This is a genomic window from Xanthomonas sp. WCS2018Noco2-27, from assembly GCF_031843525.1.
In the GTDB taxonomy this organism is placed as follows: Bacteria; Pseudomonadota; Gammaproteobacteria; order Xanthomonadales; family Xanthomonadaceae; genus Xanthomonas.
This window is the reverse complement of sequence record NZ_JAVTIK010000003.1, coordinates 1-57,671: the sequence shown is the minus strand read 5'-3', so window position 1 is coordinate 57,671 and position 57,671 is coordinate 1. Positions and strand designations below refer to the sequence as shown.

42 protein-coding genes, 2 other RNA genes and 1 pseudogene are annotated in these 57,671 nt (G+C 65.2%); 20 read left to right on the top strand and 25 right to left on the bottom strand.

The window, feature by feature from the left end; translation table 11 throughout:
* Positions 1-38 precede the first annotated feature (38 nt).
* From RQH86_RS07750 to RQH86_RS07735, 4 genes are all read left to right on the top strand, one after another.
* Complete coding sequence (locus tag RQH86_RS07750) at positions 39-2,141, top strand: M13-type metalloendopeptidase (protein WP_311238411.1); 2,103 nt, start codon at positions 39-41, stop codon at positions 2,139-2,141.
* A gap of 306 nt (positions 2,142-2,447) precedes the next feature.
* Positions 2,448-4,550 (top strand): M13 family metallopeptidase, encoded by a 2,103-nt coding sequence (locus RQH86_RS07745; RefSeq protein WP_311238334.1) that lies wholly within the window; start codon positions 2,448-2,450, stop codon positions 4,548-4,550.
* A 385-nt stretch (positions 4,551-4,935) separates the two neighbouring features.
* The gene (locus RQH86_RS07740) at positions 4,936-7,038 is read left to right on the top strand and encodes a M13 family metallopeptidase (RefSeq protein WP_311238333.1); all 2,103 of its coding nucleotides are present in this window, start codon (positions 4,936-4,938) and stop codon (positions 7,036-7,038) included.
* 186 nt (positions 7,039-7,224) lie between these two features.
* Complete coding sequence (locus tag RQH86_RS07735) at positions 7,225-9,237, top strand: M13 family metallopeptidase (RefSeq protein WP_115528434.1); 2,013 nt, start codon at positions 7,225-7,227, stop codon at positions 9,235-9,237.
* Between the two features lie 588 nt (positions 9,238-9,825).
* On the opposite strand, the gene RQH86_RS07730 is transcribed toward RQH86_RS07735, so the two are convergent.
* Together RQH86_RS07730 and RQH86_RS07725 are read right to left on the bottom strand one after the other, a co-directional pair.
* Positions 9,826-10,527 carry a rhomboid family intramembrane serine protease gene (locus RQH86_RS07730; RefSeq protein WP_055849991.1) on the bottom strand — a complete coding sequence of 234 codons (702 nt, stop codon included), beginning with the start codon at positions 10,525-10,527 and terminating at the stop codon, positions 9,826-9,828.
* Between the two features lie 41 nt (positions 10,528-10,568).
* Complete coding sequence (locus RQH86_RS07725; protein WP_311238332.1) at positions 10,569-10,982, bottom strand: MGMT family protein; 414 nt, start codon at positions 10,980-10,982, stop codon at positions 10,569-10,571.
* Positions 10,983-11,072: 90 nt separating this feature from the next.
* On the opposite strand from RQH86_RS07725, the gene RQH86_RS07720 reads away from it, so the two are divergent.
* Positions 11,073-11,150: non-coding RNA, sX9 sRNA (locus tag RQH86_RS07720), on the top strand.
* 534 nt (positions 11,151-11,684) lie between these two features.
* On the opposite strand, the gene gorA is transcribed toward RQH86_RS07720, so the two are convergent.
* The 4 genes from gorA to RQH86_RS07700 all read right to left on the bottom strand — a co-directional run bounded on the left by gorA (position 11,685) and on the right by RQH86_RS07700 (position 16,090).
* Complete coding sequence (gorA, locus tag RQH86_RS07715) at positions 11,685-13,055, bottom strand: glutathione-disulfide reductase (RefSeq protein ID WP_311238331.1); 1,371 nt, start codon at positions 13,053-13,055, stop codon at positions 11,685-11,687.
* A 121-nt stretch (positions 13,056-13,176) separates the two neighbouring features.
* Positions 13,177-14,103: a hypothetical protein gene (locus RQH86_RS07710; RefSeq protein ID WP_311238330.1), complete on the bottom strand. Its 927-nt coding sequence runs from the start codon at positions 14,101-14,103 to the stop codon at positions 13,177-13,179.
* 30 nt (positions 14,104-14,133) lie between these two features.
* Complete coding sequence (locus RQH86_RS07705; protein WP_311238329.1) at positions 14,134-15,378, bottom strand: DUF418 domain-containing protein; 1,245 nt, start codon at positions 15,376-15,378, stop codon at positions 14,134-14,136.
* Between the two features lie 232 nt (positions 15,379-15,610).
* A complete protein-coding gene (locus tag RQH86_RS07700; RefSeq protein WP_311238328.1) occupies positions 15,611-16,090 on the bottom strand; it encodes a peptidylprolyl isomerase in 480 nt (159 codons plus the stop codon).
* On the opposite strand from RQH86_RS07700, the gene RQH86_RS07695 reads away from it, so the two are divergent.
* Entirely contained in the window at positions 16,089-16,739 is a 651-nt protein-coding gene (locus tag RQH86_RS07695; RefSeq protein WP_193552890.1) for a C40 family peptidase, read from the top strand. The genes RQH86_RS07700 and RQH86_RS07695 overlap by 2 nt on opposite strands.
* 196 nt (positions 16,740-16,935) lie before the next feature.
* Positions 16,936-17,598 (top strand): C40 family peptidase, encoded by a 663-nt coding sequence (locus RQH86_RS07690; RefSeq protein WP_311238410.1) that lies wholly within the window; start codon positions 16,936-16,938, stop codon positions 17,596-17,598.
* Between the two features lie 201 nt (positions 17,599-17,799).
* On the opposite strand, the gene RQH86_RS07685 is transcribed toward RQH86_RS07690, so the two are convergent.
* Positions 17,800-18,291, bottom strand: coding sequence for an acyl-CoA thioesterase (locus tag RQH86_RS07685; RefSeq protein WP_055849978.1), 492 nt, complete (start codon positions 18,289-18,291; stop codon positions 17,800-17,802).
* Positions 18,292-18,631: 340 nt separating this feature from the next.
* On the opposite strand from RQH86_RS07685, the gene RQH86_RS07680 reads away from it, so the two are divergent.
* Complete coding sequence (locus tag RQH86_RS07680) at positions 18,632-19,363, top strand: hypothetical protein (protein WP_311238327.1); 732 nt, start codon at positions 18,632-18,634, stop codon at positions 19,361-19,363.
* Between the two features lie 10 nt (positions 19,364-19,373).
* Here the strand turns inward: RQH86_RS07680 and RQH86_RS07675 are convergent, their stop codons facing one another.
* Both RQH86_RS07675 and RQH86_RS07670 read right to left on the bottom strand, forming a co-directional pair.
* On the bottom strand, positions 19,374-20,213 hold the full coding sequence (locus RQH86_RS07675; protein WP_311238326.1) for a class I SAM-dependent methyltransferase: 840 nt from the start codon (positions 20,211-20,213) through the stop codon (positions 19,374-19,376).
* 9 nt (positions 20,214-20,222) lie between these two features.
* Positions 20,223-21,563, bottom strand: a complete 1,341-nt coding sequence (locus tag RQH86_RS07670) for a dicarboxylate/amino acid:cation symporter (RefSeq protein WP_115513372.1) — start codon at positions 21,561-21,563, stop codon at positions 20,223-20,225.
* Between the two features lie 115 nt (positions 21,564-21,678).
* Here RQH86_RS07670 and RQH86_RS07665 point away from each other — a divergent pair, with 115 nt between their 5' ends.
* The 5 genes from RQH86_RS07665 (at position 21,679) to RQH86_RS07645 (ending at position 27,784) form a co-directional block, all read left to right on the top strand.
* Positions 21,679-23,412, top strand: coding sequence for an alkaline phosphatase (locus RQH86_RS07665; RefSeq protein WP_311238325.1), 1,734 nt, complete (start codon positions 21,679-21,681; stop codon positions 23,410-23,412).
* Positions 23,413-23,738: 326 nt separating this feature from the next.
* Positions 23,739-25,043 (top strand): tRNA lysidine(34) synthetase TilS, encoded by a 1,305-nt coding sequence (gene tilS / locus RQH86_RS07660; RefSeq protein ID WP_311238409.1) that lies wholly within the window; start codon positions 23,739-23,741, stop codon positions 25,041-25,043.
* A gap of 31 nt (positions 25,044-25,074) precedes the next feature.
* Positions 25,075-25,338, top strand: a complete 264-nt coding sequence (locus RQH86_RS07655; protein WP_005995187.1) for an exodeoxyribonuclease VII small subunit — start codon at positions 25,075-25,077, stop codon at positions 25,336-25,338.
* Position 25,339: 1 nt separating this feature from the next.
* Positions 25,340-26,215 carry a farnesyl diphosphate synthase gene (locus tag RQH86_RS07650; RefSeq protein ID WP_311238324.1) on the top strand — a complete coding sequence of 292 codons (876 nt, stop codon included), beginning with the start codon at positions 25,340-25,342 and terminating at the stop codon, positions 26,213-26,215.
* 471 nt (positions 26,216-26,686) lie between these two features.
* Positions 26,687-27,784 (top strand): M35 family metallo-endopeptidase, encoded by a 1,098-nt coding sequence (locus tag RQH86_RS07645; RefSeq protein WP_311238323.1) that lies wholly within the window; start codon positions 26,687-26,689, stop codon positions 27,782-27,784.
* A gap of 67 nt (positions 27,785-27,851) precedes the next feature.
* Here the strand turns inward: RQH86_RS07645 and RQH86_RS07640 are convergent, their stop codons facing one another.
* On the bottom strand, positions 27,852-28,241 hold the full coding sequence (locus RQH86_RS07640) for a DUF4870 domain-containing protein (protein WP_055849960.1): 390 nt from the start codon (positions 28,239-28,241) through the stop codon (positions 27,852-27,854).
* Between the two features lie 341 nt (positions 28,242-28,582).
* Positions 28,583-29,950, bottom strand: a complete 1,368-nt coding sequence (gene pmbA, locus RQH86_RS07635) for a metalloprotease PmbA (protein WP_311238322.1) — start codon at positions 29,948-29,950, stop codon at positions 28,583-28,585.
* A gap of 199 nt (positions 29,951-30,149) precedes the next feature.
* Between pmbA and yjgA the strand changes: the two genes are divergently transcribed.
* A complete protein-coding gene (yjgA, locus tag RQH86_RS07630) occupies positions 30,150-30,728 on the top strand; it encodes a ribosome biogenesis factor YjgA (protein WP_055849956.1) in 579 nt (192 codons plus the stop codon).
* A 343-nt stretch (positions 30,729-31,071) separates the two neighbouring features.
* On the opposite strand, the gene tldD is transcribed toward yjgA, so the two are convergent.
* The gene (tldD, locus tag RQH86_RS07625; protein WP_311238321.1) at positions 31,072-32,517 is read right to left on the bottom strand and encodes a metalloprotease TldD; all 1,446 of its coding nucleotides are present in this window, start codon (positions 32,515-32,517) and stop codon (positions 31,072-31,074) included.
* Between the two features lie 99 nt (positions 32,518-32,616).
* Between tldD and RQH86_RS07620 the strand changes: the two genes are divergently transcribed.
* Positions 32,617-33,372, top strand: a complete 756-nt coding sequence (locus tag RQH86_RS07620; RefSeq protein WP_311238320.1) for a DUF6065 family protein — start codon at positions 32,617-32,619, stop codon at positions 33,370-33,372.
* Positions 33,373-33,377: 5 nt separating this feature from the next.
* Here the strand turns inward: RQH86_RS07620 and RQH86_RS07615 are convergent, their stop codons facing one another.
* The 3 genes from RQH86_RS07615 to RQH86_RS07605 all read right to left on the bottom strand — a co-directional run bounded on the left by RQH86_RS07615 (position 33,378) and on the right by RQH86_RS07605 (position 39,527).
* Complete coding sequence (locus RQH86_RS07615; protein ID WP_311238319.1) at positions 33,378-37,283, bottom strand: YhdP family protein; 3,906 nt, start codon at positions 37,281-37,283, stop codon at positions 33,378-33,380.
* Between the two features lie 172 nt (positions 37,284-37,455).
* On the bottom strand, positions 37,456-38,955 hold the full coding sequence (gene rng / locus RQH86_RS07610; protein WP_055849948.1) for a ribonuclease G: 1,500 nt from the start codon (positions 38,953-38,955) through the stop codon (positions 37,456-37,458).
* Positions 38,955-39,527 carry a Maf-like protein gene (locus RQH86_RS07605; protein WP_055849947.1) on the bottom strand — a complete coding sequence of 191 codons (573 nt, stop codon included), beginning with the start codon at positions 39,525-39,527 and terminating at the stop codon, positions 38,955-38,957. The genes rng and RQH86_RS07605 overlap by 1 nt, the downstream gene beginning before the upstream one ends.
* Positions 39,528-39,657: 130 nt before the next feature.
* Here RQH86_RS07605 and RQH86_RS07600 point away from each other — a divergent pair, with 130 nt between their 5' ends.
* The 3 genes from RQH86_RS07600 (at position 39,658) to RQH86_RS07590 (ending at position 44,810) form a co-directional block, all read left to right on the top strand.
* On the top strand, positions 39,658-40,395 hold the full coding sequence (locus RQH86_RS07600) for an SIMPL domain-containing protein (protein ID WP_311238318.1): 738 nt from the start codon (positions 39,658-39,660) through the stop codon (positions 40,393-40,395).
* Positions 40,396-40,721: 326 nt separating this feature from the next.
* Positions 40,722-43,826, top strand: coding sequence for a TonB-dependent receptor (locus RQH86_RS07595; protein WP_311238317.1), 3,105 nt, complete (start codon positions 40,722-40,724; stop codon positions 43,824-43,826).
* A 309-nt stretch (positions 43,827-44,135) separates the two neighbouring features.
* Positions 44,136-44,810, top strand: a complete 675-nt coding sequence (locus RQH86_RS07590) for an energy transducer TonB (protein WP_311238316.1) — start codon at positions 44,136-44,138, stop codon at positions 44,808-44,810.
* Between the two features lie 407 nt (positions 44,811-45,217).
* On the opposite strand, the pseudogene RQH86_RS07585 reads toward RQH86_RS07590, so the two are convergent.
* Positions 45,218-45,304, bottom strand: a pseudogene (locus RQH86_RS07585) (23S rRNA (pseudouridine(1915)-N(3))-methyltransferase RlmH); the annotation flags it as partial.
* A gap of 72 nt (positions 45,305-45,376) precedes the next feature.
* On the bottom strand, positions 45,377-45,847 hold the full coding sequence (gene rlmH, locus RQH86_RS07580; protein ID WP_311238315.1) for a 23S rRNA (pseudouridine(1915)-N(3))-methyltransferase RlmH: 471 nt from the start codon (positions 45,845-45,847) through the stop codon (positions 45,377-45,379).
* Positions 45,848-45,968: 121 nt separating this feature from the next.
* On the opposite strand from rlmH, the gene RQH86_RS07575 reads away from it, so the two are divergent.
* Positions 45,969-47,504: an alkaline phosphatase PhoX gene (locus RQH86_RS07575; protein WP_115528452.1), complete on the top strand. Its 1,536-nt coding sequence runs from the start codon at positions 45,969-45,971 to the stop codon at positions 47,502-47,504.
* A 201-nt stretch (positions 47,505-47,705) separates the two neighbouring features.
* Here the strand turns inward: RQH86_RS07575 and RQH86_RS07570 are convergent.
* The 8 genes from RQH86_RS07570 to RQH86_RS07535 all read right to left on the bottom strand — a co-directional run bounded on the left by RQH86_RS07570 (position 47,706) and on the right by RQH86_RS07535 (position 56,058).
* A non-coding RNA gene (locus RQH86_RS07570) (sX9 sRNA) lies at positions 47,706-47,782 on the bottom strand.
* Between the two features lie 182 nt (positions 47,783-47,964).
* On the bottom strand, positions 47,965-49,080 hold the full coding sequence (locus RQH86_RS07565; protein WP_311238314.1) for a J domain-containing protein: 1,116 nt from the start codon (positions 49,078-49,080) through the stop codon (positions 47,965-47,967).
* Between the two features lie 11 nt (positions 49,081-49,091).
* The gene (gene rsfS / locus RQH86_RS07560; protein WP_055849932.1) at positions 49,092-49,502 is read right to left on the bottom strand and encodes a ribosome silencing factor; all 411 of its coding nucleotides are present in this window, start codon (positions 49,500-49,502) and stop codon (positions 49,092-49,094) included.
* Positions 49,503-49,559: 57 nt separating this feature from the next.
* A complete protein-coding gene (nadD, locus tag RQH86_RS07555; protein WP_311238313.1) occupies positions 49,560-50,480 on the bottom strand; it encodes a nicotinate-nucleotide adenylyltransferase in 921 nt (306 codons plus the stop codon).
* On the bottom strand, positions 50,477-51,505 hold the full coding sequence (gene holA, locus RQH86_RS07550) for a DNA polymerase III subunit delta (protein WP_311238312.1): 1,029 nt from the start codon (positions 51,503-51,505) through the stop codon (positions 50,477-50,479). Before holA ends, nadD begins: the two co-directional genes overlap by 4 nt.
* Before the next feature lie 166 nt (positions 51,506-51,671).
* Positions 51,672-52,319 carry an LPS assembly lipoprotein LptE gene (gene lptE, locus RQH86_RS07545; RefSeq protein WP_055849928.1) on the bottom strand — a complete coding sequence of 216 codons (648 nt, stop codon included), beginning with the start codon at positions 52,317-52,319 and terminating at the stop codon, positions 51,672-51,674.
* Positions 52,320-52,731: 412 nt separating this feature from the next.
* Positions 52,732-55,374: a leucine--tRNA ligase gene (gene leuS / locus RQH86_RS07540; protein ID WP_311238311.1), complete on the bottom strand. Its 2,643-nt coding sequence runs from the start codon at positions 55,372-55,374 to the stop codon at positions 52,732-52,734.
* A 72-nt stretch (positions 55,375-55,446) separates the two neighbouring features.
* Entirely contained in the window at positions 55,447-56,058 is a 612-nt protein-coding gene (locus RQH86_RS07535) for a DUF998 domain-containing protein (protein ID WP_311238310.1), read from the bottom strand.
* 162 nt (positions 56,059-56,220) lie between these two features.
* Between RQH86_RS07535 and trxA the strand changes: the two genes are divergently transcribed.
* Positions 56,221-57,081: a thioredoxin gene (gene trxA / locus RQH86_RS07530; protein WP_311238309.1), complete on the top strand. Its 861-nt coding sequence runs from the start codon at positions 56,221-56,223 to the stop codon at positions 57,079-57,081.
* The last annotated feature ends 590 nt before the right edge of the window (positions 57,082-57,671 follow it).

Genomic DNA, 57,671 nt, shown 5'->3' with positions numbered 1-57,671 from the left:
TCGCTCCTGGAGCCTTTGTGATTCGAACACCTCATCTATTGACGCTGACCCTGGCCGTAGCGGCCGCGCTGAGCGGTTGCAAGAAGTCCGACGACGCCGCGCCTGCGGCCCCGGGTGGCGATACTGCAGCGGCCGCGCCCGCCGCGCCCAAGACGCTGACCCTGGACCAGAGCAAGCTGCCGGCGGTGAACCAATTCACTGCGGCCGATCTGGATGCCAATGGCAACGCCTGTACCGATCTGAACGCCTACGCAAACGCCAAGTTCCTGGCCGCAAATCCGGTGCCGGGCGACCGCACCAGCTGGGGCGCGTTCGAAATGCTCGACGAGCGCTCCAATGCGATCCAGCAGCAGCTGGCCGAACAGGCCGCAGCCGACACCGGCGCCACCGGTGTGGAAAAGATCGTCGGCGACCTGTGGTCGACCGGTATGGACGAAGCCAAGATCAACGCCCAGGGCATCGAGCCGCTGAAACCGCAGCTTGGCGCCATCGACGCCATCAGCGACCAGGCCAAGCTGGTCGACTATCTGCGCAGCAGCGCAGCCAAGGGCGACAACGCGCTCTTCAGCTTCGGCGCCGAAGCAGATTTCAAGAAGTCCAGCCAGAACATCGCCTACGCTATGCAGGGCGGTCTGGGCCTGCCGGACCCGGAGTACTACACCAGCGCCGGCAACAAGGCCAAGCTGGAGGCATACCAGGCGCACATCGCCAAGGTGCTGGAGCTGTCCGGCGTCGCGGCAGCCGATGCCACCGCGCAGGCCAAGCAGGTGGTCGCGTTCGAAACCCGCCTGGCCAAGGTCTCCAAGACCAGCACGCAGATGTCGCGCGACGCCTCGCTGGCCTATAACCCGATCTCCCCGGCCGATGCCGACAAGCTGACGCCGAATTGGTCGTGGACCGAGTTCTTCAAGTCGCAGGGCGTGGCCACGCCGGAGATGTTCTCGCTGGCGATCCCGGCCTTCCATCAGGAAGTGAGCAAGATGATCGCCGACACCGACCCGGCGATCTGGCGCGCTTACTTGCGCTTTCATGCCGTCGATAGCGCGTCGCCGTTCCTGAGTCAGCCGTTCGTCGATGAGAACTTCGCGTTCTACAACAAGACCCTGCGCGGCCAGAAGGAAATCAAGCCGCGCTGGAAGCGCGTGCTGGCCACCATCAACGGCCAGGCCGGCGAAACGCTGGGCCAGATGTACGTCAAGGTCGCCTTCCCGGCCGATTCCAAGGCCAAGATGGAAACCCTGGTGACCAACCTGCGCACCGCATTGAAGGCGCGCATCGAGAAGCTGGACTGGATGAGTCCGGAGACCAAGGCCAAGGCGATCGCCAAGTGGGAAAGCTTCACGCCCAAGATCGGCTTCCCGGACAAGTGGCGCGAGTGGAACGGCCTTGCCACCAGTCGCGATAGCTACCTGGGCAACGTGCTGGCCGCGCAGGAATTCAACTACAAGTGGAACCTGTCCAAGGTCGGCAAGCCGGTGGACAAGACCGAATGGGGCATGAGCCCGCAGACGGTCAATGCCTATTACAACCCGCTGCAGAACGAGATCGTGTTCCCGGCCGCCATCCTGCAGCCGCCGTTCTTCGACCCGAATGCGCCGGAGGAAATGAACTACGGTGGTATCGGCGCGGTGATCGGGCATGAAATGACGCACGGTTACGACGACCAGGGCAGCCGCTTCGGTGCCGATGGCAACTTCATCCCCGATCCGGGTTGGTGGACGCAGAAGGATCTGGATGCGTTCAAGGGCCGTACCAGCAAGCTCGTCGCGCAGTTCGACGGCTACCGCACGCCGGCTGGCGACAAGGTCAAGGGCGAGCTGACCCTGGGCGAAAACATCGCCGACCTGGGCGGCCTCAACACCGCTTACGACGCCATGAAGACCGCCACCGCCGGCAAGGACGACCCCAAGACCGACGGCATCACCCGCGACCAGCGCTTCTTCCTCAACTGGGCCACGGTGTGGCGTCGCAACTTCACCCCGGAAGAACTGGTGGTGCGGTTGAAGACCGACCCGCACGCGCCGGCCAACTTCCGCGCCATCGGTGCACCGTCGAACATGCCGGCATTTGCCGCCGCGTTCTCGTGCAAGGCAGGCGATGCGATGGTGCGTCAGGGCGATCAGCAGGTCGTGATCTGGTAATTGCGCACGCGTAGTAAATCAGGCGGGCCGCGATCGAAAGATCGTCGCCCGTTTTTTTTTGATTTTGTCGCTTTTTCTTTTGCCTGGTAGGTGAATCACGCCGGCCAGCCACATGCATTGCGACCGACAACAGTTCAACCAACTGCTTCAAGCATCCGACCGCCGCCCTCGCCGCACACTGCACGCGGTTGGACCTGCATCCATCACGGTATCGGCGCATAAGCCTCAACAAAGCTCAACGTGCACGCAGGCAGGGCCGCGCCCGCTTATGCTCGGCGTTCCTCGTTCCTTACACGGCTGACGTTCATGCCATTGCTCAAGACTTCCACGCTCGCCGTTGCACTGCTTGTGGCCCTGGCAGGCTGCAAGCACAACGCCGAAGACATCGGCACGCCGGCAAACACCGCACCCCAGACATCTGCGACTGCCCCTGCTACCCCGGCAACGCCTGCGTTCGACATCAGCGAACTCGGCCCAGCAGCCAGCGCCTGTCAGAACCTTGACGAATTCGTCAACGGCAGCTGGGCAAGCACCAATCCAATTCCGCCCGATCACACCAGCTGGGGTGTGGACGAAATCCTGTCCGAAAAAAGCAAGGCCATTCAGCGCAACATTGTTGAAACTGCCGCCGCCCAGCCAGGCAAACATCCAACGTCGCTGGAGCAGAAAATCGGCACGCTCTATGCCGCCGGCATGGACGAAGCCGCCATCGAAGCAGCTGGCGCCCAGCCGATCCAGCCACAACTGGACGCCATTGCCGCATTGACGTCCGGCAAGGATGTCGCCGGTTACATCATCAGCCGTCATGGCGAGGGCGATGCTCAGGTGTTCGCATTCGGTGCGGGTGCGGACTTCCACAATGCCGCGATCCAAATCGCCTTTACGCAGGAAGGTGGTCTTGGCCTGCCGACCAAGGACTATTACACCGACGCAGAACACGCGCCCATCCGCGCGGCCTATCTTGCCTATATCGCCAAGTCGTTCGAGCTCACCGGCAGCACCGCCGATGCCGCCAAGACGCAGGCGAAGGATGTACTGGCACTTGAAACGCGCCTGGCCGCCGCATCGCTGGCACCGGTGGACGCACGCGAACCCAAGAACCAGTACCACCTGCTCAGCATCGCCGAGGCTGACAAGCTCACACCGCATTTTTCCTGGAAGGATTTCTTCGCCGCCCAGGGTGTGGACGCCGGCAGCGGATTCTCGCTGGCACAGCCGCGCTTTTTTGCTGCGTTCGACCACGAGCTGGCCAGCGCGCCCGTTGCGCAGTGGCAAGCCTACCTGCGCTTCCACGCCATCGATGGCGCCTCCCCGCGACTCAGCAAGGTCTTTGTCGACAACCAGTTTGCCTTCTATGACAAGACCCTGTCCGGGCAGCCGGAACAGCTGCCGCGCTGGAAGCAAGTCCTGCACGCGGTCAATGGCGCAATGGGCGAAGGCGTGGGTCAGCTCTACGTCGCCAAGGTGTTTACGCCCGAAGCCAAACAGCGCGCCGGCGAGCTGGTGGACAACGTCCGCGCCGCGCTCAAGACGCGCATCGAGAACGTCGACTGGATGAGCGCGGAGACCAAGGCCAAGGCCATCGCCAAGTGGAACACCTTCCTGCCCAAGATCGGTTACCCGGATACCTGGCGTGACTGGTCCGGGCTGGAGATCGTCCCCGGCGCGTATTACCGCAATCTGCAGGCAGCGGCCAAGTTCAACTATCGCTACGACATCGCGCAGATCGGTAAACCGACTGACCGCACACGTTGGCAGATGACCCCGCAGACGGTCAACGCGTACTACGACCCTGGCACCAATTCGATCAATTTCCCTGCGGGAATCCTGCAGCCACCGTATTTCGACGCCGCCGCAGACGATGCATTGAACTATGGCGGCATTGGCGCGGTGATCGGTCACGAGGCCAGCCATGGGTTCGACGACGAGGGCAGCCAGTTCGATGGTGCAGGCAACAACGTCAACTGGTGGACGGCCGAGGATCGACGCAAGTTCGAGCAGCGCAGCGCGCAGTTGGTCAAACAGTTCGATGCCTATACCCCACTGCCGAAACACCCGACACTGCACGTCAACGGCAAGCTCACCCTGGGCGAAAACATCGCCGACCTGGGCGGCACCAACGTGGCCTACGACGCGCTGCAGACCGCCCTGCATCAGCATCCCGAGCGGGCAAAGGCGATCGACGGCTACAGTCCCGAGCAACGTTTCTTTCTGGCTTTTGCGCGCAGCTGGCGTCAACGCGTGCGCGAGCAACAGCAGATGGTCGCCCTGGCCTCGGATCCGCACGCGCCAAGCATGCTGCGCGCCATCGCCTCTCCCGCCAACATGCCGCAATTCGCCACCGCCTTCGCCTGCAAGCCGGGCGATGCGATGGTGCGGCCCGACAAGGACCGCGTGGTGATCTGGTAAGCGCGGCTGCAAGCGCTCCGCTGCTGGACCCACTGCATAGGCCCGCTCACGCGGGCCTATCGCATTCGTTGCAAACGGCCGGTACCGATGAAAGACGACAGCGCGCACCGGTCTGTGAGGCAGATCACCCGGCGCCTTTGGTTGGCCACTCTTGTTCTCGATGCCGCCATTGGCACGTTGACCTTCGCTCCTCATTGGGTCGCCGTTTTTTTGCGGGTATCGGCCAGTGCCGCCAGGTACCGCCAGCCCTGCACTCCTCCCACCAGGTACGCTACAGCCGCTGCGTGAACCGCGGCTGCCAGCAAAGCCTCAACAAAGCTCACCGCATGCGCCCGCAAGGCCGTGCCCGCTTACGCTTGGTGCTCTTTCACCCGACTGAGCTTCCATGTCACCGATCAAGACCTCTACGCTCGCTCTGGCACTGGTTGTGGCCTTGGCGGGCTGCAAGCGCGAAGCCGACGACAGCAGCAAGCCGGCGCAACCGGCTGCGCCGACGCGCGCATCGGCAACCGCCGCCACAACGAAACCCTCGTTCGACATCAACGAGCTGGACACGGCAACAAGCGCCTGCCAGAACCTGGATACGTTCGTCAACGCCAAATGGGCCAAAGCCAATCCGATTCCAGCCGACCGCACCAGTTGGGGCATGTTCGACGCACTAACGGAAAAGAGTCTGGTCACGCAGCGAGAGATTGTTGAAAGCGCCGCGAAGCAGGCAGACAAGCAAACCGACCCGCTTGCACGCAAACTTGGTCTGCTCTACGCCACGGGGATGGACGAAGCCGCCATCGAAGCGGCAGGAGACCAGCCGATCCGTCCGCAGCTGAAAGCCATTGAGGCGCTGAAATCCGCCAAGGATGTCGCCAGCTACATCACCAGCCGCTATGCGGAGGGCGATGGCAATGTCTTCGAATTCGGCGCGAGCGCGGACTTCCACAAGGCAGACCAGCAAATCGCCTTTGCCAGCGAAGGTGGCCTGGGCCTGCCGACCAAGGACTACTACACCTCCGCCGAATACGCTCCCATCCGTGCGGCCTATCTGGCCTACATCGCAAAGTCGTTCGAACTCACCGGTAGCGATGCCGACGCGGCCAAGGCGCAAGCCAAGGACGTGATGGCACTGGAATCGCGACTGGCTGCCGCCTCGCTTACCCCAACCGATGCACGCCAACCCAAGAACCAATACCACTTCGTCAGCGTTGCAGAGGCGAACAAGCTCACCCCGCACTTTTCATGGAAAGACTTCTTCGCCGCGCAAGGCGTGGATGTCGGCGCAGGCTTCTCGCTATCGCAACCGCGCTTCTTCGCGACGTTCGACCAGCAATTGGCCAGTGCGCCGATCGCACAGTGGCAGGCCTACCTGCGCTTCCATACCATCGACGCGGCATCCAGACAGCTCAGCAAGGCATTCGTCGACAACAACTTCGCCTTCTATGGCAAGGCCCTGTCCGGACAACTGGAGCAACGCCCACGTTGGAAACGCGTGCTGCGCGCAGTCGACGGAGCCATGGGCGAAGGCCTTGGCCAACTCTACGTCGCCAAAGTGTTCACGCCCGAAGCCAAGCAACGCGCGACCGAATTGGTCGACAACGTGCGTGCAGCGCTCAAGACGCGTATCGAAAACGTCGACTGGATGAGCAACGAAACCAAAACAAAGGCGCTTGCAAAGTGGGAGGCCTTCCTGCCCAAGATCGGCTATCCGGACACCTGGCGTGACTGGTCGGGGCTGGAGATCGTTCCCGGTGCCTACTACCGCAACCTTCAAGCCGCAGCCAAGTTCAATTATCACTACGATATCGCCCAGATCGGCAAACCCACCGATCGCAAGCGTTGGTCGATGCCTCCGCAGACGGTCAATGCGTACTACAGCCCAAGTACCAACACCATCAATTTCCCGGCTGGCATCCTGCAACCGCCGTTCTTCGATGCCAACGCCGACGACGCCCTGAACTACGGCGCCATCGGCGCGATCATCGGGCACGAAGCCACGCATGGCTTCGACGATCAGGGCAGCCAGTTCGATGGCGCCGGCAACAACGTCAATTGGTGGACTGCGCAGGATCGCAAGGCATTTGAGCAACGTGCCGACGGCTTGGTGAAGCAGTTCGATGCGTATGTTCCCTTGCCCAGCCACCCCAACATGCATGTCAACGGCAGACTCACCCTGGGCGAAAATATCGCCGACCTGGGCGGCATCAACATTGCCTACGACGCGCTACAGACCGCACTGCGTCAGCACCCCGAGGGCGTTGCGACTATTGACGGGTACAGCCCCGAGCAGCGGTTTTTCCTGGGCTTTGCGCGTAACTGGCGTGGACTCACACGCGAGCAGCAACAGCTGGTCTACCTCGCAAGCGACCCCCACTCACCCGACAATCTGCGGGCCATCGCCGCACCTTCGAACATGCCGCAGTTTGCCACCGCGTTTGCGTGCAAACCTGGCGACGCAATGGTGCGGGCTGAGAAAGACCGCGTGGTGATCTGGTAAGCGCTGCGCTAGGCGCTACCTGCAAACGCTTCCAACACGATAGCTACACGCACAGGCCCGCACTCGCGGGCCTGTCGCATTCATGCAAACGGCCGGTACCGATGACGAACGGCGGCGGGCGCCCGCCTGTGCGAGGCGCAGCCTTGCTAAACTTCGCCGACTTTACTCTGGCCACCCTTCTTCTCGATGCCCACCATTCGCCCGCTTGCCCTCGCTCTTGGCTTCAGCCTGATCACGCTGCTGTCCGCCCCCGACGCCGACGCCGCTCGCAAGAAGAAGGCAGCACCCAAGGCCCCGGCCGTGTCTGCGGCCTGCACCAATTTCTACGACTACGCCAACGCCAGCTGGCTCAAGGCCAACCCGGTGCCGCAGGCCGGCGCCGTGACCGCGCTGGGCCAGCTGTCCGAGCGTGCCCTGCAGCAGCAGCGCGAGCTGCTGGACGCGTCGATGAAGACGCCGCAGGGCAACGTGCAGAAGCTGCTGGGCGACTTCTGGGCCAGTGGCCTGGATGAGGCGGCGGTGGAGAAGGACGGTTCCAATCCGATCGCTCCCTTGCTGTCGCGCATCGACGCAATCAAGAAGGCCAAGGATGTGCCCGCTTCGATCGCCGCACTGCATCAGGTCGGTATCCCGGTCGGCTTCAACTTCGGCCCGGACGTGGACCTGAAGGCGCTCGACCGCCACATCGGCTACTTCATGCAAGGCGGAATGGGCCTGCCGGACCCGGCCTTCTACACGCGCACCGATGCCGATACCCAGGCGCTGATGGGCCGCTACCGCGCCTACGTCAAGCAGATCCTGGCGCTGACCGGCACCCCGGCCGACAAGCTCGACGCCGATGCCGCCTCCGTGCTGCAGATCGAAACCGCGCTGGCGCGTAGCGCGCAGTCGGTGCAGGGCATCAACAACCCGTTCAACAACTACGCGCCGATCGCCACCAAGGAACTGACCAAGCAGTACAAGAACCTGCGCCTGGCCGACTTCCTGGAAGCGCAGGGCGTCAAGGACGACCTGGTGTCGATGGCCGACCCGGCGATGTTCAAGCAGCTCGACAGCATGATCGTCAGCATCAAGCCGGAGCAGTGGAAGGCCTACCTGCGCTGGCGCGTGGGCGATGCGATGGCGCCGTACCTGTCCAAGAGCTTCCACGATGCCGAATACCAGTTCCGCGGCCGTCTGCTGCGCGGTGATGCGATGCCGCCGCAGCGCTGGCAGCAGGTGCTGGACGCCATCAACGTGGCCGCCGGCCCGATGCTGGGTCGCGAATACGTCGCGCGCTACCTGAGCAGCGACACCCGCCGCCAGGCCGAGGCCATCGCCGACCAGGTGCGCGATGCACAGCTGGCTGCGCTGGAGCGTACCGGCTGGGGCAATGGCGAAGCCGTCGCCGAAGCCAAGGCCAAGCTGGCCGCGATGAAGATCGAAGTCGGCGCGCCGCGACGCGATCTGGACTACACCGTGCAACCGATGGGCCGCGGCAGCTTCGGCGGCAACATGCTGATCGCCTCGACCTGGCGTCACCGCGAGGAAATGAAGCGCATCGGCAAGGGCAACGCAGACCGTCGCTGGGACGTGCTGCCGCAGCAGCCGGCAGTGGCCTACGACATCGCGCAGAACCGCCTGATCGTCACCGCTGCGGTGTTGCAGGCACCGGTGCTGACCACCGGCGGCACACCGGCGGCCCAGTACGGCGCTTACGGTGCGCTGGTCGCGCACGAACTCACCCGTGCGATCGATGCCAAGGGCTCGCTGGTCGACGCCAAGGGCGAGCTGCGCAGCTGGTGGACACCTGCCGAAAAGAGCAGCTGGACCGAGCTGACCGGCAAGGTGGCCAACCAGTTCGCCGCCTACCCTTACCCGGGCGTGCCCAACGTCAAGGTCAACGGCGCGCAGACCGCCGAAGAGAACCTGGCCGATCTGGCCGGCGTCGAACTGGCCTGGCAGGCCTTCAGCAAGGCGCAACCGGCAGCCACCGAAGCCGACAAGCAGGCGTTCTTCACTGCCTGGGCCGGCCTGTGGGCACAGCAGTTGTCGCCGAACGAAGCGGTGCAGCGCGCAAGCGCCGACATCCGCGCACCGGGCCAGTGGCGCACCAACGGCCCGCTGTCCAACCTGCCGGAATTCGGCGCAGCTTTCACCTGCAAGGCAGGCCAGCCGATGCAGCGCGTGGACGCAGAGCAGATCAAGATCTGGCGCTGAGTCCCCGCACGATCGGCAGTACAGATCGGCAATAAAAAAAGAGCGCGGATTCCGCGCTCTTTTTTTGTCCCAGATATCCGTGCCGGAAAATGCTTGCTCTGCTTTTCCTGCTTGCTCTGTTTTTCCGCTTACTCTGCTTTTTCGTTTGATCCGTTTTGGATTGATTTACGTTTTGCTCAAACCGTCGTTGCTTGATCTGCCTTTCGCTTGATCTGCCTTTCGCCTGATCTGCCTTTCGCCTGATCTGCCTTTCGCCTGATCTACCTATCGCCTGATCTACCTATCGCCTGATCTACCTATCGCCGGATCTGCCTTTCGCCTGATCCGCTTTTAGCTCGACTCGCTTTCCGCTAGATCCGCTTTCTGCCTAGCCAAGCCTCTCTCCGGACCTGCATTTCAGCCAACTCGTTGCCTAATCCGCTGGTCGCTAGATCCACGATTGCCTTATCTGCTGCGGCCGCGACAAGCCGTCCGCCACCCTGCTCTCGTAGGAGCGGCCCTGGCCGCGATGCGGCCTTACCGGCCACCTTTAATCGGGCCTAGGGTCACTCCTACAACTCATGCCGACCCGGCAAACCGTCGCCCGACTCAGCGCACCACGCGCAGCGGCGGCTTGCGTCCCTTTCCGCCGCCACCCTTACGACCACCACTACCGCCAAACGGCGACTGGCCGCGCCAGTAGCGGATCATCAACCAGCCGAACAGCATGCCACCCAGGTGCGCAAAGTGCGCCACGCCCGGCTGCCAGCCGGTGGCGCCGAGAAACAGTTCGATCGCGCCGAACACGATCACGAACGTGCGCGCCTTCATCGGGATCGGCGGAAATAGCAGCATCACGCGCTGCGTCGGGAACAGCATGCCGTAAGCCAACAACAGTCCGAACACGCCACCGGAAGCGCCCACCACCGGTGCACCACTCTGGGTAAACCACGCCATCAGCAGCTGGCAGAGACCAGCGCCAGCCACGCACACCAGGTAGTAGGTCAGAAAACGTTTCTGCCCCCAGGTCTGTTCCAGCGGCGCGCCGAACATGAAAAGCGCCAGCATGTTGAAGAACAGATGGTTGAAACCACCATGCAGAAAAGCATAAGTCAGCAACTGCCACGGCATGAAGCTGGCGCCGGGCGAGAACGCATCGAACCCGTTCGAAATCGGCCACAGCATGAGCCACGACAAGGTGGAGTCGGATGGCAACACCCCCGCCCCCAGATCGCCCAAGGCCCACTGCAGCAAGAACAAACCGATATTGGCGATCAACAGTGCTTTGGTGACGGGCGGCAATTGAGGCATGGCGGCATTCCTTCTGAATGCTGTCGATGATAACGGCAGCGTTATGAAGGACCCCACACGGCCGCATCCAGCCGCTGCGCGGCCGTGGCGCGGCGTACCCGCCCTTGCACCACCGGCACCCCCTCGGAACGCAGCCGCTGGCACTGCTCGTCGTAGCCGGGCGATCCCGGCGGCAAGGCAATCCGGCCATCGCTACGAAGCACGCGATGCCAGGGCAGATCCGGGTCGTCATTGCCACTGAGCACACGCGCCACCATGCGCGCACGCCCAGGCAACCCGGCACGCGTAGCGACCTCACCGTAGCCGGCAACCTGACCGGCAGGAATGGCGCGAATGACGTCAAGAATGCGCAGCCGTGCCTGCTCGCTTGAGAGCGCTGCTGGCTTTTGAGAGGCAGGCGTTGCGAACTTGGCAGATGCAAATGGACGCAACGCGGGCTGGCGAGGTTTGGACATCCGGCAAGAATGCCAGCTGACGCGACTAAGGACAGCCAATAAAACGACTGTGCTCACCGCCAGGCGGGCGCGGCCGTTGCTCAGTGCGGCATGCGCCACTCCGTACACACCGGTTCTAAACGCGCCGTCCGCACCCACCTGACGACGGCTCGCGACGTTCTTTGAGCCGCCCTAAATGACAGCAGGGCCACGGGGCTTCTGCGACCAAGCGCGCCACCCGATACGTTCACGACGTAAGAACTCAAAATCCCCTCTCCCGCCGGGAGAGGATTTGGGGTGAGGGTACGCGCGAAGCCACGCAGAGCCGAGCAAGCAAGGCATCAAGCAGTGCGCAACATTGAAAGCTGCGGCATCACAATCCATCTCTTGAGAGAAAGACTCAAAAGCCCCTCTCCCGCTGGGAGAGCGATTGGAGTGAGTGTCCGTGCGAAGCCTCGGACATCCAAACAGCAAAGCGCTTAAAACCGGGCGCTGCATCGGATAAACACATGGTCGGTATCGCCAAGCGCAGCGTCAGCGTTGCCTAAGCACACTTACTGACCAACCGTGCCCCAGCCACTCCCCGCCAGAGGGGCCTAGTTGCGTTTCACGCTTCGTCTTCTGCTTCCAAGTCGCGTTCTGCACGCCTTCCTACGCCGCTTCCATCCCTTCCCGCACGCCACTGCAGACGCTGTCGTTCATTGCGCAACACACGCCCACACATCAATGCATCAACACGATCTCTTCCGACGACGTGGGATGGATCGCCACTGTCTCATCGAAGTCGCGCTTGGTCGCGCCCATCTTCACCGCCACGGCAAAGCCCTGCAGTATTTCGTCGGCGCTTTCGCCCAGCAGGTGCACGCCGACCACGCGCTCTTCCTCGCCCACGCAGATCAGCTTGAACAGGCTGCGTTGCGGCGCGTCGGCCAGGGCATGCAACATCGGACGGAAGTTGCTGCGATAAACGCGTACCGCGCCATCGTAACGCGCGCGTGCCTGCTCTTCAGTGAGTCCGACATGGCCGAGCGGCGGGTGCGAAAACACCACGCTCGGCACGCCGTCGTAGTCCATGCGCGCATCCGGTTGATTGCCGAACAGCCGATCCATCAATTTACGTCCGGCGGCAATCGCCACCGGCGTCAGCCCGACCTTGCCGCCAACATCGCCGATTGCATGGATGTTCGGCACACTGGTGGTCTGAGCATCGTCCACCACTACTTCGCCCTTCTCGCCCAGCGCCACACCCACCGTATCCAGACCCAGGCCTGCGGTATTGGCGCGTCGGCCAATGGCGAAGAACACCTTGTCGAACACGTCGTTGCCCTGCTCGCGCGGGTGCGCCGGATGGCCATGCACGCGCAGCCGGCCCTGCGCATCGCGTTCGAGGGCAGTAGTAGTGAAACCGAAATGCAGGCGCACTCCCAAATGGCGCAGGTTGTCGGCCAACTGCAGCGTCAGTTCCGCATCGAAACGTTCCAGCAACCGGTCGCCCTGCACATAGAGATGCACGCGACTACCCAGTGCCTGCAGCAGGCCAGCGATTTCCACCGCGATATAGCCACCGCCGATAATCGCCACGTGCGCAGGTGCATGACAGAGATTGAAAAAGTCGTCCGAGACTTCGCCGTGTTCGGCGCCTTCCACGTTCGGGCGTAGCGGATGCGCACCGGTTGCGATCACGATGTGCTCGGCCGTCACCGGCACCCCATCCTCCCCCATGAGCGTATGGCGGTCCTGCAACACGCCACGTTGCGGAATCAGCACCACGCCGTCTTCATCGAGTCGACGCCGATAACTGGCGTGGATGTTGGCGATATAGCCCTGCCGATGGGTGACCAGTTCCTGCCATGCCAGCGTCGGTCGCGGCACATCGAAACCGAGCGCACTGGCGAGCTCGATCTTGCCAGCCAGATCGGCCGCCAACCACATCGCTTTTTTCGGCACACAACCAAGATTGACGCAGGTACCGCCTAGTTCATTAGGTTCCATGATCGCCACGCGTGCGCCGTACTTTGCCGCGCGAAATCCGGCCGCCAGGCCGCCGGAACCGCCACCCAGAATCACCACGTCGTAGTCGTAGCACGCACTCATGCAAGACGCTCCGAGTGGCAAAGGTGGAGCTCGCGCGCAGGCAGGCGGCGCGTCATCGGGTTAGTCATTGGTTGTTTGCTTTCAGTCCTGACACACAATCAGCTTAGCGTGAGGCAGCGGATCATTCGGTGAATATGCTGCCGAATTCCCCTTCGATCTTGTCTGGATCTCCGCCAATCTTCCGGAATCGGTCCTTGCTCCGGTAGGTGTTGACGACAGTGTTCTCGATGTTTGGGAAATTTTTTTCGAGGAATTCGCACGGCAGCTGCGTCGCCCAGAAATTCCGCAGCGTTTCGCTCCTGAGGCCGTCCCAACCTTCCAGCTTGTTTTTGCCTTCGAAGCGCACCGAACGTAGCGTTGCGAGCTGCGAAAGTGATGAAACGTCGCCCGCAATACGACAGGAGACGAACTGCAAGACTTCAAGTGATTTGTAATGTGCAATCACAGCGATATTCTTGATCGTTGACGCGATCAGGAAAAGCTTTCGAATAGGCCGGTCGTCGAACACGTCAAGCGACCCACTCAACCCGTGGATGGACAGACGCGAAAGCCTGGCCCAACTGCCGTTGAGCGAATGAAGCGTATTGCTTTTCCACGCAAGGTTTTCCCATGCTTCCAGCTTGGGAAAAAGCATTGGCAGCACAGGTCCAAACGATACCCCCTGCGTCGTCAGCGCTTTGACATTCTTAAAGGTTTTGAACACGTCATAATCGAAGTCGTCGGCAAAGGCGCCTTCGCCCTGTATGCCGATCTCGACAATCGCGTCGCGTTTTTTCACCTTACCAAAATCCGGGGAAAAATGCGCTTTCAGCTCGCCCTGCACGACGTCCTCAGGCGCGATCGAAAATCCGTCGCACGCATACGTATCGATGAGTTGGCTGTATTTTTCGAAGCCGCTCTTGTTGAACAACGCAATCCTGCGCGACGGTCCGTAGGATTTTTCCTGGATGATGACCCAAGGGCCCTCCATCAGGTTCTCCATCGTGCGCTCATCGGCCTCGAATAGAATTTCCACCATCCGGCTTTCTCCTTTCATCGAACGCAGCATGCGCACAACATACGCGCATCAGCGTGTGCGCTATTGCGCCCGCGTGTCGCCGCGCCACATCGGCGGCACCCGCAGATAGGTCACGCTACGCCACAGCCATTCAATCGGCCCGAAGCGAAACCAGCGCAGCCACAGCTGGCTCATCACCACTTGCAAGGCGAACAGCCCTACCGCGAATGGCAGTTGCCACACCCGCGGCAGCTGCTCGAAATATCCCAGCCCGTAGCCGTAAAACATCCAGGTACACAGCAACGACTGCAGCAGGTAGTTGCTCAACGCCATGCGACCGGCCGGCGCAAGCCAGGCCAGACGCGCAGCAAAGCGCACCACCCATGCGGCGTAGCCCAGGCTCATCAGCGGACCGGCCACCAACGCCAGCGCGAACGCGCCGGACAGCCGCATGCTCAACCGCGCCGGGTCCATCCAGGGTTCCATGGCATAGCTCAGCAACATCACGCCCAACCCAAGCGGCAAGGCGCCGTAACGCAGCACACGGAACAGCCGCGGGAAGCGTTCGGGCGCGGCAATCGCGCCGCTGCGCACAAACCAGCTGCCCAGCAAAAACATGCCGAGCATGGCCGGGCCATTGATGCTCAGACCGCTCATCGCTTCGCGCAGGTCATGCCAGCGCTGCGTGGTGGCCTGCAGATAGGTGCCGTGCCCAAGTGCGGCGCGCTGCGCCTGCACGTTGGCCACAGCCTGCTGCGCAACATCGGCCATGGCCGTTTTCCACTCCACTGCCGAAGCCGGGTCGGCCTGCATCAGCGCACCGGCAGCGCCGTACAACAGCACCAGGGCCGGCGCGCACAGGTAGACCAACGCGGCAAGCCACGGCAGCGTCACCGTCGGCGCATTGCGGGCGCCCAGCAGCAACACTGCCAGCATTGCGTACGTCACCAGAATGTCGCCGGACCACAGCAGCAGCGCGTGCGCCAGACCGATGACCAGCAAGCCGGCCGTGCGGCGCAGATACATGCCAAAAAACCCGCGTCCGGTGCGTTCGGCGCGTTGGGCCATGACCGCAAATCCCATGCCGAACAGCATCGAAAACAGCGTGTAGAACTTGCCCTGCACAAAGATGTAGACCAGCGCATCGGCAACGCGATCGGCGCCGTGCCAATGCGGCTCCACGCCGCTGAGCGCCAGATCCAGCGGGCCGACGAAGGCCTCGATGTTCATCAGCAAGATGCCGAGCAACGCAAAGCCGCGCAGGACGTCCAGCACGACGATGCGCTCGCTCGCGGCAGTGGGAAACAGCAGATCGCGGTGTGTCATCGCAGCTCAGGCAACCGGATGCGGAGTGGGGCGCCGCAGAAAGCAGACGGCCCGCCGAAGGGGCGGGCCGTCAGGAAGACAGACATCACTGGCTGCGGCCAACACCAGGTTGCGCATCATCGCCAACCCGCTGTGGGTGGCATGCCGCCCTCAGCGTGCACGCGCGGTGGCGCTTGTTGCCACGGCTAGGCGTACCCGGCCAGTGGCCACGCAGCGGTGTTGATCGTCGCGCTTAGTGGTGATGACCGCCGTCGCCGTGCACGTGCCCGTGGTCGCGCTCTTCCTGCGAGGCTTCGCGCACTTCGATGATTTCCACATTGAAATGCAGGTCCTTGCCGGCCATCGGGTGATTGAGGTCGACGTCGACCACGCTCATGCCGACCTTCTGCACGGTGACCGCGCGCGGGCCGAAGTTGGTCTGCAGCACCACCTGGGTGCCCGGAATCAGCTTGGTCGCGCCGAAGTGCTTCTTGGGCACGCGCTGACTCAGGCCTTCGCGGTATTCGCCGTAGGCCTCGGTGGCCTTGACGTCCACGCCGAAGCTCTCGCCGGCTTCCTTGTCCATCATGGCCGCTTCCAGGCCCGGAATGATGTTGCCGTGGCCGATCATGATCGCCAACGGGTCACGCTCCTTGGAGCTCTCGATCGGCTCCTGGCCAATCTCCGAAACGGTGTAGTGGAAGCGGACGACGCTGTCTTTTTCGATCTTCATGCCTGGCTCTGAATGGGCTGCCCGGTGGCAGACGGTGGAAGACGGCTTGTCGGCCGCCGGGTGCGCCGCCATCATGGCGACCTTTCGAACCGCCCATTATCCCGGCTCCATGCATATCACGCCAGTTTTCGCCGCCCGCGCACATCGCGCCGCGGCCTGTTTGTTGCTGGGCCTGCTCCTGCTGGGCGGTTGCGCGCAGGCACCGGTCAAACGTCCGGCCGCTTCGCCGCCGTCGTCACGCGTGTGGCCGCAGGTGCCGCCGGCAGATCCGGCTGCCGCCAACAACATCCTGATGCGCGCCCTGGGCCTGGTCGGCACGCCGTACCGGTTCGGCGGCAACACGCCGGAAACCGGTTTCGACTGCAGCGGCCTGGTCACCTATGTCTACAAGGATGTGCTGGCGCTGTCGTTGCCGCGCACCTCGCGCGATCTGGCCGCAATTCAGGGCCCGCGGATCGCGCCCGAGAAGCTGGCGACCGGAGATCTGGTGTTCTTTGGCGCCGGCGGGAGCGTGAGCCACGTCGGTATTTATGTCGGTGAAGGCCGCTTTGTGCATGCCCCGACCACCGGCGGTACGGTCCGCTTGGATTTCCTCGATGGCGCGTACTGGCGTGACCATTATTCAGGTTCAAAGCGGGTTTTACACTAAAATGTGACGGGCATCACAATCAACCAAACGGAAATTTAACTTTTTTTGAACGTAACGATTCGTTCACCAAGGCATCATCCCGCATCGACAGCAGAATTGTGATTCCCGCGTGACGAACGACGAACAGATCAAAACTGGCGCCGCACCGCTTCCGCTCCGGAAACCGCTCCGCCTGCTATGCGCTACCGCTCTCTGGATTGCCGCACTGCCCGCTCTGGCGCAGACCGCCAATACCCCCCCATCCGCTGCACAGACGACCACGCCAGACAGCGCCGTCGCCGCCGAGAAAGCCGCAACCCGCAGCCGTGCTGACGCCGCTGCCACCGCTACGCTGGCCGCCCTGCTTCCGCATCTGGCCGCTAATGATGCCATTCCGCTGATGGACCGCTCGGCGATGTTCGCCGGAGACCTCAGCCGCCTGCTCGCCAATTACGATGTCTCGCAGAGCGCGGCCAATGCTGCGCAGAACGCCGTTGCCGACAGCCGTGTGCAGGTGATCCTGCAGCGTGCCATGGCCCTGCTGGGCACCCCGTACGTGTGGGGTGGCGAGTCCACCGAGGGCTTCGATTGCAGCGGCTTGGTCGGCTACGTCTTCAAGACCGCACTGGGCATCGACCTGCCGCGCGTCTCGCGCGACATCGCCCGCGACGAATCGGCCGAACTGATCAAGGACCCGAACGCACTGAAGGCCGGCGATCTGGTGTTCTTCGGCAAGCGTGGCCGCATCGATCATGTCGGCCTGGTGGTCGGCGACGGTAAGTTCCTGCACGCGCCCAGCCGCGGCAAGGACGTGCGCGTGGATTCGCTGGCCAGTGGCTACTGGAGCGAGAAGTTCATCCAGGCGCGCCGGGTGCTGTAAGCCTGAGTGCTTCGAACGATTAAAAGAAAGCCGCGGCGAACCCGCGGCTTTTTTTGTGTGCGTCGTCATCGAAACGGTCATGTGACTGCCCTGTGGCAGCCGCTACCGCCAGCGTTCCCGCAACGGGGCCCGATAAGCGCTCGCATGACAGCGCACCCTGTCCGCGGCACTGCGCGAATGGGTCCGGACAGCCGCCTGCGCTTAGCCCGACGTATCGGCCCTGTAGTGCGCCATGGTGTCCTCGATGCCCTTGCTTAGCTCCATCACCTTGAGGGCGTACTCGGCCAGGCGCTGATCTTCGGGCGTGTCCGGCCGCCAGGAGGGGACTTCCACCGGCGTGACGCCGTCCGGATCCATCGCCACGAACACGATGATGCAATGGGTGCATAAGCGCGAGTCGCCGCCCATCGGGCTGCGCGCACGCACATCGATGGCGAAATGCATGCTGCTGCGCCCGGTGTAGACCAGCTTGGCCGACACCGCGACCAGATCGCCGATCCGTACCGGCGCCACAAAGCGGATGCCGCCCACCGCCACCGTCACGCAGTAATGCCCGCTCCAGCCACTGGCCGCAGCAAAACCGACCTGGTCGATCCACTTCATCACCACGCCGCCATGCACCTTGCCGCCGAAGTTGACGTCGCTGGGCTCGGCCAGAAAACGAAATGTCAGATCACGCTGTTGGCCAATCACTGCACGCTCTCACCAGGGGATGGGCTGAAAGTGTGCCATGCGCACGCGTTGAAGGGATTGGCCCCGCGCACGCGGATGCGCTGACGGAAAGCGCGGCTCTGCGCCTGCCTTGCAGATCTCTCACACCCGCCGCACGTGATGACAAGACTCACACACACCGTAGGCGCGTCCCCCAGGACTTGGCGCGTGCTCGCTTCTGCGCTCCGGACCAGCCAGATCCTCATCGACCACTGGTCCCTGGACAAATCGCACATCTGCAGCAAAGAGCGTGCAAGCCTGATCGAAAGTCACTTACTCTCGGCATCCGGGCAAGGCTGCCCGCAGCAGGAGGCAGCGCGTCATGTCGGACCGAAGACGATTCACCATCGAGCATGCAAGGCAGCATCTGGAACGCGACGGTTGGCCGCGCTTGCAGATGAGCGCCATCGTGTTGACCACGGCAACAGGTGGGCTGCTGGCCTCGTTCCTGCTGCGCAATGCCGGCGTCGATGCGATGGTGGTGCGCTACCCGATGGCGACGCTGGTCGCCTATGGGCTGTTTCTGTTGCTGATGTGGGCATGGTTGCGCTGGCGCAACGACCTAGACGATGAACTGGCGGGCGACTGCGTCGACCTCGCCAGCAGCGAGACGCAGGACGCCTCGGGATGGGCCGGCCACGGCGGCAACTCCAGCGGCGCGGGTAGGTCCGGCACATGGAGCGCCCCATCCCGATCCAACTCGAATGTTTCGGGGGACGGCGCACTGCCGGACTTCGTCGATGGCGAAGCCGGACTGCCGATCTTGGCGATAGTGGCTGTGCTGGCCGCCGCCGCAGTCGCAATCGTTGCTGCCGCCTGGGTGGTGTGGTCGGCGCCGGTGTTGATGGCCGAGCTTCTGGTGGACGCGGCGCTGGCAGGCGGGCTGTATCGCCGCATGCGCGGCGTGCAGGCGCAAGGCTGGTGGTGGTTATGCGTTCGCCACACGCTGTGGCCGCTGATCGGCGTGCTGACGTTTTTTATCGTGGTCGGCGCGGTCGCGCAGCACAAGGCGCCGCAAGCGACGACGTTGATGGAGGCCCTACAAGGGCGATGACGCCACCGAGCTACCGCCCCTGGTTGTCCTGCTTGCGAAGACACAACCACGGAAAATGCGGTTGCCGCAGTTTGAGCAGGCGGCGCACACGCGCACGCAAATGGCGCGGATCGAACAGCCATTGCACTGCGAACGCGTCGAAGGCGGCATAGGTGTGCTGGTGGTATTGCTCGGCCAATGCAGGAACGCCAAGGCCGGTGAAATAACGCAGACTGCGTACAGCGCTTTGGTCGGCACGCTGCCGATCTGGATACAGGGGGCTGTCGAGGATGTGCAACTCGCCGCCGTCGCGCAGTTGCGCAAGCAGGTGACGCACCAAGGCCGCAGGATCGGCAAAATACTGGATGCATGCCGGCACCACGATGACATCGAAGACATCGTGTGGCAGCGCCAGGGTCTGGATGTCGGCAGCGACAAAACTCAGCCGTTGGTCGTGGCCGAACACGCGCGCGGCCTGCGTGAGCTCGGTGCGATTGACGTCGATACCGCACACGTCGCGCTGCAGGGATTGCGCCAACAGCTGGGATAACCAGCCATTGCCACACCCCAGTTCGAGAATGGCGCTCTCACCTGCACCCTCGCCTGCGCGTGCTTGCAGATGCTGCGCCAGCAACCTGCTGGACAGCGCGCGCACCTGCCATTCCAGGCTGGTACCAAGCTTGCCGCTGGGGCGCGGCAGGCTGCGGACCTGCGCATCGGTATATAGCCGGCCCTCCTTGCGCCGCACCTCCAGATAGCGATCCTCGAACGGATCCTCGGCAAGCGTGCGTTGAACGAACACGCCGTCCACGCTGTCCAGCGCGGGAAGCTGCGCCAGGCGCTCACGCAACACGGGAAATGCAACCGTCATGCGTGCCGCTCAGCGCAGCGGCTTGGCGCTGTCGGCGGGCGGATCTTCCAGCCCCACGTTGGTGGATGCCGACTCATAGACCGTCTTGTCCAACAAACCGGTTTCCTTGGCTACCAGCACCGGCACCAGCATCTGCCCGGTAACGTTGGTCATCGTGCGCATCATGTCGAGGATGCGGTCGATGGCATACAGATACCCGATCACTTCCAGCGGCAGGTTGGCCGCGCTGAGCACCACGGTGGCCATGATGACTGCGGTGCCCGGCACACCGGCAGTGCCGAAGCTGCCCAGCACCGAGGCGATCAGCACCACGAAGTATTGATTGGCCGTCAACGGCACGCCGGTGTATTGGGCGATAAACACCGCACATAGCGCTGGATAGATCGCGCCGCAGCCGTCCATCTTGATGCTGGCGCCCAGCGGCACCGCAAACGCGGCGTAGTCCTTGCTGACGCCCAGATTGTGGGTGATCGAACGCATCGCCACCGGCATCGCGGCAAAGCTCGACGAACTGACGAAGGCCACCTGCATGCCAGGCGCCGCGCCACGGAAGAACTTCCACGGGTTGAGCCCGTGCACCAGCAACAGGCTGCTGTAGACCACCAGGATATGGATGGCGCAGGCCACGTACAGCGCGAGCACGAAACTGCCGAACGGCAGCAACTTTGCGAAGCCATAGCTGCCGACCAGCCCGGCAATCAGGCCGAAGGTGCCGAGCGGAGTCATCTCCAGCACGAAGCGCGTCACCTGGATCATGATGTCGCTCAGTTGCCCGGTGAGCTTGCGCGCCTCGGCCACACGTTCGCCAAGCTTGACCATCGCAAAGCCGAGCAATGCGGCAAAGAAGATCACCGGCAGGATCGACCCGCGCCCGGCCGCCAGCACGGTTTCGCCGGCCGCGTTGGTCTTGGTGCCGATGCCGGTCAGTGCGTAGAACGGGTTGGACGGCACCACGTCCAGCAACACCTGGATCGGGCTGGGCACATCGCGCGGCTTCCACGCCGAGTCCACACTCAGGCTGAAATGCCCGGCGCCCGGCTGCATGAGCGTACCCACCGCAAGGCCGACGCCGACCGCCAGCGCGGCGGTGATCACGAACCACAGGAAGGTGCGCCCGCCGAGCGCAGCCACCGACTTTTGCCCGTGCAACGACGAGATTGCATTGATCACCGCGAAGAACACCAGCGGGATCGCAATCATCTTGATCAGGGTGACGTACAGATCGCCGAGCGGGCCAAACCACACCTCGGCCGCAGGGCCCATCGCCGCACCGGCAATCGCGCCAAGAACGAAGCCGGCCACCACGCGCTGCCAGAACGGAATGCGCAACCAGGCCGCAACCAGTCTCATGTCGTCGAATCATCCGGGGGGAGAGTGCATGCACCTTAGCGCAGGCCTGGCTTGCCCGCGAGGCCACGACTGGAACAGCAGCGTGTCATCTGTGCGACGGACACAGGCCGGCATAATGGGCACTGATTCAGCCACGAGTTCGAACCCGATGCGTTACCGCCTGCCTGCCCTCGCCGCCCTGACCACCCTGTGCGTGGCCGCCTGCGCCTCCACTGCCGGAACCACCGCGTCCGCACCCGCCGCCATCCGCGTGGACGTGCCGCCGGTGACGCACCCGGCCGGCGAGACCCCGCAGTGGTGGTACCGCTCCGGCGCCGCACGTGCGGCCGGCAACGGCGCCATGGGCGGCAAGGCACGCAACGTGATCCTGTTCCTGGGCGACGGCATGAGCCTGACCACGGTGGCAGCCGCACGCATCCTGGATGGCCAGCGCAAGGGCGGGCCGGGCGAAGAGAACCTGCTGTCGTGGGAGCAGTTCCCGGCGACCGCCTTCAGCAAGACCTACAACACCGATTCGCAGACGCCGGATTCGGCCGGCACCATGACCGCGATCACCACCGGCGTGAAGTCGCACATGGGCGCGATCGGCGTCAGCAGCGGCAACCGCAGCGACTGCGCCGACAGTTTGAACAAGGGGCTGCTGAGCTGGTTGCAGTTGGCCGACAGCGCCGGCATGGCCACCGGTGTGGTCACCACCACCCGCCTCACCCATGCCACCCCGGCAGCGACCTACGCGCATTCGCCGGACCGCAACTGGGAAAACGATACCGACCTGCCCGAGGCGGCGCGCGCGGCCGGCTGTCAGGACATCGCCCAGCAGTTGTTGTCCACCGCCCGCTACGGGCGCGGCCCGCAGGTGGTGCTGGGCGGCGGCCGCAGCCAGTTCCAGACCGTGCAGGAGCGCGACCCGGAGTACGACGACAAGGTCGGCCTGCGTCTGGACGGCCGCGACCTGGTCGCCGAATGGAAGCAGGCGCATCCGCAAGGTGCGTACGTGTGGAACGAGCAGCAGCTGCAGGCCGCTGCCGGCGCCCCCGCGCTGCTGGGCCTGTTCGAGCCGGACCACATGCAGTTCGACCACGACCGCAATCGCGGCCCGCAGGGCGAGCCCAGCCTGACCGAGATGACCCGCACCGCGATCCAGTCGCTGTCGCGCGACCCGAATGGTTTCGTGCTGATGGTCGAAGGCGGCCGCATCGACCACGCCAACCACGCCGGCAATGCCTACCGCGCGCTCGACGAAACCGTCTCGCTATCCGACGCGGTGCGCGCCGCCGTGCAGACCGCACCGGCCGACACCCTGATCATCGTCACCGCCGACCATTCGCACACGCTCAACTTCGTCGGCTACCCGGTGCGCGGCAACCCGATCCTGGGCAAGGTGCGCGGCACCGGCGGCGAAGAAGGCGACCGCAGCCAGTTGGCCACCGACCTGGCCGGCCAGCCCTACACCACCCTCAGCTACGCCAACGGCCCCGGCCACACCGGCGCGACCAACGCCCAGCCGGCCGGCCCGAAGAAGTACCCGCACGAGCCCAGCAGCAGCGAGCCGGCCCACGGCCGCCCCGACCTCACACATGTCGATACCGAAGCGCCCAGCTACATGCAGGAATCGCTGGTACCGACCAAGTCCGAAAGCCATGGCGGCGAAGACGTCGGCATCTGGGCCACCGGCCCGGGCAGCGCGGCATTCCGCGGCACGCTGGAAGAGAACGTGATCTACCACGTCATCGTGCAGGCCACCCCGCGTCTGCGCGAGCGCCTATGCAAGGCCGGCACCTGCGACAACGCCGGCGTGCCGGTGCAGTTGCCCACGCCGACCACGTTCGAGGCGGCGGCGAAGCGTTGATGTGCAGATGGCGGCGCAGCGGCGGCTGGTGGGTAGGCGATCAGCGCCACCGTGCCGGACACGTCTGCCGCATGGGCGGACCGTGTCTCGCATGACGTACGGCGATGTGATCGTTTCGCTGCATTGGCACGTGGTTGCCAATGCGCCACGTGCTGCGAAGATCATGAGCATGAGCATGACGTGGACGTGGACGTGGACGTGGATGTGGATGTGGATGTGGATGGAGCGTCGATGTTCCCAAGCCGCGCAGTGCGGTCCACGGATCGCAACTGTTCGCGCACATCGGTGGTTTGCCCATCCAGCAGTGTTCCGCATCGATTGAGTACCTGGTGACCGACACACCGCCACTGCTGCCCGCCATCCCACCCGGCCCGGTGCTGATCGCCTACAGCGGCGGCATGGATTCGAGTGTGTTGCTGCACGCGCTGGCTGCCACGCCGGCGTACCGCGATCGCGGCCTGCGTGCGCTGCACGTACATCACGGTCTGCATGCCGATGCCGATGCCTGGGCCGCACATTGCCAGCGTACCTGCGAGGCGCTACAGGTGCCGCTGCACATCGTGCAGGTGCAGGTCGCGCGCGATAGCGGCCTGGGGCTGGAAGCAGCCGCACGCCAAGCGCGCCACGCCGCCTTTGCCGACCTGCTCGCGCCCGGCGAATGGCTGGCGCTGGCCCACCATCGCGACGATCAGGCCGAAACGTTTCTGCTGCGCGCACTGCGTGCATCGGGCCCGGATGGCTTGGCGGCCATGCGTGCGCAGCGCCCGTTTGCCGCCGGCACGTTATGGCGCCCATTTCTGGCACGTCCGCGCGCCGAGCTGCACGCCTATGCACGCCTGCACGCCTTGCACTGGATCGACGATCCCAGCAACGCCGATGCCCGCTACGACCGCAACTTCCTGCGCACGCAGGTGCTGCCGTTGCTGCAGCAACGCTGGCCGCAGGCCGCCGCTGCGCTGGCACGCAGCGCGCAGCTGAGCGCCGACGCCAGCGATCTGCTGCAGCATGACGATCAGGCCATGCTGCGTGGCCTGATGACCGCGAGCGGCGCACTGGACCTGCAGCTGCTGCGTGCACAGCCGGTCACACGCCGGCAGCGCTTGCTGCGTGCGTGGGTCACCGCGGCCGGTGCACCGCCGCTGCCCGCGCAGGGTGTGGTTGCGCTGGAACGGGAAATCGACATCCACGCACCGGATCGCCAAGCCTGCTTTGCCTGGCAGCAGGTGGAAGTGCGGCGCTGGCGGCATTGCCTGTACCTGCTTCGTCCAACACCGGCATGGCCGGCGCGGTGGTCCGCGCAGTGGGATGGCGCGCAGCCCTTGCTGTTGCCCGATGGCGCACAGCTGCACTTGCATGGCCGTTCAGGGCTGCGCTTCGCGCACCCGCTGCTGGTGCGTGCCCGACACGGTGGGGAGCGCATCGCGCTACCGCAACGCACGCATTCGCATCGGCTCAAGCATGTGCTGCAAACGGTCGATCTGCCGCCGTGGCACCGCGATCGCCTGCCGATTCTGTGGGCCGACGACCAGGTGCTCGCCGCCGGCGATCGCATCGTCTCCGCTGCATTGACGGACTGGCTGCAGGCCAATGGCGCACGTCTGCAGTGGCGCGTCGACGCCGACGCGAATTGACCCGCCTGCGCGCGCGCCGCACACTTTAGCGATGGCCAAGAAGTCCTTGAACGAAACATCCCCGGTTGCCCGCTTCGAACAGTCGCTGGAAGAACTCGAGCAACTGGTGCAGAAAATGGAAGTCGGCGACCTGAGCCTGGAACAATCGCTCAGCGCCTACGAACGCGGCATCGGCCTGTACCGCGATTGCCAGCAGGCGCTGGAACAGGCCGAACTGCGCGTCCGTCTGCTGACCGACCCGGCCCGTCCCGAGCTTGCCGAAGCCTTCGAGCCGCCGTCGCTGGACGGCGGCTGAGGTGAGTCCCGCGCTGTTCGAACACTGGATCGCTCGCACCGAACGCAGCCTCGACGCAGGCTTGCCAAGCGCCACGCTGGCACCGCAGCGTCTGCACGCAGCGATGCGGCACGCGGTGTTGGGCGGCGGCAAACGCATGCGGCCGCTGCTGGTGTATGCCACTGGTGCGCTGTTTGGCGCCGGTGAAGACACGCTGGACACCCCCGCCGTGGCGGTCGAGCTGATCCACGCCTACTCGCTGGTGCACGACGATCTGCCGGCGATGGACGACGACGCGCTGCGACGCGGCCAGCCCACCGTGCACATCGCCTTCGACGAGGCCACCGCCATCCTGGCCGGCGATGCACTGCAGACCCGCGCCTTCGAACTGCTGGCCACCGCGCCAGTCAGCGCCGAGCTGCGCGTGGGCTGGTTGCAGAGCCTGGCCACTGCGGCTGGTGCGGCGGGCATGTGCGGCGGCCAGGCGCTGGATATCGATGCCACCGGTCAGTCGCAACCGCTGGATGCGCTGCAACGCATGCATGCGCTCAAAACCGGCGCACTGATTCGCGCCGCAGTGCGCATGGGCGCGTTGACCGGCAGCGCCGCGCCGGCCGACCAGCAACGCGTGGACGACTTTGCCGATGCGCTGGGCCTGGCCTTCCAGGTGCGCGACGACATCCTGGATGTGGAATCGAGCTCGGCGCAGCTGGGCAAGACCGCTGGCAAGGACGCTGCGCAATCCAAATCCACCTACCCGGCCTTGCTCGGCATGGACGGCGCCAAAGCCAAGCTGGCCGAGCTGGCGACCCGCATGCACGACGTGCTGCAGCCCTATGGCCCACCGGGTGAAACCCTGGCGACCCTGGGCCGGTTTGCGGTGGACCGCTCCCACTAAGCAAGGCTAGCCACGCTTGGCGAGCCGCTGCCAGGGTGCGATCGGCGCGCGGGCAGCGGAGAACGCACAACGCCGTGCCAGATCACGGCACGGCAAGACGGCAACGCATTCAGAGCGGATGCCGCACGCACCACCCGCCCTCAACTTCGCCTCGCACGACAGGTTTGCGCATTCCGTGCGCCACCGCACGGTCGGTTGCCTGGGTCCATTCAGGCAACAGGGGAGCCTGATCACAGAACGACACATTGGTCAGTAGCGTTTGTGTCAGTCGGCGACACACAACTGGCGTCATTTTATGACCAACCACACACTTTATTGCTGAATTATCTACACCAGTGATGTATTGGGATGAATAACCAATGCGCGACATCCAGAAATATCGCTAATTGAACAACTTGTCGCGCCCGCTCGCTCTACCTAGGTTTGGGCTGCCCGCGCTTGCGGGCATCCCCCGACCAAGGAGAGTCACTGGTGAAGAATGTTTTTCTCGCATCGTTTGCAGCAGGTACGCTCGCCGTCGTCGGCGTGCTCGGTTCGGCGCAGGCGCAGTCTGTACGCGGCCCGGTTCCGTTGACCATCGAACTGGCGCCAGTGGCCGACCAGGCCGGGCGACATCAAGGCAAGATCGCAGTGACGGTCACCAATAACGGTAGCCAGGTTGCCCGCGTACCGACCTATCAGCTTCCGCTCAAGTCGCTGGACAACGGCATCCTGGACGTGAGCCGCGATGGCAAGCCGGTGGATTACACCGGGCGCCTGGTCAAGCGCGGCCTACCCAAGGCAGCCGACTTCACCATTCTGCAGCCGGGCCAGAGCGTCAAGGGCGAGGTAGATCTGGCCGGTGCCTATGACCTGTCCACCAGCGGCAACTACACCATCCAGGTGCGCTCGTCGCTGCAATACGCGTCGTTGTCCGACGGCAGCCTGATGAAGGCCGCCAACGGTTTGCCTGCAGTCGCCACCAGCACCCCGCTCACCGTCTGGCTGGACGGCGCCAACCGCGGCGTGCAGCGGCAGCTGACCATCGGCCCGACCGCCGTGGTCAACGGCATCAACTATCTCAACTGCAGCACCACGCGCACCAACCAAGCCGCCAGTGGCGTCACTGCCGCGCGTAATTACTCGCAGAACGCGCGCACCTACCTCAACGGCGGCAGCACCGGTGCGCGCTACACCACCTGGTTTGGCGCCTACAACGCCTCGCGCTACAGCCGGGTCAGCTCGAACTTCGTCAACATCGACAACGCACTGGACCAGAACAACGGCCAGCTCACCATCAACTGCAGCTGCGAAGCGGATCTGGCCGACGCCTTCGCCTACGTCTATCCGAATCAGCCCTACGAGATCCATGTCTGCAACGCGTTCTGGAGCGCGTCGACAACCGGCACCGACTCCAAGGCCGGCACGCTGGTGCACGAAACCAGCCACTTCACCGTGGTGGCGGGCACCGACGATGTGGTCTACGGCCAGAGCGGCGCACGCAGCCTGGCCCGCAGCAACCCGGCGCAGGCCATCACCAACGCCGACAGCCACGAGTACTTTGCCGAGAACACCCCGGCGCAGAACTGATCGCATCATCGTCTGAAACGACAAAGGCCCGGCAGCGATGCCGGGCCTTTGCGTTACGCGGGCCGGATTACTTGATCAGGCGCAGCGTGAACGGATAGCGGTAATGCTCGCCGTTATTGGCCTTGACCGCGGCCAGGATGCAGAACACCAGGTTGGCGACCCACACCAGCGTCGGCACGAAGAACAGGATGCCGAACGACACCACGGTCAGGATCACGGCCAGCACATAGGCAATGATCACGGTGATCTGGAAGTTCAGCGCTTCCTTGGACTGATCGGTGGCAAACGGCTTGGACGGACTGGCGTCCTTGCTGATCAGCCAGATCACCAACGCGCCGATGAAGGACGTCAGGATGCCCAGCAGATGTGCGGCGAGCGCGAGGGTGCGCTCCTCCGACGGCGTGCTGGTGCCGACCGGCGGCGGTGGCGGCGCGGCGTGTGTCTCGAATTCGCTCATAGATCTCCCCGAACATGATTGTGGTGCGGCGGACTATAACAACGATTCAGTCAGCCACCAGTGCGGGAAGACATGGTCTGGTTTGCGTCACCCACCAGAGGCAATGGCGCCCACCCTTCGTCGAGGCGATGACACTAGCGATCGCGCTGCGGAATGGCGCAGCGACGTTGGGGTCGACTCTGTTTCTAAGTACCGGATAGGCCCACACCATGCACCTATGGCGGGGAGCCCGGACAGCACGCGCGCATGGCCGGCCGGAGGCACAACGCTGCACGGTCGGCGCGGACCAGTGCGCCGACCATGCCCGTCAGGCATGGCCAGACCTCAGCCCGGGCGACGGCTCAGCTATCGCCCGCCACGGTCATCCGGTTGACCAGTACCGAGCCGATCTTGACGTGCGAGCGCGGGTCGACGTCGCTACCGACCGCTTCGATGCCGGCAAACATGTCGCGCAGATTGCCGGCGATGGTCAGGCCATCCACCGGATAAGCAATCGCGCCGTTCTCGATCCAGAAGCCGCCGGCACCGCGCGAGTAATCGCCGGTCACCGGGTTGACGCCGTTGCCCATCAGTTCGGTGACCAGCAGGCCACGCGACATGCCGCCGATCATCGCGGCCAGATCGCCCGCGTTGGCGGTGACCTGCAGGTTGTGCACGCCGCCAGCATTGGCGGTGGTCTGCAGGCCGAGCTTGCGTGCCGAGTAGCTGCCCAGCACATAGCGCTGCAGCACGCCGTCGGTGATCAGCGCCGACTGCCGGGTGGCGACACCTTCGCCATCAAAGGCGGCCGAGCGCAGCCCGCGGCGCAGATGCGGCAGTTCTTCGATGTTGAACCAGTCCGGGAACAGCTTGGTGCCGACGCTGTCGAGCAGGAAGCTGGCGCGGCGATACAGCGCGCCACCGGAGACTGAGCCCAGCAGATGGCCGACCAGCGAGCGTGCCACCTCCGGCGCAAACAGCACCGGCAGCTGGCCGGTGGGCAACGAACGTGGCGCCAGGCGCGCCAGGGTGCGCTCGGCGGCATGCCGGCCGATGGCATCCGGCGCTTCCAGGTCTTCGCGCGCCAGGGCGCTGCTGTACCAGCCATCGCGCTGCATGCCGTCGCCCTGCCCGGCGATCAGCGCGCAGCTGATCGAATGGTGGGTGCCGCGCTCGCGGCCGATGAACCCGTGTGAATTGGCGTACACCGACAGGCTGAGCCCGGTGCTGGCCGAGGCGCCGTCGGAATTGCTGATCCGCGCATCGGCATCGCGACCGGCGGCCTCGCAGGCCAGCGCCAGATCCACTGCGGTGTCGGCGTCCAGCGCCCACGGGTGCCAGCTGTCCAGGTCGGGGAAATCGCGCGCCATCAGCGCCGGGTCGGCCAGGCCGGACGCCGGGTCGTCTTCGGTATAGCGCGCAATCGCGCAGGCCTGGGCCACGGTGGATTCCAGGCTGGCATCCTGCAGGTCGGCAGTGCTGGCACTGCCCTTGCGCTTGCCGAAGTAGACCGTCACCGCAATGCCGCGGTCGCGGGTGGATTCGACCGTTTCCACATCGCCCAGGCGCACGTTGACGTCCAGGCCGCGCTCTTCGCTGCAGCTCACTTCGGCCTGGGTGGCGCCGGCCGCACGGGCGCGCTCGAGCAGGCGTTGCGAGATATCGGTCAGTGCGTCCAGACGCTGCAGGCTGTCGTCGGCGACACGGGTTTCGGAGGAGAGTGCGTTCAATGCTTTATCCTTTGGATGCGGATCCGTCCGCGAAAGCCCGGCCATCATGGCCGGACTGTCTGAATGTGGATGCGGATCCGTCCGCAGAAAGCTCGGCCATCCATGGCCGCAGTGTCTGAATGTGGTGCGGAGTCTTCCGCCGGAGTCCGGCCGTTCGTGGCCGGAAATTTAACTAACCAAGTTTCGGGATGTAGTGGCAATGCGCGGACGCGATGAAGATACCGGTGAATTTCGTGGCACCAGCCGCAGCCAGCAACGGCGCGAGGCGCTGGAAATTTTCGACCTGGGCGAAAAGCTGGTGGCGCTCACCCCGGCGCAGCTGGCCAAGTTGCCGGTGCCCGAGTCGCTGATCCCGCATATCGAAGAGAGCAAGCGCATCACCTCGCATATCGCGCACAAGCGGCAGCTGGCGTTTCTGGCCAAGCACATGCGCCGCGAGGACGACGAGACGCTGGCCGCCATCCGCGATGCGCTGGATGCCAACAGCGACACCGCGCGCCGTGAAGTGGCGGCGATCCATCGCGTCGAGCGTTGGCGCGAGCGCCTGCTGGCCGAGAACGACGTGGCGCTGGCCGAGCTGCTGGAAGCCTACCCGGCGGCCGATCGCCAACAACTGCGCCAACTGGTGCGCAACGCGATCCACGAACGCGCCAAGAACAAGCCCCCGCGCGCCTACCGCGAGCTGTTCCAGGTGCTGCGCGACCTGTCGCAGGAGCAGGGAATCGAGAGCGAGGAGCCGGACCTGGAAGACGATCTGGACCCGGAAGACGACACCTAGGCATCGACCGGCGCAAAGGCGGAGCCGCGCAGCACGCGCCTCCGCCCAGCCCGACGCACGGCTCTCAACGGCCTGCATCCGAACCGAAGACCCGCAAACACCCGACACGCGACGCCGCGCACTCGCCGTCGCAACGGTCCAACCTCGCTTACCGAAGCGCCTCCCAAGAACCGACGAATCGCAACCGCCAGACGCACTGCTTAGCGCCCCCGCCGTTGCGAATCGCCAATCCCGACGCACCAATCCACGCCACCTCCGAACCGGAGCCCCGCAAACGCCAGACCCGCGGACAGCCGCTCCTGCCGTTGCGATTCCCCAATCCCGATTCCCGATTCCCAGCATCTCAGGCCTGCGTTCCGCCGACCGTAATGCCGTCGATCAACAGCGATGGCTGGCCGACGCCGACCGGCACGCTCTGCCCGTCCTTGCCGCACACGCCCACGCCTTCGTCCAGGGCCAGATCGTTGCCGATCATGCGCACCTTCTGCATGGTTTCCGGGCCGTTGCCGATCAGCGTGGCGCCCTTCACCGGCGCGGTGACCTTGCCGTCTTCGATCAGGTAGGCCTCGGTGGCCGAGAACACGTATTTGCCGCTGGTGATGTCGACCTGGCCGCCGCCGAAGTTCACCGCGTAAATGCCCTTCTTGACCGAGCGGATCATTTCTTCCGGGTCGTGCTGCCCCGCGCGCATGTAGGTGTTGGTCATGCGCGGCATGGTCAGGTGCGCGAACGATTCGCGGCGGCCGTTGCCGGTGGGCGCCACGCCCATCAGGCGCGCGTTGTGGGTGTCCTGCATGTAGCCCACCAGCACCCCGTCTTCGATCAGCGTGGTGCACTGCGTCAGCGTGCCCTCGTCATCGATATTGAGCGAGCCACGGCGTCCGTCCAGGGTGCCGTCATCGACGATGGTCACGCCCGGCGAGGCAACGCGCTCGCCCATGCGCCCGGCGTAGACGCTGGTGCCCTTGCGATTGAAGTCGCCCTCCAGCCCGTGGCCGACCGCCTCGTGCAGCAGCACGCCCGGCCAGCCGGGGCCGAGCACCACCGGCATCACGCCGGCCGGCGCGGGGATGGCATCCAGATTGACCAGCGCCTGGCGCAGCGCTTCGCGCGCAAAGCCTTCCGGGCGGCCATCGGCAAATAGTTCGGCGTAGCCGTAACGACCGCCGCCGCCGGAATAACCGGACTCGCGACGCCCGCCGTGTTCGACGATCACCTGCACGTTCAACCGCACCAGCGGGCGCACGTCGGCGGCCAGCACGCCATCGCTGCGGGCGATCAGCACCGTGTCCACGCCGCCGGACAGGCTCACCATCACCTGTTTGACGCGCGGATCGGCGGCGCGCACGTACTGGTCGATGCGGCGCAGCAGGTCCACCTTGGTGGCGCTGTCCATGTCGTCGATCGGGTCGGTGGCCGGATACAACGCGCGGCCATTGCCACGCACCAGTGCGCGGGTGGATTGCGCGCCGCCGTCGCGCGAGATCGCACGTGCCGACTGCGCCGCTTCCAGCAAGGTCTCGCGCTGGATGTCATCGGAATACGCAAAGCCGGTTTTTTCGCCGGCAATCGCGCGCACGCCCACGCCTTGTTCGATGGAATGCGCACCGTCCTTGACGATGCCGTCTTCCACGCTCCAGCTCTCGCGTCGCGAATGCTGGAAATACAGATCGCCGAAGTCGATGCCCGGGCCCAGCAGGGCTCCGAAGGTGCGGTCCAGATGGCCGGCATCCAGGCCGGAAGGAAGCAGCAGCCGGGTTTCGGCCAGAGTGAGAGCGTTATCGGTCATGCGGTCAGGATGGGGCCCGCGCGCCGGGGAGACAAGTCGTCCGGCTGAACATGTGGCGCGGCTATCATCGCCGGCTCGCCCTGCAACCATCGCCTGCGCATGAAGCTCATCGCCCACGTTCTGGAGGGCCACACCCTGGACATCCGCCCTGCCCCGCATGCGCGCGACTGGATGGACGCCACCGATCAACGCTATGCGTACCGCTGCCTGCCGCTGGCGATTGCGAACGCGCATGGTTGGGAGCTGCTGTGCCAGTCCGGCTTCCAGGCCAGTTGGGATGGCCGCGACGGGCTGGACGCGCTCCGGATCGTGCCCGATGCCGGCAACGCAGCGCCGGCGATCAGCCACTTCGGCTACGGCGTGCTGACCTTCCATGTGCCGTGCCTGTTTCGCACCGACGAAGGCGTCGACCTGTTCGTCACCGGCCCGTTGAACCGGCCCAAGGACGGCATCGGCGCGTTGAGCGGCCTGGTGGAAACCGACTGGAGCCCGTACACCTTCACCATGAACTGGCGCTTCACCCGGCCCGGCCAGGTGCGCTTCGACGCAGGTGAGCCGTTCTGCCATCTGTTCCCGCTGCAGCGGCAGGTGATCGAACAGGTGCAGCCGCAGTGGATGCCGCTTTCCGAAGCACCGGACCTGGCGCAGCAACATGCCGACTGGACGCACAGCCGCACGCGCTTTCTCGATGAATTACCCGATACGCAATCGGCCGCGGCGCGCGCAAAGTGGCAGCGCGGGTATTTTCGCGGCGTCGCGGGGCCGGAGCAGCCGGTGGTGCCGGGCCACCGCGCGCGACTGCGCCTGCCGATGTTCACGCGTGCCGGCAGCGACGATGACGCTGCCGGCGACTGAGTACGTCAGCGCGGTGGCGCAGCGGGTTTACCGGCGGGCGCAGGTTTGCTCGGTGCACGTTCGCGCGTTTCGCGCTCGACCACATCCACCTGCGGGTCTTTCCACGGCCCGGTGACGTGGTAGGTCTTGGCGCCGATCGCGCCCAGCGGCTTGCCGAGCACCGCATTGGCGGCCGCGCCCACTGCCGCGCCCACCGGCCCGCCGGCCACCGCACCGACCACGGTCAGCAGGTTGCCGGCCTTGGGGTTCACATCCACGGTCTGGTCGAAGGTCTGCGCACGCAGATCGGTCTGACCGCGGATGGCGATCTCGGCAGCGGGGCCTGCAATGCGAATGGCGTCGGTGCGCGCGAAGCCGTCGCCGAAGCGCACCTCGCCGTCCAGCGTGTTGAAGGCCAGGCCCTTGGAGAAGAAATCGCGGAAGTCGAACATCAACCGGCGCGGCAACTGCGCCACGCTGAGCAGGCCCAGCACGCGACCGGCGCCCGGGTCTACTTCCAATAGCTGGCCATTGCGGACATCCACCTTCAGGTTGCCGTCCAGCGAGCCGAGCGCAAAACCGGTCGGCGAGCCCTGCCAGCCGGCGTTGAGTTCCAGCTGGCCTTCGCCGCCGCGCAGCTGGCCGCCCAGGGTGAGGTTCTGCAACAGGTTGCCGAGGTTGCGGCTGTCCACCCGCGCCGACAGCCGCGTGCTGGCGGCATCGCCCTTGCCGCGCCAGGCGCCGGTCAGGCCGATGCTCTGGTCGTCCGAGCGCAGTTGCAGCTGATCCACCTGCATGCCGTCGGTGAGCCGGCTGCTGCGCAGAATGGCCGCGCCCAGGGTCATCTTGCCCACGCGCAGGTCGTCGATATCCAGCGCCAGCGGCGGGATGGAGACCGGATCGAACTCGGCGACCGCGCGGCGTGCCGGTTCCGGCAGGGCACCGGCCAGCGGGTCGCCAGGCTCAGGGGCCGCAGGCTCGGGCGCGTCGGCCACCGGCTGCCAGCGCACGGTGTTGAGCTTGCCCTGCACGATGCCGCCGTCGGCGTTGGGCACGGTGAGTTGGCCGGCCAGCGAAGGGCCATCCAGGGTCACCGCCACCGCATCGCGGGTCGGGCGCAGCCGCAGCCGTGTCTGCGGAAACACACCGCCGATCATCAGCAGCTTGTCTGCCTGCACGTCCACCTGCTGCAGCGGCACGGCGTCTTTCTTGGGCGTTGCCGGCTGGCCCGGCAGTGGTGGCATGTCCTGATCGCTGCTGCCGCGCGCCAGGCTGATCCAGTCGATCGCATCCAGCGAAGCGGTGCGTCCGGTCACCACCAGCCCGTTGGCGGGCGGGCGCTCGGTCACCGTGTCGGTGCCCATGACCACCCGCACGCCGGTCTGCTCGCCATGGCTGCTGGCCTTGAGCGCCACCAGCTTGCCGAAGGCGACGTCGATATCGCCATCGCCGACCGGCAGGGCCACCTTGACCTGCGTGTCCAGCGCCTGGGTGGCCGGTTTATCCAGCGGCGCGGGCAAGTCCAACGTGGTGCCCACCAAGTCCGAGCGCAGCGTCAGCAGCGCCTGCGCATCCGCTTGACCCGGGTTTGGCAGCGGCACATTCACCCCCACCTGCCACGGCGCGCTGCCATGCACGTACGGGCGCAGCCATTCCATCTGCGGGGCGCGGTCGAACAATTCCCTGGCATCCAGGGTGGCGTCAAGGCGCGCTTCGAAGGCCTGCCTGGGGTCCTGCACAAAGCCACCGGCGCGCAGTGCCAGCTCGCCGCTGCGGCCCTGGTGCTGCACGCTCAGATGCTCGGCCGCAAACCCGGTATCGCGATACTCGGCCTGTCCGCTGACCTGGTCGAAGGCCAGATTCCAGCGCGCGTCCGCCAACTTGGCGCCCTGCAAGGCCACCGTGCCCTGCAGATGCCCGCCCACGCCCTTGGTGCGCAACGGGCGCAGCAGGTCGAAGCTCACCGCCGCCGGGCCGGACACGGTGAGATTACGCAAGGTATCGCCGTAGCGGCGCTCCAGCGGGCTCTTGCGCAGCATGCCCAGCAGTTGCGCCGCGTCGGCCTGGGTGGAGGCGCGCACGTAGAGCTCGGACGTCTTGAAGCTGGGAATGCCCGCGTCCAGTTGCGCGATCGGGGTACCGGCAAGATCGCCACTGCCCTGCAACGAAAACCCATTGCCGATGAAGCGCAGATCGGCCTGCACCTGCTCCATCGCCGGCCACTCCGGATTGAAGCGAATTACGCCGTCGCGGATCTGCCCGAACGCTTCGAAGCGCCCGTCGTTGTCGTCGAACGGCCATTGGTCCAGATCGCCGCTGACCAGGCCGGTGCCACCGGTGATCACGCCGCCGGCCACGGCCATGTCCAGCCAGTCGATGGCGGCCTTGCTCATCTTCGAGCGGATCCAGAACTTGCGCGCCACCGGCAGCGCCACATCGTCCAGTTGCGCGGCAAGTTGCAGGCGCGGGCGGGTGCCGTCGTTCTGGAACCACAGCCCGCCGCGCAGATTGGCGCCGTAGTCCTTGGCCTGCACACGCAGGGCCGGAGTGGCGACCTGCCAACCCGCTCCTTCGCGCCAGCCGACGATCTTGCCGGCCAGTTGAATCTCATGCACCACGCCAAAGCCGGTGGGCCAGTCGAAGCGCACCGTGGCGTCCGGCGCGGTTTCCAACTCGCCGCCCTGTGCGTCGCCGTCGACGCGGCCGCGCAAACCGCTGATCCCCGGCGAGTTGCCCACCGGCAGGAAAGCGAGGTCTTCGATCTGCCCCTGCGCACGCACGGCGCCGCCCTGCTCGCCGGCGATCTGCAGATCGGCCACACGCAGCTGCGGTTTGGACAGGATCAGCCAGCGGCGCAGCGCAGGCGACAGCCGATCGCTCAATGCGGCGGCGGCAATCAGGCCGGAGACATCGCCCTGTCTGGCGGCCACCGCATAGCGACGCCCGCCGGCAATGCTCAGCCCGTCCAGATGCTGCAACGTGGCCGCCTGCCCCAGCCGCAGCAACGGCGCGTCCAGCCGCCAGCCGCCATCGATGGTCTGCCAGCGCGCACGTGCCTGCAGACGCTCCCAGCGCAGCGTGCGGCGGGCGGTCTCGTCCGCTAGTGGCACCCCGGACAGCGCCACCTGGGTGAGGTCGGCATCGACGGTGACGCCGGTAATGCGGCGCGCATGCAGCTGCGCCCAGGCCTGCAAACGCCCACCGCCGCCTTCCACGCGCATGCCGCCGACCTGCAGCAGCGATGCCCATGCCGCCAGATCGACCGGCTCGGCCTGCGCATACGCGCTGCCGTCGCCGCTGTCACGGTCGAACTCCAGCACCGCGGTCAGCGGCGCACGCGTGAGATCGATCCAGCTGCGGCTGCCCACCCTGACCGTCGAACCGCTCACGCGCAGGCGCAGGTCGATCCGCGGTAAGGAGGTGTCCAGGCCGATCGATGGCGCGTTCACCTTCAGGCGTGCCTCGGCCAGCTGGATCTCGCCAAGCCGACGCAGTGCATCCAGCGGGTCGGCACCCTTCCCGCTCGGCAGGCCCTGCACCGACCACACGCCGTCGTCGCTGTGTTGCAAGGTCAGCGCTAATCCACGCAGGCGTACTTCGGTCAACGAGTGCCCAGGCAACAACCCGGCATACATCGCCAGCAGGATCTCCGCCTGGCCCACGCGCACCTCGCCCTGCGGACCGATCCGCAGGCCATCCAGCCGCAGCAGTGGGCCGCGCCGGGTCCACTCGGTCTCCAGATGATCGAAGGCGATCTGCTGCCCGGCGCGCTGGCTCAACCAGTCGGCGATCTGCTGCGGATGCTCCTCGGCCAACGGCAACGCCTGGCTGGCCGCGCCCACCAGCAACGCGACCGCCACCAGCGCAAGCGCGCAGGCAGTGATCGCATAGCGGCGGAAAAGACGCAGACGGCGGCGCAGCGGGGTGGGCATTAGACGCGGGGAGTGGGGAATTGGGAATCGGGAATCGTAAGAGCGCGCATCGCGCCGAGCGCACGATCATCTGTTCGCGCGCGGCACCATTCTAAAAAAGATGTCAGTCGCGTCCCGAACAGTGGCTTTCGCTCCACATCCATTCCCGATTCCCGACTCTCCATTCCCCGCCTCACAGCAACACCACGTCGAACTGCTCCTGCAGATACTGGTCGTCGGACTGGAAGCGGATGCTCTTGCCCAGGAATTCTTCCAACTCGGCCACCGCTGCGGATTCTTCGTCGGTGATGCGCGCGACCACCTTCGAGGAGGCGATCACCAGCAGCCGCGCGGCATCGAACTGGCGCACCGCACGGGTGATCTCGCGGAAGATCTCGTAAGTCACCGTTTCGGCGGTCTTGATGGTGCCGCGCCCGCCGCACTGGCCGCAGGTTTCCGACAACTGCCGCTCCAGGCTTTCGACGGTGCGTTTGCGGGTCATTTCCACCAGACCCAGCGGCGAGAACTCGTACACCGTGGTCTTGGCGTGGTCGCGGGCCAGCGCCTTTTCCAGCGTACGCAGCACCTGGCGACGGTGCTCGGGATCGTCCATATCGATGAAGTCGATGATGATGATGCCGCCCAGGTTGCGCAGCCGCAGCTGCCGCGCCACCGCCTGCGCCGCTTCCAGATTGGTGCGGAACACGGTTTCTTCGAGATTGCGCTGCCCAACGAACGAGCCGGTGTTGACATCGATGGTGGTCATCGCTTCGGTCTGGTCGATCACCAGATAGCCACCGGACTTGAGCGGCACCTGCTTGTTCAACGCGCGCCCGATCTCGTCCTCGACCCCGTACAGGTCGAAGATCGGCCGGTCACCGGTATACAGCTCCAGCCGCTCGGCCAGCACCGGCATGTACTTGGCCACAAACGCCTGCAATTGCACGAAGGTCTCGTTGGAATCGACCTTGACCTTTTCCACATCCTTGCGGATCAGGTCGCGTACCGCACGCAGCGGCAGACTCAGGTCTTCATAGATGATGCTGCACGGCGGCGCTTCGCGGCCGCGCCGCTCGACCACGTTCCAGACCCGCGACAGGTAGGCGATGTCCTCGGCCAGGGCTTCGGCCGGCTGGCCTTCGGCATTGGTGCGGATGATGTAGCCGAAGCCACCGTGCTGGGCCGAGACCTCGCTGACGATAGTCTTCAGACGCAGGCGCTCGGCCTCGTCCTCGATCCGCGCCGACACCCCGACGATCTTGGATTGCGGCAGCAGCACCAGGTAGCGCGAGGGAATGCTGATCTGTGTGGTCAGCCGGGCGCCCTTGGTGCCGATCGGGTCCTTGACCACCTGCACCACGATGTCCTGGCCGTCGCGCAGCAGCTCGACAATCGGAACGGACGCTGCCGGCGGTGGCGGGATCGGGGTTTCTTCGGTATCGACCACGCTGGCCGGAGCCGGTGCCGGGCGCACCACGTCGTTGGCGTGCAGGAACGCAGCGCGCTCCAGCCCGACTTCGACAAACGCCGCCTGCATGCCGGGCATCACCCGCTGCACCTTGCCCTTGTAGATGTTGCCGACCACGCCCCGGCGCCAACCGCGCTCGATATGCAGCTCCTGCAGCATGCCGTTCTCGATCACCGCCACGCGGGTTTCGCGCGGAGTGACGTTGACCAAAATCTCTTCCGACATCAATGTGCTCCGAAGGCTGTGAGCAACTGCGAGGTGTGATGCAGCGGCAATCCCATCACGCCGGAATAGCTACCGGACAAATGGCTGATAAAACGTTCTGCGCGCCCCTGGATCGCGTAGGCACCGGCCTTGCCCATGGGCTCGCCACAGGCGGCATAGGCAGCGATCTGCGCGTCATCGAGCGTGTCGAAGGTCACCTCCGACACCACCAATGCCTGCGCCGGAGCGCGCTGTGCACAGACTAGAACCACCGCCGTGAGTACCTGGTGGGTGCGACCTGACAACACACGCAGCATCGCGATCGCATCGTCGACATCGACCGGTTTGCCGAACACGCGCTCGCCCAGCACCACTTCGGTATCCGAGCCCAGCACGATCGCATCGGGGTCGCGTGCCTGCACCTGCGCAAGGCCGGCGCGCGCCTTGTCCAGCGCAACCCGCTGCACGTACTGTTCGGGCGATTCGGCGCGCGCGCGCAGCTCGGGCACGTCCAGTTCCAGGGTCTGGAACGGCACATCCAGGCGTTGCAGCAGTTCTTGTCGGCGTGGCGAACGGGAGGCGAGATAGAGCATCCGCCCAGCATACCTGTTGGCCGTGCTCGCCCGCTGACTTCGCACCCGCGCGGCGGTGGCGCGTCGGCGTTTGACTCACAACATATTCATCGACCTCCCAACACGCTCGCACCACAGACAAGGAGATCTCATGCGTACCACCCTCAAGCCGTTGTTGCTGGCCCTGTCCATCGCTGCCGGAACCGCCATGACCGCACACGCGCAATCCGCGTCGAACTACACCATCCCCAACGACGGCACCCTGCTCAACGTGTCGGCCGAAGCGGAAGCCAAGCGCGTGCCGGATATCGCCACCCTGTCTGCAGGCGTGGTCACCCAGGCTGCTGACAGCAACGCCGCCATGCGCCAGAACGCCGAACAGATGAGCAAGGTCATGGCTGCCGTGAAGGCCGCCGGCATCGCCGACAAGGACGTGCAGACCAGCGGCATCAACCTGAGCCCGCAATACACCTACAAGGAAAACGAAGCGCCGAAGATCATCGGCTATCAGGCCAGCAACACCGTTAGCCTGAAGGTGCGCGACATCGCCAAGCTCGGCAAGGTGCTCGACACGCTGGTCGCCCAGGGTGCCAACGACATCAACGGCCCCAGCTTCTCCGTCGACCAGCCAGAGGAGGCCTACGACGAAGCCCGCGTGGCCGCACTCAAAAAAGCCCAAGCCCGCGCAGAGACCTACGCAAAATCGCTGGGACTGAAGGTGCGCCGCATCGTCAGCATCTCCGAAGGCCGCAGCGGCGGCGGCGTGGTGCGCCCGATGATGATGGCCGCCTCGATGCGTTCGGCCAAGGCCGAGATGGATACCCAGGTGGCGCCCGGCGAAAGCACGCTGTCGATCACGCTGGAGGCGACATTCGAATTGGGGCGCTGAAGAAGCGGATCTCGGCCCAAAGCTTGTCCCCACTGCCCTCTTCGGAGGGCAGTGTCGTTTCTGGAATGCGGTTGCGAGGCTTCTCCAAACGGAAGCGCGAAATCGGAGCGCTATAACAGGACGCAAGTTTCACTTAAAACTTGAAATAGGTAACTTTCAAGTGCCCAAGGTCACATATTATCAATGTGAATAGGCGATTCTTAAGGTTTGTGCTTAAAAAAACATGAAATTTAGAGAAATTATTCTTTAAGCGAGCGCTACAGCGCTCTAGCATCGGTTGTCAGCGCACCGTCATATTCGTGATGGCGCTCCTCTGGAGAGAGATGATGACCGGCCACCCTGCCTCGAAGCGCAGCTTCCATCCACCATCGCGCGCACGCCATGCCCGCATCAGCGTGCTCGCGCTTGCGTTGAGCGGCGCGGTCGGCGTGCTGACGTCCGGCACTGCCGCTGCGCAGAGCACCACCGCCGGCATCTACGGGAGCGCGCCCGCTGCTGCTGGTGCAACCATCACTGCACAAAGCGATACTGGTTTTGCCCGGACAGCGACCGTCGACGCGAACGGGCGATACGCCATCGGCAATCTTCCCGTCGGCACCTACACGGTCACCTTGCAACGCGACGGACAGGCCGTCGAGACACGCAAGAACATTGCCCTGCGCGTCGGCGCGGGCACCGATGTGTCGTTCGCCAGCAATACCTCGTCCGAGGCCACCAACCTGGGCACCATCACCGTGACCGGCAAGAACATCTCACCGGTGGATGTCTCCGCCACCGCATCGCGCACGGTGATTACCGCCGAACAGCTGCAGCGTTTGCCGCTGGCGCGCTCGGGTGAGGCGATTGCGCTTTTGTCACCAGGAGCCGTGCAAGGCAGCGGCTATTTCGGCAACGCCATTTCCTTCGGCGGTGCGGGCGTCACCGAAAATGCCTATTACCTCAACGGCTACCTCAGCTCCAATCCGCTCTCCAACATTGGCGGCGTCACCCTGCCGTTCGGCGCGATCGATCAGCAGGAAACCTATACCGGCGGTTACAGCGCGCGTTACGGCCGCTCCGCGGGCGGCGTCCTCAGCCAGCTCGGCAAGCGCGGCACCAACGAATGGCATTTCGGCGCGCAAGTGCTATGGCGTCCGAAGTCGCTGTCCAGCGACAACAAAAATGTCTTCTTCCCGAATGCGGCCCCACCTGCCGGCTATGAATACAGCGACGACAGCCTGCCCGGCACTCTTTACCGTAGCCGAAAGGACGACACTTTTTGGAATACGGTCTATAGCGTTTATGGCGGCGGCCCGCTGATCGAAGACCGCCTGTTCGTCTTTGTCGCCGCAGAGCAGGAACGCACCGAAGGCGTTTCCACCGCACGCAGGGACGACCCGGTGATCGGCCGCAACAACTACCGCACCGATGAGCCGAAGGTCTACGCAAAGATCGACTGGAACATCAACGACAGCAACATCCTCGAACTGACCGGCGTCAAGAATAATTCGCGCGATGGCGGTGCTTACAGCGATTTCAACGGATACCAGGGCCTCAACGGCGACGCCAACGGCGCATTCGCCGATACGGTCAAGGTCAACGACCGCTATTACATCGGCAAGTACACCAGCTACATCACCGACGATCTCACCTTGAGCGCCACCTACGGCAAGAGCCGTCAGACCGATTTCCGCAACAACCCCAGCACCGCACCGCTGCTGACCAACACCAATCTGCAGGACCCGGCCATCACCGGTGGCAGCGAGATCCGCAACAACCAGACCTCCAGCCAGGCGCGCGATGGCGAAAACAAGACGCGCGGTCTGCGCATCGACCTGGAATATGTGTTGGGCAGCCACACCCTCACTGCAGGTGTGGACAACATGTATTTCAATGCCAACAACGAAGGTGTCATCACCACCGGCCCGGGCTTCCGCTGGATCTATGGACGCTCTTCGCGCCCCACCTCGCCCATCAGCGCTGCGCTGGGCGTGGGTCCGGCCGGTGGTAATGGCTACTACGCCTATCGCTCCGTGTTCAATACCGCGACCAGTATGTCCGTCGAGCAAAAAGCCTACTTCCTCGAAGACAAATGGCAGGTCAACGACAAGCTGCTGCTGACGCTGGGTATCCGCAACGACAAGTTCACCAACTTCAACGACGCGGGTGTGCCCTACGTGACCAGTGGCGATCAGTGGGCGCCGCGCTTGGGGCTGAGTTGGGACGTGTTCGGCGACTCCTCGCTCAAGGTCTACGGCAACGCCGGTCGCTACTACCTGGCGCTGCCTAACAGCGTGGCCATCCGTGGCGCATCGCCGTCCACGTTTACGCGCGAATACTTCACCTACACCGGCATCGATGCGCAGGGCAGCCCGACCGGGCTGACGCCGGTCGCGGTCGATCCATCCGCCGGATTCTCCTGTTCGGGCAATGTCGTCTCCTCCAATCTGGAATGCGGCCAAGCTCCGGATGCCGCCGGCATCGCCGCCACCGACCTGAAGTCGATGTACCAGGACGAGTTCATGCTTGGCTTCGACAAGACGCTTGGCGAGAACTGGGTGACTGGTGCCAAGGCCACTTACCGCTCGCTCGGCGCCACCATCGACGACGTCTGCGATGCGGATCGGATGCGGACCAAGTTGACCGCGATCGGCGTAGATCCCAGCACCGTCAACGTGCCCGGCTGCATCATCTTCAATCCCGGCGAAACCAATTCCTTCAGCCTGGCCAACCTGGATGGCTCCGGCCGCACGTCGGTATCGATGTCGCCGTCGGACTGGGGCTTCGACAAGAAGGCCAAGCGCACCTATCTGGCGGTGGACCTGTTCCTGCAACATCCGTTCGACGGCAAGTGGGAAGGCCGCATCGATTACACCTGGTCGCGCAATTTCGGCAATACCGAAGGGCAGATCAAATCCGATATCGGCCAGACCGATGTCTCCAAGACCCAGGACTGGGATGCCGCTGCGCTGATGTGGTACTCGGGCGGCTACCTGGCCAATGATCGCCGCCATCAGATCAAGATTTACGGTTCCTACCAGATCGCGCCCGAATGGCTGATTGCGGGCAACATCCGCGTGCTGTCCGGCACGCCGAAATCCTGCCTTGGCTACGTGAGCATCAACGGCATCAGCGAGGATTCCGATGCCGGCGATCCGGTGGGTTATGGCTCCGCGTACCACACCTGCAACGGCCAACCCTCGCGCCCGGGCGACGCAGGTCGCCTGCCCTGGACAAAGATCGTCGACCTGGGCCTGACCTATCGCCCCGCGTTCGCCGACAACAAGCTCTCCATGACGCTGCAGGCCTTCAACATCTTCAACGAGCGTAAACCGCTGCAGGTCGATTCCACCTGGGAAGACAGCGCGTTCACGCTATCCAACACCTACGGTATGGGCGCGTTCTTCACCCAGCCACGCTACGCGATGTTCTCGGTGGCGTACGACTACTGACGCACTCTCCCGTCAGCGTCGTTTCCCCAGCCCGGCAACGGGCTGGGCTTTTCTACCGCAACGCCCAGCTTCGGCTGGGCGTCTGCATGCGCGAACGCTGATCCGCGTTGGCACCGTAAAGAAACTCAGCTAGCTATCGATATCGCCGTCGTGGCGATATCGATCCGCCATCGTCGGCGATGTCGCAAACCCGTCGCAGCTACGCGTCGTACTTGTGCAGCCGCGCGCGCTGCGGTAAACCTACGCTACCGGATGGTGTAGTGCGTCCGGGCCGCGCAGGTCCTTTCCGCAGTTCCGTTTTGGAGGTGGATGATGGTTCGCACGCAATCGCAAGTTTCTTCCCGTCCCCTTGGCATCGACACCTCGCGCGTCCTGGCGATGAGCACCGCCGTGGCGCTGCATCTGCTGGCCGGTGGCTTGTTGCTGATCCCGCTGTCGTATCGGGCGGTTCCGCAAGCGCCCCCCGAGCCGCGTTGGGTCATGCCGATCACGATACCGACCGCCCCACCACCGCCGCTGGTAATCCCGGTCACTGTGAATTTCACACCGAAGACGCAGACACCACCCAAGACCGTGCCAGTCCCGGTGCAGGTGCCGACTCCTCTCATCGACCAGACATCCGTGGTCGACACCACGTCAGTTACCCTCCCGGCAACCGGCACCGCGATGGACAGCGCGCCCACCATCGCTGCACCGAGCGGGCCGATCGAGGCGGGGCAGTTGCAGTATCTGAGTTCGCCCGCACCGAGTTACCCGGTGGCTGCATTGCGTGCGGGGCAGCAAGGCACAGTGCTGCTGCGCGTGCTGGTGGGTACCGATGGACGCCCGGCCGAAGTGAGCGTGCAAACCAGCAGCGGTCATCGCGCGCTCGATCTGGCCGCGCGTAGCCAGGTGCTGCGCAGCTGGCGCTTCCAGCCGGCGATGCAAAACGGCCAGGCCGTGCAGGCCTACGGATTGGTGCCGGTAAGTTTTTCGTTGAATTGAAGCTTCGTTGAATTGAAGCGTGGACCGACGCGGCGGCCTGCAACTGCGGCCGCCGCACCACTGCGAACCTCTACGCACCCGCTGGCGCCAACTATCCCGCTACGAACGCACGCGCGCCAGGCAGCAAGCGTAGCGGCCACGCCGCAGTGTCCTTCGCCTGCCGCATGACCACTGGGAGCGCCAGTGACCACCCGACGCATCAATGGGCTGGGGACGGCCAGCAGAAGGAAGCGAGCGAGCGGCACGACGGCTCCCGCCGACGCGATCAAAACCGGCAACAGCGCGCGACACACCTCGGCCATCGCTTCGGATCGCATTCGTCTGGAAGCTGAGCAGACGTTGCGCAGTCGCGCTATCGAGCAAGCCGTTGCGTGCTGACGCAGATCCCGTCCAACGCGTTGAATCGAGTGATTGGCCAGCATCGCCGCAGCGCGATGCAACTGCTCGGCCACACTCAAATGCACCGGCATGTGCAGCAGCGTGAGCGGGCCGATCTCGCGGGTTTGGGTGATCAGCCGCTCCGATGACGCCAGCTGCACCGCGCTCGGCATGACGTCATGACGTCATTACGCCCGGTGATACGGATGATTGGCCAGCATCGCCGCAGCGCGGTACAGCTGCTCGGCCACGATCAGGCGCACCAACATGTGCGGCAAGGTGAGCGGGCCGATCGACCAGCTTTCGTTGGCATTTTTCAGTACATCGGCCGCGTGACCTTCCGGGCCGCCGATCAGGAAGGCCAGGTCGCGCCCCTGTCCGCGCCAGTGTTCCATACGCTGGGCGAGTTGCTCTGAACTCAGCGGGCGACCGGGCACATCCAGCGCCACGACATGCGCGTTCTTGGGCAGCGCGGCGATGACGCGACGGCCTTCATCGTCGATGGCGCGTTGCCCATCGCGTCCCTTGCCACGCAGGCCGGGTTCGATCTCGACCAGCTCCAGCGGCATCCAGTGCGACAGACGTTTTTGATATTCGGCAAAACCTTGCGCCACCCAGGCCGGTGCGCGTTCGCCGGTGGCGATGAGTCGGCATTTCATCCGTACATGATATCCGCGTCACAGCCTGGGCAGTCCGTGGCGATTTGTCGTTGCGTGTCATGGCGTGGTTACAGCCGGCAATTAGTGTCGCCCGACCACCCAGCCACGCAGGAGTCGTTCGATGCCGATTTTCGATCCCGCCCGCCGCCAGGTTCTCAAGGGCAGCGCCGCCGTCATGGCCGCCGGTGCCCTTGGCAGCTTGGGCGCATTGCAATCGCGCCAGGCCCAGGCCGCCACGTCCCCGTCGGTGCGGCTCGCACCGGTCCCCAGCCGTTACGGCCCGCTCGCCCCGGTCGCCGACCAGAGCACCGGCCTGCCGCTGCTGCAGCTGCCGCGCGGTTTCAGCTACCGCTCGTTCGGCTGGAGCGGCGACCGCATGGACGATGGCCAGCCCTGCCCCGACCGCCACGACGGTATGGCCGTGGTCGGTCTGCGTCGACCCGACTGGCGTCCGGGCAGCGACCCGCTGCGCGGCCTGGAATACGTGTTGATCCGTAACCATGAGCGCGGCGCCGGCAGCCCGTTCCGCGCACCGGCCATGTACGACACCGGCATCGTCAGCGGCACCCAACAGGCCGGCGGCGGCACTACCACGCTGAGCTACGGCCGCCGTGGCTGGGGCAGCCTGGAGCCGAGCCTGGGCGGCACGCTGGTCAACTGCGCCGGCGGGCCGACCCCGTGGGGCACCTGGCTGAGCTGCGAAGAGATCAAGACCAACGCGGTCTCCAGCACCGGCCACAAGCACGGCTATGTGTTCGAAGTGGACCCGGACAGCCATCGCACCACCGGCCGTCCGCTGGTGGGGCTGGGCCGTTTCAGCCATGAGGCGGTGGCGATCGACCCGCGCACCGGCACCGTCTATCTCACCGAGGACGACCGCAACAAGGCCGGCCTGTATCGCTTCATTCCCAACGACCGCCGCGGCCGCAATGGCTCGCTGGAAAACGGCGGCCGGCTGCAGGCCGCGCGCGTGCGCGGACGTCGCAATGCCGACCTCACCGTGGCAAGCATCGGCCAGCAGTTCCAGCTGGAGTGGGTGGATATCAGCGAGCCCGATCTGGACAGCATCGCCGCACCGGCGGGCTTTGCCGACATCGGCGCCAACGACACCTTGAGCGGGCCGTTTGCACAAGCCTGGGCCGATGGCGCGCTGCGCATGAGCCGCGGCGAAGGCATCTGGTACAGCTACGGCAAGATGTTCATCGTCGACACCAGCACCGGTGTGGATGCGCAGGGCCGGCGCGGTTACGGCAATGGCGCGGTGTGGGTGCTGGACCTGTTCACCCAGCGCCTGAGCGCGCTGTTCGTCAGCGGCAATCAGCTGGCGGCGCATAACCCGGACAACGTCACCGTCAGTGCGCGCGGCGGCGTGGTGCTGTGCGAAGACGGCGGCGAAAGCCCGGACGAATACGGCCCCGGCGCGCGCTTGCTGGGCCTGACCCGCAACGGCGAATCGTTCTATCTGGCCAAGAACAACGTGCAGCTCACCTCGCAGCAGATTGCCGATGCCGGCAAGACCATTGCCGAAGGCGACTACCGCGACACCGAGTTCTGCGGCGCCTGTTGGGACCCGTTGGCACGCACCTTGTTCGTCAACATCCAGACGCCGGGGATTACCTTGGCCATCACCGGGCCATGGGAACGCGGGCCGTTGTAAGCCTGTTCTCTGCACGACGCGACACCTGCCGGAGGGCGTATCACCGCTCATCCGGCAGGTTTCAAGCGTGCCGAAAGATCCGCAGGCCAACAGCGAAAACGTAGCGCATGCAGGCGCACAGTCGATGCGCCACCTCCGAATGTCGCGCGTGGCGGCAGGCTGGTCGCACGGTCAGCGTGGTCGGTCGCTGCAGCCAAGAGCGGCTAACAACACATAGCGAGCAATCGTCAGGCGGGTGTGGACGGCGCGCTCAGAACCGGAGTGTCCGCGTGGCACATGCCACACCAAGCACCGGCCGCGCCGGCCTGGCGGTGAGCACAGCGTTGTATTGGCCACTCTAAAGCCTCGCTATCGGCGCCCGGTTGGCATCACCTGTTGGCATCACCGGCTGTTGGGAACCGCGCATAGGCAGACGCGTTCGGTCGCGCAGCGCAGCCACTCGCGTCATTGCCGCGCATGGTCAGAACCAGGGCGCTTCGGGCACGCTCGACACGACGCGCTGCATCTTCAACCAGCGCTTGAACGATTGCGGATCGCCCAGTTCGCGCAGTCCCTGGCGTGCCTCCATCAACTCGTCTTCGACCTCACGCTTGAGTTGCGCCATCAATCTGCCCAGCCGCTCCGGCTTCGGGCGCGACGGCAGGTCCAATCCATACTCGGCGCAGAAGTCGCCCGCTTGCTGCTGCACCTGCTGCTGCAGGTCCTTGCACTGGCGGTCCAGTTCGCGGTTGTACTCCTGCAACCGCGTCGGGTTCATCGCGTCCACGCCTTGCGCGTCCATCAGGCCGATCTCGGCCTGCAGTTCGAGCAAACCCAGCAGATCGCCCGCCTTATAGGCGGCATTGAGCCGCTGCATCAGGATGGTGCGCGAGGCATGGTCATCGTTGTTCTTGGCGCGGTCCGGATGCAGATTGCCGGCCAGCTTGCGATACAGCTCGCGCAACGGCGGGGGTTCGGCAGTGGCGGCAGTGGCCTTCCGCTCGGCGCGTTTGCGGCGCTGCGTCTGGCGTTGCTGCTGCTGGGCGTGCTCTTGCTCCAGGCGCTCGCTCACGCGCTCGAAGAGTTCTTCTGGCGAGTCGATCGCATCCAGTTCGTCGGCATCCAGTCCGTAGGCCTGGCCGAGAATCTGCTTCATCAGCGCATCGGACTCGGAGACGTCCTGGTCATAGCCGACGACACTGTGGCGATCGTAGATCGGCCGCAGCGCCTCGTGGCCGGCTTCGATCAGCGGACCGGCGATGTTGCACAGCAGATCCGACAAGAACTCGCGATCGGCCTTTCCCAGCTTGTAGGAAGCGTGTGCGCGATCGAGTTCCTCGACCAGGGCGATATCGGCATCGCGTCGACGGTCGAGCAAGGGCTGCAGCTCGCTGTGGTAGCGCTCGCGCCATTGCGCAAGCGCCACTTGCCAGGCCTGCAATTGGGCGCGATGCAGTTCCAAGTCGCGCAACAGCCGGTCAAAGCGTTTGCGGGCCGGCGACGCTGCTGCACCGGACGCCTGCGCAGCGCCACTGTGCAACCGCTGCAGCGCGTGCGAAGCAGCGGTATCCGGGGTGGCTTGCAGCTTTCTCGCCATGCCGGGGCCAGTTACTCCTCGGAATCGGCAACCACATCGTCCGGACGCTGGTCGCCCACGGTCCACAAACGCTCCAGCGCGTAGAACTCGCGGACGCGCGGCAGCATCACGTGCACCACGACATCGCCCAGGTCGACCAGCACCCACTCGGCTTCGCGCTCGCCTTCCACACCCAACGGCATCACGTCCAGCCGCTTGGCGAACTTGACCACTTCTTCGGCGATCGATTTGACGTGGCGGGTCGAGGTGCCCGAGGCAACCACCATGTAATCGCAGACGCTGGACTTGCCGCGCACGTCGATCTCGACCACGTCCTTGGCTTTCAGCTCCTCCACGGCCTCGCGCACGGTGGCCAGCAGGGCCGGCACGGACGGCGGCGGATTCGGGATGGAGGTCTTGATGACTTGGGCTTGACTGGTCAAAGCGGGCAACTCGATGGAATTAGCGTGAATTATAGGCCGGTCCGGGCGGATGCGTGTTCAGCTAGCCGCGCGGTGGCAGCCGTACAGGCCTTCCCGGGCGATAAAGCCGGCCACCGCAGCAGGCACCAGCGCCTGCAAGGGCCCGCCGGCAGCGATCTGCGCGCGCACCGCGCTGGCCGATTCGCCGCGCAACGGGTGGTGCAATTGCCACAACCGGCCGGCCGGTGCGGCGAGCAGTGCATCGGTGCTGGCGGCCCAGCGCCCCTGCACCGCGGCGGCCAGGTGCGGCGCATCGCTCAGGTCCAGGGATGTGCCGGGCCGCGCGGCAATGACGAAGTGCGCCAGCTCGAACAGCGCCTCCCACTGGTGCCAGCGGTGCAGTCCAACGAAAGCGTCGGCACCCAATAACCAGGCAATGGGCGTGGTCGGCCCCAGTGCCTCGCGCAGCTCGCGCAAGGTCTCCACGGTGTAGGACGGCGCCAGCTGCTGGCTGGCACGCTGCAGCTCGCGGCTGTCCAGCTGCAGCCCGGGCTGGCCGGCAAGCGCCAGTTCCAGCATCTGCGCACGCTGCGCGGCCGTGGCACCGGGTGCGGCGCGATGCGGCGGATCGGCGGCCGGCACCAGGTGCACGAGCGCACCCAGTTCGTCGCGTGCCGCGCAGGCGATGGCCAGGTGACCCAGGTGGATCGGGTCGAAGGTGCCGCCGTAGTAGAGGTGGAGCCGGGACTCTTGAAACCGGGACCGGGGACCGGGGACCGGGGACCCGGAAGAGCGAGGCGCAGGGCCCTGGTCGGTGGGTTGGTGCGGGTGTTGTTCTTTTTGCAGGGACCGGGGACCGGGGACCGGGGAACCGGACACAGCAATGGCCGGGTTCTCGGGCTGTGGGCCAGGGATTGCGACGCTGTCAACAGCCTCGGCCTCTATGCCTTCCCCGGTCCCCGGTCCCCGGTCCCCGGTCCCGGCCTTGCCGGCTCTCACGCCAGCAATCTCACCGCGCGCGCTTCGGCCACCGCGACCAGGAGGCGTTCCAGGCCGACCCATGCATCGCCGTCGGCGCGGCCCTTGGCCATGCGATCGACCAGGCCGGCCTCGGCGACGAAGCGCTCCCAGCGGCGCGCCTCGGGATGACGCTGCAGCGCGCGCTTGAACGGGGCCTGGCGGGATTCCCAGATGCCCTGCGATTTCATTTCCGCGGCCAGGTTGCCGCCGTTGGCCTGCACCTTTGCCAGTGCAGCGGTGCGCAGCAGTTCCTTGATCAGGATCGGCATCAGCGCGGCGACGGCTTCGCCTTCGGCATGTAGCCCGGCGAGCATGCGGATCACCGCGGCGGGCTGGCCGGAGAAGGTGGTTTCGGCCAGGCGAAACACGTCGTAACGCGCGGCATCGGCCACCAGCGACTCCATCGCCTCCAGATCCAGCGTCTTGCCGTCGGCCAGCAAGGCCAGCTTGTCGATCTCCTGCGCGGCGGCCAGCAGGTTGCCTTCCACCCGCTCGGCCAGGCGCTGCACCGCGGCTGCGTCGGCGCGCAGGCCCTGGGCGCGCAGGCGGCGCTCGATCCAGTCGGACAATTCATGCGGCTTGATCGCCCAGGCCACCGCAATGGTGCCGATGCGGCCGATCGCCTCGGCCCACTTGCCCTGGTGCGCCTTGCTCCAGTCGTTGGCGGTGATCAGCAGCACCACGTCCGGCGGCGGGTTGGCACAGAAGCGAGTGATGACTTCGGCACCGTCCTTGCCCGGCTTGCCGCTGGGCAGGCGCACTTCCACCAGCCGGCGCGGGCTGAACAGGCTTGGCGCGTTGAAGCTGGCGTCGAGCTGGTTCCAGTCGAACTCGCGGCCGTCGGCATCGAACACCTCGCGCTCGCCGATGCCTTCGGCGCGCGCACGTGCGCGCACCGCATCGGCTGCTTCGAGCACGCGCAAGGTTTCCGGACCGGCGATCAGGTAGGCCGGCTGCAACGGCTGATTGGACTGGCCGGCCAGCTGCTCTGGGCGAAGTTCCATGCCTACAACCGCGCGCCAGGTCGCAGGCTAGCCGAGGCGCCATCACGCGCCGCCGGCAGGCGACCGCCGACTGGATGCTGGTCACGCCCAGCACGCGCCACGCCTGTCAGTTCCGGACAGTCGCTGCGCCCGCCTGACAGACACGCGGGAGATGCGATCGCCACGCTCAGTTGTTCGACGACGGCTGCGGCGCTGGCGGCAGCGAGGCCGGCACGCTGGATTCGGGCGTCGACGGCTGCACCGGCGGCGTGGTGGCCTGCGGCAGCGGCGCGGTCGGCGTGCTTTCCAGGCTCTCGCCACGCTGCACGCGGGCGCGCACCACGCTGTCGATACGCCGCAGGATCGAGGCCGACATGTCCTTGCGCAACTCGTCGGCCAGGATCTCGCGCTCGGTGGCGGTACCGGTGGCGTCCACCGGCGGCGACACGTAGTCGCGCGACAGCTCGATCACCTGCTGCGGCACCAGCACCGCACCGTTGGCGGTGGTGACGGTAAAGATGGCGGCGTAGCGCAGGCTGTATTCCTGTGCACGGCCCTGGCTGTCGATGGCGATCGGCAGATCGCCCCAGCGCTCGGACAACACCTGCACCTGCGCAAAGCCGGTCTTGGCGTCTTCGTCCGCCAGCGTGGCGCCGGCAGCCTTGAGGCCACGCCGCAACAATTTGGCCAGTTCGCTGTACTGCACTGCGGACTGCACCTTCACGGCCGGGGTATCGGGCGGCAACGCAAGCGAATTGCGCAGGTGGAAGCCGCAGGCGGTGAGGCTGGAGACCAGCACGAGGGACGCAGCGAAAGCAGTAGGAAATCGAATCATGGGCACAGTCTGGATGAGCGCCCCGGCGGCGGCAACAGGCGGCTAGCCTGACGCAGCCCGCGTGAACGGGGCTTGATAGGGCGCCGCGGAACAACGCGGCGCCCAGGAATGACAAACGCGTCGCCACGCGCCGGTGAAACGAATGACCAGAAGCCACTCCAACAATCTCACCTGCACGTCGCCAAGCGCGACTGAAATGAAGTATCTGGAACCATCGCGGCAACTTCACCCATGCGTCGCGACGCAGCAGCGCAGTTAATCGCAGAAAACCACTGCAGCGCGCGGACCTGCGCAACACCACGCGCCAGTGCAACACATTGCCAACACCGCCGCAGCAACCTTGCACCGCGTCGCCACGCCGCTCCGGGAAACTACCCGGATCGGCAATGGCAACCGGACCGATCAGCCGCCATCACCCCGCCACGATGTTCACGATCTTTCCCGGCACGATGATGATCTTGCGGATCGTCAGCCCATCCAGGAATTTCGCGGCATTGGGTTCGGCCTGGGCCAGCGCTTCGATGTGTTCGCGCGCGGCGTCCGCCGTCACCTCGATGGTGCCGCGCAGCTTGCCGTTGATCTGCACCGCCAGCGTCAATGCGTCACGCACCAAGGCGCTGGCATCGACCTGCGGAAACGCCACGTCTTCCAGCAACGTTTCGCCACGGCCCAGCACCTGCCACAACGCGTGGCTGGCATGCGGGGTGATCGGGTTGAGCAGCAGCACCATCGCTTCCAGTGCTTCCTGCCGCACCGCCCTGCCCTGGTCGCTGGCGTCGTCGAACTTGGCCAGCGCGTTGGACAACTCCATCACCGCGGCAATGGCGGTGTTGAAGCTGTGGCGGCGGCCATAGTCGTCGCTGACCTTGCCGATGGTTTCGTGGGTCTTGCGGCGGATCGCCTTTTGCTCGGCACTCAGGCTGGCGGCGTCCAGCGCAACGGCCGCGCCCTCGCCCACATGCTTGTGCACCTGTACCCACAACCGGCGCATGAAACGCGCCATGCCGTCGACGCCGGCTTCGTTCCACTCCAACGACTGCTCCGGCGGCGCGGCGAACATCGAGAACAACCGCACGGTGTCGGCGCCGTACTTGGCCACCATCGACTGCGGATCCACGCCGTTGTTCTTGGACTTGGACATCTTCTCGGTGCCGCCGATATGCACCGGCTGGCCGTCGGCGACCAGCACCGCGCCGGTGACGCGGCCGCGCTCATCGCGCTGGACCTCGACATCGGCCGGGTTGATCCAGTCCTTGCCGCCGTTGTCGGCGTCGCGATAGAACGTGTCGGCGATGACCATGCCCTGGGTGAGCAGGTTGGTCACCGGCTCGTCGCTGTCCACCAGCCGCGCGTCGCGCATGAGCTTGTGATAGAAGCGGAAGTACATCAGGTGCAGGATCGCGTGCTCGATGCCGCCCACGTACAGATCGGCCGGCATCCAGTAATTGGCGCGGCGGTCGACCATGTCGCGTGCGTTGGGGCTGGTGTAGCGCGCCACGTACCAGCTCGATTCCATGAAGGTATCGAAGGTGTCGGTCTCGCGCTCTGCCGGGCCGCCGCAGTCCGGGCAGGTGGTCTGGCGCCAGGTCGGATCGGTCTTGATCGGCGAACCGGTGCCGGCAAATTCCACGTTTTCCGGCAGCACCACCGGCAGCTGGTCTTCCGGCACCGGCACCGCACCGCACTTGGCGCAGTAGATCACCGGAATCGGGCAGCCCCAGTAACGCTGACGGCTGACACCCCAATCGCGCAGACGGTAGTTGATGCGGCGCTGGCCCTGGCCCTTGCGCTCGAAGCGCTCGGCCAAGGCTTCGAAGGCGCCGCCGAAATCCAGGCCATCGAACTCGGCCGAATTGATCAGCTCCAGCTCGCGGCTTTTTTCGGTGTACCAGTCGCGCCACTGGGTGGCGTCCCAGGTCTGTTCGTCTTCATTGCGCGGCTCGCGCAGCTTGACCACCTGAACGATCGGCAGTGCATACTTGTTGGCGAACTCGAAATCGCGCTGGTCGTGGCCGGGCACCGCCATCACCGCGCCGGTGCCGTAGCCCATCAGCACGAAGTTGGCCACCCACACCGGCACCTGCTCGCCGCTGATCGGATGCACTGCGCTCAGGCCGGTGGCCATGCCGCGTTTTTCCTGGGTTTCCAGCTCGGCTTCCGAGACACCGCCATGTTTGAGTGTTTCCAGCAGCGCGGCCAGTTCCGGATTGGATTTGGCCGCATGCAGCGCCAGCGGGTGCTCGGCGGCGATCGACACGAAGGTCACGCCCATCAGCGTGTCCGGGCGGGTGGTGAACACGCGCAACGGGTCCAGCGGCGCGCCATCGGTGTCGCGCACGTCGAACTGGATTTCCAGCCCTTCCGAGCGGCCGATCCAGTTGCGCTGCATGGTCTTGACCGAGTCCGGCCAGCCATCCAGCTGGTCCAGGCCGTCGAGCAGTTCCTGTGCGTAATCGGTGATGCGCAGGAACCACTGCGGAATTTCGCGTTTTTCGACCAAGGCACCGGAGCGCCAGCCGCGGCCGTCGATCACCTGCTCGTTGGCCAGCACGGTCTGATCGATCGGGTCCCAGTTCACCACCGCGTTGCGACGGTAGGCCAGGCCCTTGCGCATCAGCCGGGTGAACATGCGCTGCTCGTGCACGTAATAGTCCGGCGTGCAGGTGGCGAACTCGCGCGACCAATCGATGGCATAGCCCAGCGATTTGAGCTGGCCGCGCATGTGCTCGATATTGGCGTAGGTCCACTTGGCCGGCGCGGTCTTGTTCTTGATCGCGGCGTTTTCCGCCGGCAACCCGAACGCATCCCAGCCCATCGGCTGCATCACGTTGTGGCCGGTCATGCGCTTATAGCGGCTGACCACATCGGAGATGGTGTAGTTGCGCACATGGCCCATGTGCAGCGCACCGGACGGGTACGGCAGCATCGACAGGCAATAGAACTTGGGTTTATCCGAGTTCTCGTCGACCTGGAAGGCGCGGGTGGCGTCCCAGAACTGCTGGGCGGAGGATTCGACCTGCTGCGGGTCGTAGGCGTTGGGTTCGACGGTGGACATTGGGAGCGGATGCTCGGGCGGTGCAAAGCGGGACAGGGTACCGCAGTGCAGCAGGTGCTCCAAACCGCTCGCTCAGATCGCAGGCTTTGCCGGCCAGATCCAGGCGGCCACAGCCAGCCAGCCGACCCAGGCCAGAAACGCCAGGCGTTGTGCGATGGCCTGCCGCAGCAGGCCGGGCGGGCCAAATGCCAGCACCGCCACCAGTAGCCCGGCCGCCAGGCTGAGCCAGGCCAACGCGCGGGTCTCGGGGGCATTGAGCAGCGCTGCGGCAATCAACAGCATGCCCGGCACAAACGCCACCGCCCACAGCAACCAGGCCGTGGCATGCGCCTGACTGGCGCGGCCATCCAGATCGGTGGGATCCAGCGGCAGCATGCCCATGCCGACGAAGGCCAGCCCGGCCAGCACAATGAGCTGCCCGCCCACGCGCAGGCTCCAGCCGGCCTTGGGCGGCATGCGCGCCAGCAGGCTGACGCCGGTGATCATGCCCAGCGCACCGACCAGCACGAACGCCAGCAGATTGAAGCCCAGCGCATGCGGCACCCCTTGCGCGCCCAGCAGCGCGACCGGGTGGCTGGCCTGCAGATAGCCAGGCAGCGTGGCCCCGAACCCGGCCAGCGCCAGCACGAACACGGTTGCCGCGATCAGGCCCAGGTAGCGCTGCGCGCTGTCGGTACTTCCCATTGTGGTGCTCCGCTGCGGGGCGCGTTGGCGCCACCAGGACGCGGCATTGTCGTGCCGGGCGCGCACGGCGTGAACCCCCTTCGGCGTCCCGGACTGGCCTTGTGTCGGCCGGGTTTGCCACCATTACCACCCATTGTTGCCGTCACCTCATACAGGAAGCCCATGTCCGACAAGCCGCATGTATTCGATGCCACCACCGACACCTTCGAGACCGATGTCCTGCAGAAATCGTTGACGACACCGGTACTGGTGGATTTCTGGGCCACCTGGTGCGGGCCGTGCAAGTCGCTGACGCCGATCCTGGAAAAGCTGGCAGGCGAGTACAACGGCGCATTCGAGCTGGGCAAGGTCGATGTGGACAAAGAACAGCAGATCGCTGCGGCGTTCCAGATCCGCTCGGTGCCGACGGTGTTCCTGGTCAAAGGTGGCGAGATCGTCGACGGCTTCCCCGGCGCGATGCCCGAAGGCCAGGTGCGCGAATTCCTGACCCAGCACGGCGTGCTGCCGGCCGAGCCGCAGATCGCCGAAGAGGTGCTGCCCGAGGCGCCGCTGGACCCGCAGGCAAAGGCCGCCGCGTTGCGCGAGGCGATCGCCGCCGAACCGGACAAGGACGAGCTCAAGCTGGATCTGGCGCTGGCGCTGCTCAAGACCGGCGACACCGCCGAGGCCGAGCAGTTGATCGACGCCCTGCCCGCCAACCTGGCCACCGACGACCGCGCGGTGCGTGCCAAGGCCCGCCTGAGTTTTGCCAATGTGCTCAAGGACGCCCCGGACGCCAGCGCGCTGCAGGCCACCGTGGACACCAATGGTGCCGACCTGCGCGCGCGTCACCTGCTCGGCGTGCGCCATCTGCTCGACGGCAACGACGAAGCGGCGCTGGAACAGTTCCTGGAAATGCTGCGGCAGGATCGCGCCTTCGACGAGAACCTGCCGCGCCGCAGCCTGATCGATGCGTTCCGCGTGATCGAAGACGAAGACCTGGTCGGCCGCTACCGCCGCAAGATGTCGGCGCTGGTGTTCTGATAGCGACGGGCACTGTGGCGCTAAGCGCGGCTTCGTACGCCTGAGAGCGGTTGCATGCGCTGAGATCGGCTGCATGCAGCGTGTCGATTGCACGCATTGCGCGCATTGCACGGAGCGTGTCGGTCACAGGGTCCGGCACGCCGCGGTGCGATGCGGTGCGGTGCGAGGCCTGCATCCTGCCGCTACCAAGCCGCGCAGACCTGCCTCTCCAAACGGGGCACCGGCACACTGCCGACATCCTGAAGACCGACCCGACGAAGACGGCCGACTCTATGAACGCGTAGGAGCGGACCTGGCCGCGATGATGCATTCCCAGTCGCGATGAAGCGTCATGCGATAACGGTGGCGGTAACGCACCGTCGCGGCCAGGTCCGCTCCTACAAGTCCTGGCTCCCCTACGCGTCACGCGTAAGGCAGCGCTGCAACGAAGCGTGAGAGCCGGTCCCCGCCAGATTGCGCAGACGGCACCCTGCGCAGCGACGACGACTTCAAGCCACCCCGCCCCCTGACGCGTAGGAGCGGACCTGGCCGCGATGAGGCTTCCCGCGGTCGCGATGAATCGTTCCTCCGATAACGGTGATGCACCGTCG

Bases quoted from the DNA above. Each gene is read 5' to 3' on its own strand.
- leuS (WP_311238311.1), bottom strand. From the start codon at position 55,374: ATGTCCACCGTCGAACCCAACGCCTACGACCCGCAGCAGGTCGAATCC.
- yjgA (WP_055849956.1), top strand. From the start codon at position 30,150: ATGCGCGGACGCGATGAAGATACCGGTGAATTTCGTGGCACCAGCCGC.
- RQH86_RS07615 (WP_311238319.1), bottom strand. From the start codon at position 37,283: ATGCCCACCCCGCTGCGCCGCCGTCTGCGTCTTTTCCGCCGCTATGCG.
- RQH86_RS07740 (WP_311238333.1), top strand. From the start codon at position 4,936: ATGTCACCGATCAAGACCTCTACGCTCGCTCTGGCACTGGTTGTGGCC.
- rng (WP_055849948.1), bottom strand. From the start codon at position 38,955: ATGTCGGAAGAGATTTTGGTCAACGTCACTCCGCGCGAAACCCGCGTG.
- RQH86_RS07695 (WP_193552890.1), top strand. From the start codon at position 16,089: ATGCCTGGCTCTGAATGGGCTGCCCGGTGGCAGACGGTGGAAGACGGC.
- RQH86_RS07590 (WP_311238316.1), top strand. From the start codon at position 44,136: ATGATGGTTCGCACGCAATCGCAAGTTTCTTCCCGTCCCCTTGGCATC.
- RQH86_RS07595 (WP_311238317.1), top strand. From the start codon at position 40,722: ATGACCGGCCACCCTGCCTCGAAGCGCAGCTTCCATCCACCATCGCGC.
- RQH86_RS07680 (WP_311238327.1), top strand. From the start codon at position 18,632: ATGTCGGACCGAAGACGATTCACCATCGAGCATGCAAGGCAGCATCTG.
- tldD (WP_311238321.1), bottom strand. From the start codon at position 32,517: ATGACCGATAACGCTCTCACTCTGGCCGAAACCCGGCTGCTGCTTCCT.
- RQH86_RS07705 (WP_311238329.1), bottom strand. From the start codon at position 15,378: ATGACACACCGCGATCTGCTGTTTCCCACTGCCGCGAGCGAGCGCATC.
- RQH86_RS07700 (WP_311238328.1), bottom strand. From the start codon at position 16,090: ATGAAGATCGAAAAAGACAGCGTCGTCCGCTTCCACTACACCGTTTCG.
- RQH86_RS07725 (WP_311238332.1), bottom strand. From the start codon at position 10,982: ATGTCCAAACCTCGCCAGCCCGCGTTGCGTCCATTTGCATCTGCCAAG.
- RQH86_RS07675 (WP_311238326.1), bottom strand. From the start codon at position 20,213: ATGACGGTTGCATTTCCCGTGTTGCGTGAGCGCCTGGCGCAGCTTCCC.
- rlmH (WP_311238315.1), bottom strand. From the start codon at position 45,847: ATGAAATGCCGACTCATCGCCACCGGCGAACGCGCACCGGCCTGGGTG.
- RQH86_RS07600 (WP_311238318.1), top strand. From the start codon at position 39,658: ATGCGTACCACCCTCAAGCCGTTGTTGCTGGCCCTGTCCATCGCTGCC.
- lptE (WP_055849928.1), bottom strand. From the start codon at position 52,319: ATGATTCGATTTCCTACTGCTTTCGCTGCGTCCCTCGTGCTGGTCTCC.
- RQH86_RS07670 (WP_115513372.1), bottom strand. From the start codon at position 21,563: ATGAGACTGGTTGCGGCCTGGTTGCGCATTCCGTTCTGGCAGCGCGTG.
- RQH86_RS07745 (WP_311238334.1), top strand. From the start codon at position 2,448: ATGCCATTGCTCAAGACTTCCACGCTCGCCGTTGCACTGCTTGTGGCC.
- RQH86_RS07535 (WP_311238310.1), bottom strand. From the start codon at position 56,058: ATGGGAAGTACCGACAGCGCGCAGCGCTACCTGGGCCTGATCGCGGCA.
- RQH86_RS07730 (WP_055849991.1), bottom strand. From the start codon at position 10,527: ATGCCTCAATTGCCGCCCGTCACCAAAGCACTGTTGATCGCCAATATC.
- trxA (WP_311238309.1), top strand. From the start codon at position 56,221: ATGTCCGACAAGCCGCATGTATTCGATGCCACCACCGACACCTTCGAG.
- RQH86_RS07605 (WP_055849947.1), bottom strand. From the start codon at position 39,527: ATGCTCTATCTCGCCTCCCGTTCGCCACGCCGACAAGAACTGCTGCAA.
- holA (WP_311238312.1), bottom strand. From the start codon at position 51,505: ATGGAACTTCGCCCAGAGCAGCTGGCCGGCCAGTCCAATCAGCCGTTG.
- RQH86_RS07620 (WP_311238320.1), top strand. From the start codon at position 32,617: ATGAAGCTCATCGCCCACGTTCTGGAGGGCCACACCCTGGACATCCGC.
- RQH86_RS07735 (WP_115528434.1), top strand. From the start codon at position 7,225: ATGCCCACCATTCGCCCGCTTGCCCTCGCTCTTGGCTTCAGCCTGATC.
- RQH86_RS07565 (WP_311238314.1), bottom strand. From the start codon at position 49,080: ATGGCGAGAAAGCTGCAAGCCACCCCGGATACCGCTGCTTCGCACGCG.
- RQH86_RS07710 (WP_311238330.1), bottom strand. From the start codon at position 14,103: ATGCTGCGTTCGATGAAAGGAGAAAGCCGGATGGTGGAAATTCTATTC.
- RQH86_RS07665 (WP_311238325.1), top strand. From the start codon at position 21,679: ATGGGCACTGATTCAGCCACGAGTTCGAACCCGATGCGTTACCGCCTG.
- RQH86_RS07575 (WP_115528452.1), top strand. From the start codon at position 45,969: ATGCCGATTTTCGATCCCGCCCGCCGCCAGGTTCTCAAGGGCAGCGCC.
- gorA (WP_311238331.1), bottom strand. From the start codon at position 13,055: ATGAGTGCGTGCTACGACTACGACGTGGTGATTCTGGGTGGCGGTTCC.
- RQH86_RS07640 (WP_055849960.1), bottom strand. From the start codon at position 28,241: ATGAGCGAATTCGAGACACACGCCGCGCCGCCACCGCCGCCGGTCGGC.
- RQH86_RS07655 (WP_005995187.1), top strand. From the start codon at position 25,075: ATGGCCAAGAAGTCCTTGAACGAAACATCCCCGGTTGCCCGCTTCGAA.